Origin of the sequence: Malonomonas rubra, assembly GCF_003247215.1 — a bacterium.
GTDB classification, from domain to species: domain Bacteria; phylum Desulfobacterota; class Desulfuromonadia; order Desulfuromonadales; family Geopsychrobacteraceae; genus Malonomonas; species Malonomonas rubra_A.
Genome location: NZ_QKAP01000134.1, coordinates 1 through 40,430 on the forward strand (window position 1 = coordinate 1; position 40,430 = coordinate 40,430).

The 40,430-nt window shown below is 49.2% G+C and carries 37 protein-coding genes; 7 read left to right on the forward strand and 30 right to left on the reverse strand.

Annotated elements, in window-relative coordinates; translation table 11 throughout:
* Positions 1-239: 239 nt before the first annotated feature.
* The 3 genes from Q7J88_RS13820 to Q7J88_RS13830 are packed head-to-tail and all read right to left on the reverse strand — an operon-like array spanning position 240 to position 1,922.
* Positions 240-647, reverse strand: coding sequence for a DUF1499 domain-containing protein (locus tag Q7J88_RS13820; protein WP_303722820.1), 408 nt, complete (start codon positions 645-647; stop codon positions 240-242).
* Positions 644-1,030: a pyridoxamine 5'-phosphate oxidase family protein gene (locus Q7J88_RS13825; RefSeq protein WP_303722821.1), complete on the reverse strand. Its 387-nt coding sequence runs from the start codon at positions 1,028-1,030 to the stop codon at positions 644-646. Before Q7J88_RS13825 ends, Q7J88_RS13820 begins: the two co-directional genes overlap by 4 nt.
* Entirely contained in the window at positions 1,005-1,922 is a 918-nt protein-coding gene (locus Q7J88_RS13830) for a hypothetical protein (protein ID WP_303722822.1), read from the reverse strand. The genes Q7J88_RS13825 and Q7J88_RS13830 overlap by 26 nt, the downstream gene beginning before the upstream one ends.
* 200 nt (positions 1,923-2,122) lie before the next feature.
* On the opposite strand from Q7J88_RS13830, the gene Q7J88_RS13835 reads away from it, so the two are divergent.
* Positions 2,123-2,311 (forward strand): hypothetical protein, encoded by a 189-nt coding sequence (locus tag Q7J88_RS13835; protein ID WP_303722823.1) that lies wholly within the window; start codon positions 2,123-2,125, stop codon positions 2,309-2,311.
* Between the two features lie 453 nt (positions 2,312-2,764).
* Here the strand turns inward: Q7J88_RS13835 and Q7J88_RS13840 are convergent, their stop codons facing one another.
* The 13 genes from Q7J88_RS13840 to Q7J88_RS13900 all read right to left on the reverse strand — a co-directional run bounded on the left by Q7J88_RS13840 (position 2,765) and on the right by Q7J88_RS13900 (position 18,822).
* Complete coding sequence (locus Q7J88_RS13840) at positions 2,765-4,141, reverse strand: sodium:solute symporter (protein ID WP_303722824.1); 1,377 nt, start codon at positions 4,139-4,141, stop codon at positions 2,765-2,767.
* A gap of 219 nt (positions 4,142-4,360) precedes the next feature.
* Complete coding sequence (locus Q7J88_RS13845) at positions 4,361-5,323, reverse strand: NADPH:quinone reductase (protein ID WP_303722825.1); 963 nt, start codon at positions 5,321-5,323, stop codon at positions 4,361-4,363.
* 44 nt (positions 5,324-5,367) lie between these two features.
* Positions 5,368-7,524: an ATP-dependent DNA helicase RecG gene (gene recG, locus Q7J88_RS13850; protein WP_303722826.1), complete on the reverse strand. Its 2,157-nt coding sequence runs from the start codon at positions 7,522-7,524 to the stop codon at positions 5,368-5,370.
* 9 nt (positions 7,525-7,533) lie between these two features.
* Positions 7,534-7,734, reverse strand: a complete 201-nt coding sequence (locus Q7J88_RS13855; RefSeq protein WP_303722827.1) for a DUF1858 domain-containing protein — start codon at positions 7,732-7,734, stop codon at positions 7,534-7,536.
* Positions 7,735-7,875: 141 nt separating this feature from the next.
* Positions 7,876-8,352: a transcription elongation factor GreA gene (greA, locus tag Q7J88_RS13860; protein WP_303722828.1), complete on the reverse strand. Its 477-nt coding sequence runs from the start codon at positions 8,350-8,352 to the stop codon at positions 7,876-7,878.
* Positions 8,353-8,427: 75 nt separating this feature from the next.
* Positions 8,428-11,685 (reverse strand): carbamoyl-phosphate synthase large subunit, encoded by a 3,258-nt coding sequence (gene carB / locus Q7J88_RS13865; RefSeq protein ID WP_303722829.1) that lies wholly within the window; start codon positions 11,683-11,685, stop codon positions 8,428-8,430.
* A 28-nt stretch (positions 11,686-11,713) separates the two neighbouring features.
* Positions 11,714-12,838, reverse strand: a complete 1,125-nt coding sequence (gene carA / locus Q7J88_RS13870; RefSeq protein WP_303722830.1) for a glutamine-hydrolyzing carbamoyl-phosphate synthase small subunit — start codon at positions 12,836-12,838, stop codon at positions 11,714-11,716.
* A 61-nt stretch (positions 12,839-12,899) separates the two neighbouring features.
* Positions 12,900-14,174, reverse strand: a complete 1,275-nt coding sequence (locus Q7J88_RS13875; protein ID WP_303722831.1) for a dihydroorotase — start codon at positions 14,172-14,174, stop codon at positions 12,900-12,902.
* Positions 14,175-14,197: 23 nt separating this feature from the next.
* A complete protein-coding gene (locus Q7J88_RS13880) occupies positions 14,198-15,130 on the reverse strand; it encodes an aspartate carbamoyltransferase catalytic subunit (RefSeq protein WP_303722832.1) in 933 nt (310 codons plus the stop codon).
* Positions 15,131-15,145: 15 nt separating this feature from the next.
* Positions 15,146-15,682: a bifunctional pyr operon transcriptional regulator/uracil phosphoribosyltransferase PyrR gene (gene pyrR / locus Q7J88_RS13885; protein ID WP_303722833.1), complete on the reverse strand. Its 537-nt coding sequence runs from the start codon at positions 15,680-15,682 to the stop codon at positions 15,146-15,148.
* A 214-nt stretch (positions 15,683-15,896) separates the two neighbouring features.
* Complete coding sequence (lepB, locus tag Q7J88_RS13890; RefSeq protein WP_303722834.1) at positions 15,897-16,568, reverse strand: signal peptidase I; 672 nt, start codon at positions 16,566-16,568, stop codon at positions 15,897-15,899.
* Positions 16,569-16,572: 4 nt separating this feature from the next.
* Entirely contained in the window at positions 16,573-18,372 is a 1,800-nt protein-coding gene (lepA, locus tag Q7J88_RS13895) for a translation elongation factor 4 (RefSeq protein ID WP_303722835.1), read from the reverse strand.
* 129 nt (positions 18,373-18,501) lie between these two features.
* A complete protein-coding gene (locus tag Q7J88_RS13900) occupies positions 18,502-18,822 on the reverse strand; it encodes a hypothetical protein (protein ID WP_303722836.1) in 321 nt (106 codons plus the stop codon).
* Between the two features lie 438 nt (positions 18,823-19,260).
* Between Q7J88_RS13900 and Q7J88_RS13905 the strand changes: the two genes are divergently transcribed.
* The 5 genes from Q7J88_RS13905 to Q7J88_RS13925 all read left to right on the forward strand — a co-directional run bounded on the left by Q7J88_RS13905 (position 19,261) and on the right by Q7J88_RS13925 (position 22,979).
* On the forward strand, positions 19,261-19,416 hold the full coding sequence (locus Q7J88_RS13905; RefSeq protein WP_303722837.1) for a hypothetical protein: 156 nt from the start codon (positions 19,261-19,263) through the stop codon (positions 19,414-19,416).
* A gap of 52 nt (positions 19,417-19,468) precedes the next feature.
* Positions 19,469-20,278 (forward strand): transporter substrate-binding domain-containing protein, encoded by an 810-nt coding sequence (locus Q7J88_RS13910; RefSeq protein ID WP_303722838.1) that lies wholly within the window; start codon positions 19,469-19,471, stop codon positions 20,276-20,278.
* A 141-nt stretch (positions 20,279-20,419) separates the two neighbouring features.
* Complete coding sequence (locus tag Q7J88_RS13915; protein WP_369682047.1) at positions 20,420-21,319, forward strand: amino acid ABC transporter permease; 900 nt, start codon at positions 20,420-20,422, stop codon at positions 21,317-21,319.
* Complete coding sequence (locus Q7J88_RS13920) at positions 21,312-22,046, forward strand: amino acid ABC transporter ATP-binding protein (RefSeq protein ID WP_303722840.1); 735 nt, start codon at positions 21,312-21,314, stop codon at positions 22,044-22,046. The genes Q7J88_RS13915 and Q7J88_RS13920 overlap by 8 nt, the downstream gene beginning before the upstream one ends.
* Before the next feature lie 147 nt (positions 22,047-22,193).
* Positions 22,194-22,979: an alpha/beta fold hydrolase gene (locus Q7J88_RS13925; RefSeq protein ID WP_303722841.1), complete on the forward strand. Its 786-nt coding sequence runs from the start codon at positions 22,194-22,196 to the stop codon at positions 22,977-22,979.
* 105 nt (positions 22,980-23,084) lie between these two features.
* Here Q7J88_RS13925 and Q7J88_RS13930 read toward each other — a convergent pair whose 3' ends face one another.
* From Q7J88_RS13930 to Q7J88_RS13980, 11 genes are all read right to left on the reverse strand, one after another.
* Positions 23,085-25,067 (reverse strand): (Fe-S)-binding protein, encoded by a 1,983-nt coding sequence (locus Q7J88_RS13930; RefSeq protein ID WP_303722842.1) that lies wholly within the window; start codon positions 25,065-25,067, stop codon positions 23,085-23,087.
* Positions 25,068-25,102: 35 nt separating this feature from the next.
* Complete coding sequence (locus Q7J88_RS13935) at positions 25,103-26,458, reverse strand: electron transfer flavoprotein subunit alpha (protein WP_303722843.1); 1,356 nt, start codon at positions 26,456-26,458, stop codon at positions 25,103-25,105.
* 19 nt (positions 26,459-26,477) lie between these two features.
* Complete coding sequence (locus Q7J88_RS13940) at positions 26,478-27,290, reverse strand: electron transfer flavoprotein subunit beta/FixA family protein (protein ID WP_303722844.1); 813 nt, start codon at positions 27,288-27,290, stop codon at positions 26,478-26,480.
* A 167-nt stretch (positions 27,291-27,457) separates the two neighbouring features.
* Positions 27,458-28,666, reverse strand: coding sequence for a bifunctional 3,4-dihydroxy-2-butanone-4-phosphate synthase/GTP cyclohydrolase II (locus tag Q7J88_RS13945; RefSeq protein WP_303722845.1), 1,209 nt, complete (start codon positions 28,664-28,666; stop codon positions 27,458-27,460).
* Positions 28,667-28,808: 142 nt separating this feature from the next.
* Complete coding sequence (locus tag Q7J88_RS13950) at positions 28,809-29,549, reverse strand: IclR family transcriptional regulator (RefSeq protein ID WP_303722846.1); 741 nt, start codon at positions 29,547-29,549, stop codon at positions 28,809-28,811.
* Between the two features lie 68 nt (positions 29,550-29,617).
* A complete protein-coding gene (locus Q7J88_RS13955; RefSeq protein WP_303722847.1) occupies positions 29,618-29,782 on the reverse strand; it encodes a hypothetical protein in 165 nt (54 codons plus the stop codon).
* 26 nt (positions 29,783-29,808) lie between these two features.
* Complete coding sequence (locus Q7J88_RS13960; RefSeq protein WP_303722848.1) at positions 29,809-30,219, reverse strand: hypothetical protein; 411 nt, start codon at positions 30,217-30,219, stop codon at positions 29,809-29,811.
* Positions 30,220-30,335: 116 nt separating this feature from the next.
* Positions 30,336-31,514: an acetyl-CoA C-acetyltransferase gene (locus Q7J88_RS13965; RefSeq protein ID WP_369682048.1), complete on the reverse strand. Its 1,179-nt coding sequence runs from the start codon at positions 31,512-31,514 to the stop codon at positions 30,336-30,338.
* 381 nt (positions 31,515-31,895) lie between these two features.
* Positions 31,896-32,858, reverse strand: coding sequence for an MBL fold metallo-hydrolase (locus tag Q7J88_RS13970; protein WP_303722850.1), 963 nt, complete (start codon positions 32,856-32,858; stop codon positions 31,896-31,898).
* A gap of 48 nt (positions 32,859-32,906) precedes the next feature.
* The gene (locus Q7J88_RS13975; protein ID WP_303722851.1) at positions 32,907-33,869 is read right to left on the reverse strand and encodes a riboflavin kinase; all 963 of its coding nucleotides are present in this window, start codon (positions 33,867-33,869) and stop codon (positions 32,907-32,909) included.
* Positions 33,870-33,947: 78 nt separating this feature from the next.
* Positions 33,948-34,529, reverse strand: a complete 582-nt coding sequence (locus tag Q7J88_RS13980) for a TetR/AcrR family transcriptional regulator (protein ID WP_303722852.1) — start codon at positions 34,527-34,529, stop codon at positions 33,948-33,950.
* A 328-nt stretch (positions 34,530-34,857) separates the two neighbouring features.
* Here Q7J88_RS13980 and Q7J88_RS13985 point away from each other — a divergent pair, with 328 nt between their 5' ends.
* Positions 34,858-35,793, forward strand: a complete 936-nt coding sequence (locus Q7J88_RS13985; RefSeq protein ID WP_303722853.1) for a 3-oxoacyl-ACP synthase III family protein — start codon at positions 34,858-34,860, stop codon at positions 35,791-35,793.
* Between the two features lie 319 nt (positions 35,794-36,112).
* Here the strand turns inward: Q7J88_RS13985 and sucD are convergent, their stop codons facing one another.
* The 3 genes from sucD to Q7J88_RS14000 all read right to left on the reverse strand — a co-directional run bounded on the left by sucD (position 36,113) and on the right by Q7J88_RS14000 (position 40,065).
* Entirely contained in the window at positions 36,113-36,985 is an 873-nt protein-coding gene (sucD, locus tag Q7J88_RS13990; protein WP_303722854.1) for a succinate--CoA ligase subunit alpha, read from the reverse strand.
* A gap of 9 nt (positions 36,986-36,994) precedes the next feature.
* Entirely contained in the window at positions 36,995-38,254 is a 1,260-nt protein-coding gene (sucC, locus tag Q7J88_RS13995) for an ADP-forming succinate--CoA ligase subunit beta (protein ID WP_303722855.1), read from the reverse strand.
* A 347-nt stretch (positions 38,255-38,601) separates the two neighbouring features.
* The gene (locus tag Q7J88_RS14000; protein ID WP_303722856.1) at positions 38,602-40,065 is read right to left on the reverse strand and encodes a 4-hydroxyphenylacetate 3-hydroxylase family protein; all 1,464 of its coding nucleotides are present in this window, start codon (positions 40,063-40,065) and stop codon (positions 38,602-38,604) included.
* Between the last annotated feature and the right edge of the window lie 365 nt (positions 40,066-40,430).

A 40,430-nucleotide genomic window follows, 5' to 3' on the forward strand; every position in this document is an offset into this window, starting at 1 on the left:
TGTGAAAGACGTTTTTTGCCAAGTCCAAACCGATGGTGGTAATCTTCATGTTGGTCTCCTCTCGTTTTTTGATGGAAGCTGATAACAACCATCATGGCGCATAGACGCCGATAAGGGAAACGGGGGGAGACCATCTCATCGTGACAAATTAAGCCCCAGCCTAGAGTCGGGGATTCTAGATTGAAAAATCTATACGCATTAACCGATCACAGCGCGGTGATATGATTTTGCTAGCGGATCTATGGTTTTGCCTTTTCTAAGGCTTTAGGACTAGGCTTGCGCTGCTTTAACGTACCACCCCTGCAGCGCGCAATACTTGGTGCAAGATCATCGACAAACCCGAAAACGGCGCTGCGGCACTCTGCGCGAAGATATGTGTCGGTTTCTAAAACAATTTGAGTGCGCGTCAGTGTCGGAACAGTTTTCTTTATAGTCGCCCAGGCCTTTTCCGGGGAAACCTGTAGAAGAAAAGGATCGATCTTCTGGCCAGCATCGGACGACTCGCTACTGACACAGTTCGGTGAGTCAGGGCAGGGGCGCAGTTGCCCTTCAACCAGACCAAGATGTTCAACCTTTTTAGCTCCTCTACAACCGCTTGGAATTAGTGCAAAGCAACTAAGCACTGCAAGCAGAAGGAGAATTTTCATTTTTCTTCTCCTCTTATCAGCTTTAGAATTTGCTCCACTGAAAAATAGACCATGAACTTAGGGCCTTTAGCTTTGTCTTCTTCAGGTGTCAGTGTGCGTCGGGTCATTTGTTCGATCAGCTCCTGATTATTATCTTCGCCGATTTTTTTTAAAAACAGCCTTACTCCCTGGTAGCCTGCAGTTGCCTCGATGAACAGGTAGACAGCATGGGGGTTTTCCTGAAGGTTTTTGTGAGTCAAACGGTCGCGCATAACCATCGCCAAAGTGCCGTCCTCCATAACGTGGGGACGAGAAAAAATAGCGGCATCTACCATTCCCTTGCCATCAGCAGTTGAGAGGACGCCGATACCAGAATGTTCAGAAAAATAGGCTTGCAGATTCATGGCCGCTCCATTTAATCCTTAGGTTGATGAAAATTGCATTTGGCAAACTGTCCTGTTTGTTGCAGATCGGCGCATTGATATTTGGTTCACTCTGATGTAAATGATGTGTTGTTGTGCGGTTTGTTCTTCGAAAAAACGACCGTTTATTCATATGTTCGTGGTGTTTTCCTAGAGTCCGAATCAGGATTTTTGCGGGGTCTCGTTCGGCAATAATTTCGCCATGTTCGTCTACTTCTGGCTCGATTTCATACTTTTCCTCGAGTGCCTGTAGATCTTCGGTTGTCGGATCGGGAACCAGTTTTCTTGAATTTCCCCACCAGCGGCCAAAGTTGAAAAAACCGTCAGGAATGGACTTTTGATGTTCCTTGTCGAGATATTTGCAGAGGTAGCTGCCATTGTTCATGCTCCATGGGATGAAGTTGCTTTCGTGGCCGTGAACTCGGATATGTTTCGCTTGCCCATAACCGGCGATCTTGTGCCATTTGCGGGTTAATAGTTCGTGGTTCTCTGGCTTGTGTTCGATGTTCGAAAAGAAGTGAAAATGAGGACAGCCACGGGTTTGAAACTCGGCAATCCAGAGGTATTCGAGGCTTGGAAACGATTTCTTCACAGAAGTAATGAAGCGGTTTAGATCGGCCTTGAGGGATCGACCGTTGACCGGCCAGACATCGGCATAGGTCATACAGAACTGGGTGAGAATTTTATCGTCTGAGTTGGCGGCAGTGAAACGAAGCCTTGAACGAGACTTCTTATTGAAGCCTTGGATTGTGGTGTCAACTCGCTCTGGTGGTGTCGGTGGTTCTCCAACGAAAGGACGCTTTATCCGGATTGACTTCGGATAGAGTTCTAAAAAAGTTTGAGATATGGGACTAGAAACAAGCGGAGCGCTCACGGTTGCCTCCGTGGCCGTCCGGGAGTCCCGGATCGTCCAGCAGAGGCCAAACCGACGCGCACAAGGTCAGGCGAACTCCACGGGTGACGCTCCGCGCGGAGATCGGCACCAATCTGCTTGATAGCAGTATTACGGTCGAGACCTTGAGCGGTGTAATGATCGAACAGTTTGACCAGGCGTTTGTTGTACCTGGCTAACTGGTGTTCAGCATCCTGTTTCTGTCGCTGGAGTTCTTCGTCGGCTTTGATTCGTTGGTGCCGAGCGTGACGGTTGAGAATCTGAGCGAAGCCTGTGAGGGATTCGAGGATTCTCAGGAAGTGGAGAAAGTGATCAGAAGGAAGCGTGACAGTGACTTCGAGTTTGTCACCATCGACAGGGGTTACGTGTAGGCTATCTCGTAGATAATGAAATAGCGAGGTCATGGGCAGACCCCGCCAAAATATTTAACGTCGCATAATAGATATTATGTAAACTTCCATATTGTTTCTAAATGTTTCAAATAAAATGAGGAGTGGTTGCCTGATCCCCCAATGACCATTCATTTATAAAAACTAAATGCGTGCATCTGCATCCTTCATGGTTAGTGAATAGAAAAATGCTCAGTTCTGTTTTTTAACCAGCTAAACGGCAGTACCACGGACAGTTCTTTGGAGAATTCATGAAAACGTTTGAGATTAAAATTGTCCTCCACGGTTGTTGCAATCACCTATATTGAGTTGTCTTCTAAATCCCAGCTTATTTTCATCTGGGTTGCGGCAACCGTAACTTGTCAATTACTTTATTCTCCATTGCTGGTACTAAGACTGTTTTGATCTGTAAATTAGCTGCTTGAGCATGAATCGTTAGTTAAAAGCTTTAATTCGTGCAAGTACTCCAGCCAACAAAAGGGCTAAGGAACACCCTAGACCTAAGTAAAGTGGTGATAGCAGGTCGAACGAGGTGATCCCCGCACCGATCACACAAATTGGGGCAACAATAATTGCTAAGGCACCAGATTTGCGTAGATTGAATCGCGGAAAAAATACTGTAAAAAGGAGTGGGAAGCATATGGTTGAACCACGCAGCCCCATAGAAAGAAAACTCCAATCCATGATTGCAGAGCCTAGATTGAATAGCAAAAGGGAAAAAGCCAGCAACACTACTAAGGCAGTTAATCCACGAAAATAAAGAAGTCTTTTCATATCTTCCGGGAAACAACTTTTCAAAATATCCACTTTCAAGGTTGTCGCTACACCTAAAGCCAATCCCGAGGCAGTTCCTACCGCAGCAATCAACAGAGCAGCAAAGGCGATACCAGAAAAGACCGTTGAAAATTTCAGTGAAATAAATGTGGGCAATGCTAATGCGCTATCCAGACCTGGAAATGTCTGCCGCATATAAAGCCCGACTAACACCCCTAGCAAACCAAGAGGTGGAATTAAAATCGCGCAGTAGAAAGCTCCACGCCGAGCGTTATTTTCGCTGCTGGCTGAGAATATCGCTTGCAAATAGGTTTGAGTTGAAATTACACCCACAAGCATAGAAAGCAGATCTGAAACCCCTTCTTTGACCCCGTAACCGAACAGACTAAACCATGGAAAGGTGTCAAAGTTTTCTCGTAGCTCCTGCCAACCCCCAGCCTGTTGTAGAGCCAACCAACCAGACGAAAGCATAGTAAGGTAGATTAGCGTCATCTTGAGCAGACCCGTAAGCCCGGCCGACTTCATCCCTCCACCCAGAGTAAACATGATGACCAGCAAAGTAGAAATCAGGGCACTCCACAACAGTGGAAGGTCAAACAAAACCGCGAGGATTGCTCCACATGCTAACAGCTGGGCAATTATCTGGATAAACATGCCCACAGCGGTAAAAAGGCTTGCAGCCACACGAGCGCGTTCACCATAATAATGGGAAATAAACTGAGGAATGGTTTCTACGTTGCTTTGGCGCAATGGAACAGCTAAAAAGAGCCCGAGAAACAAGCAAGCAATCCCGGCACCAAGAGTAAACCACCAGGCTGAGAGTCCATACAGAAAGGCCAGCTGAACCGTACCTATGGTCGATGCACCACCGACCAGCGTTCCGGTAATGGCCCCGGAAACATTCCAACTTCCAGCTTTGCGCCCCCCCAGGGAGAAATCGTCACTATTTTGGGCCCTCACCTTTCCTCCCCAAGCAAAAAAAATGATGCCCAGCAGGGTAACAGAAAAGGCAAATAAAAAAGGCAAATCAGAGGACACTTAATCTCCATGTAATTATCAGAGGCACAAACTAATGCTTTCCCCCTCTGCTTGGCACAATATCCTATGAAAGAAAATCACTAAACAAATGGGGAGAGTTGTTTGGATATTAAAACTAAAAACTGGCTCAATCCAAGGAGCTTAAGTGATTTGCAATGCAGGAACTTTTGCTTCATTATGCGTTAGACCCTCTGCTGTTATTTATTCGTAACGAAGGATTCAAGTAGTCAATATGACTTTCCCTTTTGCTCCAGGCTGCAAAACCTTCCTATGTGCCTCTGAAGCTTTTTCCAATGGCAAATTTGTGCTGATTATTGGCTTTAAAGACCCGTTTTCGAGCCCTGCGTAGATGGCAGCATGAATGCTGCGCATTTGATTATCCGTGGCATTGAACAATGACATTCCGAATATTGAAGCGTTCCGGCCCATTATAATGCGCGGGTCAATTTCTATCGTTCCTCGGTTGCCGATCACGGCAACTCGGCCATATTTAGCTAATAATTCGAGGTCCTTTTGCAGATTAACGTTTGCGAGCATTTCCAGAATAACGTCAACTCCCTGTCCGTGGGTCAACTCATCAACCTTATCAAGATAACTCTCTTCATTATGGTTTAAGGCTGCAATTGCTCCTTGCTGTGTAATCAATTTGAGTCCTTCGGTTGTGCCAGCCGTGCCTATGGCTTTTATTCCGTTTGATTTGGCAAGTTGTAAGGCTGCCAAGCCGACCGAGCCGCTTGCACCATGAACTAGTAGTGTCTCTCCAGGCATACAGTGTGCGCGATAATATAATGCAAAATATGCAGTCGAATAAGGGATCCCTACCGCTGCTGCCAAAGAAAAATCGATGTTGTCAGGCATAGGGAAAACAGTCGATTCTTCACAAATGACCTGTTCAGCGTAGCAGCCGGTTAGACTACCGCAGCAATAAACCCGATCTCCGATCTTCCTATCTTTTACTTCGGGACCGACAGCAGTAATGATCCCCGCAGCATCTTTGCCGGGCGTGTAAGGTCTATTGGGCAAGCTTGGATAAAGACCAGCACGAATATAAGTATCAACAGGATTAACGCCGATCGCTTTAACCTCGATGAGGACTTGATTTTCAGAAACAGGCGGCAAACTAATTTCATTTATTCGCATTACCTCTGGATCCCCGAATTGCTCGACCTGGATTGCTCTCATGAGTTCCTCCAATGTTTTGAATATTCTTGGATTACATTATTTTATCAGCCGATGTTTGCAAGTTCCAGTCGGCCTCCCCATCGGTGGAGCAATTCTTTGCGAACAGACTGAGATTCTGGCGTAGTAAGTTGTTTTGATTGCGCAACATAGTTGAATGCTTCTTGGCGAGCTTGTTCTAGAATACGTGCATCGCGAAGTAAATTTGCAACCCGGAAATCAGGTAGCCCTGCCTGCCGGGTTCCGAGAAAATCCCCTGGCCCACGAATTTCTAGATCGGCCTCAGCAATGCGGAAACCGTCTTCTGTGTCAACCATGACCTGCAAACGACGTCCCGCGTCTTCGCTGTAGTTATCGGAAGGGATCAACAGGCAATAACTTTTGTCGGCTCCCCGACCAACACGACCACGTAGTTGATGGAGTTGTGAAAGACCGAAACGGTCGGCGTGTTCAATCATCATCACCGTGGCATTCGGAACATCGACTCCAACTTCGATGACCGTTGTTGATACCAGTACCTGTAAATCTCCTTCCCGGAAAGAATTCATGACTGCATCTTTTTCCTCAGTTTTCATTCGACCATGCAAAACACCTATCGAGAATTGCGGGAAAATCTCTTTTTTTAGTTGTTCGGCAGCATCAATTGCCGCCTTCAGGTCGCTTTTTTCCGACTCCTCAATAAGCGGATAAACGATATAGGCTTGTCTCCCCTGCTCTATTTCTTCTTTAATTATTTGGTATGCTTTTCCGCGTTGGGCGCCAATATGTTTTTTTGTTGTAATTGGTTTGCGACCGGGTGGCAGTTGGTCGATGACCGAAACCGACAGATCGCCGTAAAGGGTCATCGACAGGGTTCTCGGAATCGGAGTAGCGGTCATTACCAGCATGTCTGGATTAGCCCCTTTATGCTTAAGAAGACTACGTTGCTTTACCCCAAACCGGTGTTGCTCATCTACAACACCAAGCCCAAGTAGATTAAATTCCACGCCTTCCTGCAATACGGCGTGAGTGCCGACGATCAGATCAACTTCACCGGCGGCGATCTGTTGCAACGTTTCACGCTTGACCGGAGCTGACATGCTACCCTGTAGCAAGACGGCTTTAAGACCGAGCTTTTGCAGCCACCGATCAAAGGTACGAAAATGTTGTTCGGCAAGGATTTCCGTCGGGGCGACAACTGCAACCTGGGTATGGTTTTCGATAGCAATGAGCGCAGCCATCAACGCAACAATGGTTTTGCCGCTACCAACATCCCCCTGAAGAAGGCGATGCATCGGCTGAGGTGAGCACATGTCTTGTTTGATTTCACCCAACACCCTGCGTTGGGCATCGGTAAGTTTAAAGGGCAGTATTTTACTAAGCGGTAGCGTGTAGCGATGTTCCAGTTTGAAGCTGAACCCCTTTTCCAATTGAACTCCTGCCCTTTTTAGGGCCAACCCGAGTTCAAGAAAAAAAAATTCGTCAAATACTAAAGAGTTTCTTGCTTGGTCCCTACCCTGCTCTAACGTGTGCAAACTGGATTGATTACCTGGCCAATGAACTTGCCTTAGCGCCTTCGATATTGGCATCAAGTTCTGGCGGTGGAGGATTTCCTCAGGGAGTGGGCTGGCAACATTGTCCGCATATTGTGTGACCAATGGGAACCAGATTTTACGTGCCTGTTTTTGGCTTAAGCCCTCAGTCAGTGGATAGACAGGGAGAATGCGCCCGAAATTGAGTGGATCCTTCAGAAGAACCTGAAGCGGATCACTAACATTGTCTGGCAAAATTTCAATATCAGGGTGATGTACTTCCCGAACTGAGCCGAACTGCTTGACCTCACCGATCAATACCGCCTGTTTCCCAAGCGGCAATAGTTTTTGTAGCCAAGGCTTGCGATAGCGAAACCACTTTAAAGAGATCTGTCCGCTATCGTCAGCAACAACCACTTCATAAATCTTTCGCCTTAATCGCGTGGTTGTCGACTCTCCGGCGGCTAATACCCGTCCGAAAAAAACTTCTTGAGAACCTGGCCGCAAACGGGAAATCGGCGTGAGCCTACGGCGATCTTCGTAACGTAACGGGAGATGGTACAGGGCATCCTCGATCGTTTGGAGACCGAGTTTTTTGAGCTTCGGCAGCATCTTCGGTCCGACCCCGTGGATGCTGCCGATAGGTTGGGTTAATAGACTTTGCTGGTTGATCGTTGAATTGTTTATGGGCATCAGCCCTGCTCAGTCAAAGATGGTGTTCAGTGCTTTGAGAATTTCATCAACATCAAGACCGTGTGCTCTGGCTCCCTGCTCCAAGGTTTCGTTCATGGCTCCCATGCAACCGACGCAACCGAGGTTGAAGGTTCCCAAAACCTTGGCAACCTCTGGGGCCATCTGTAGAACTTGATGAAAAGTCATATCTTTGGTGATTTTCTGGCTCATTGTTTTGCTCCGTCTGCCCAGATTGAGATTATATTCTTGAGGGAATTTCCGAATTCTCACAGATGAATTGAAAAAAAGCAAGAAAAACGGGGCACTGTCGTTAAACTGTGCCCCATCATTTTATCTGCTTTTGAGTGTTAATCACTTATATTCGATATTGGTAACTTCGTAAACACGTACCCCGGAAGGAACAACGATACGAACCTCTTCATCAATCATATGTCCAATCAGGGATTTGCCTACCGGTGAGGTAATCGAAATCTTACCAACTTTGATGTCTGCCTCATCTTCACCGACAATCTGGTAAGTCACCTCTTTTTCGGTATCGATATCGAACAGTGTGACTTTTGCGCCGAAAACGATTTTTTCACTGTCAATATCCGCCGGGTTGATCACTTGAGCACGGGCAATTTTGTCATTCAATTCCTGAATCCGTCCTTCAATGAAGCCCTGGCGATCTTTGGCTGCATCGTATTCGGCATTTTCCGAAAGGTCGCCATGGCTGCGCGCTTCGGCAATGTCCTGTACAACCTTGGGACGTTCGACCCGAATCAGCGTTTTCAACTCCTCCTGAAGTCGCTGATACCCCTCTCGAGTCATTGGAATAGAATCGCTCATTTCTGTGCTCCTGCAAAAAAAAACAGCGGGCGGGAAAACCCGCCCACTTAGGTAGTTAATATTGTTAAATGTTGCTTACGAAGCTGAATAATACTCTTGCAACGGACTGACGTCAAGATTTTCTCGCAACATCGCCTGAATTCCATCGGTCACAGCCTTAATGCCGGCCACTGTAGTGTAGTAAGCGATCTCCTGCATAAGCGCCGAACGTCGAATCGAGAAAGAGTCGGCGACAGACTGAGCGCCAAGAGTGGTATTGAAAACCATGCAGATTTCGCGGCTTTTGATCGCATCAACACAGTGCGGCCGCCCCTCTTTGACCTTGTTGACCGGCTCAGCGACAATTCCATGTTCATTCAGATATTTTGCCGTGCCAGCGGTTGCCATTATACTAAAGCCGGCGTTGTAGAGTTTTTGTACCGGTTCAATGATGTGTTCTTTGTCGGAATCTTTAATACTGACAAAGATTTTGCCACTGGTCGGCAGTTTAACGCCGGCACCAATCTGAGCTTTAGCGAATGCCTTGCCGAAATCATAATCAATCCCCATGACTTCACCGGTCGACTTCATTTCCGGCCCAAGCAGGGTATCGACACCGGGGAATTTGACGAACGGAAAGACCGCTTCTTTAACCGAAATATGTTTCGGAATAATGTCGCCTGAAACGCCCTGAACAGCCAAAGGTTCCCCTGCCATCACTTTTGCAGCAATCTGCGCCAACTGACGACCGGTTGCCTTGGAAACAAACGGGACCGTGCGACTTGCGCGCGGGTTGACCTCGAGCAGATAGATAGTGTCGCCTTTGACAGCAAACTGGATATTCATCAACCCGACAACTTTAAGCTCCAGCGCTAGCTCGATGGTTTGTCGGCGGATTTCCGCGATAATATCATCCGACAAAGAATATGGTGGCAAAGCACACGCCGAATCGCCGGAGTGTATCCCTGCTTCTTCGATATGTTGCATGATTCCACCGATGACCACATCGGTGCCGTCGGCAAGCGCATCGACATCGACCTCAATGGCGTCCTGCAGAAATTTGTCAACCAGAATCGGATGTTCCGGAGACGCCTGAACGGCAAACTTCATGTAATCGCGTAATCGTTCAACATCGTAGACAATCTCCATCGCTCGACCTCCCAGAACATAGGAAGGACGAACGACAACTGGGTAACCAATACGTCCGGCAATTTTTTCCGCTTCTTCGAAAGAGCGCGCAATCCCATTTTCCGGCTGCTTAAGGTTCAGCTTATGCAACAGGGCCTGGAAACGTTCACGATCTTCGGCCCGGTCGATCGCGTCTGGCGAGGTGCCGATAATAGGGACACCGGCTTTTTCCAAATCAACTGCGAGTTTGAGTGGGGTTTGCCCGCCGTATTGAACGATCACCCCTTCCGGTTTTTCGGTTTCGACGATCTCCAGTACATCCTCAAGCGTTAAAGGTTCGAAATAAAGCCGATCCGAGGTGTCATAGTCGGTCGAGACGGTTTCCGGATTGCAGTTGACCATGATGGTTTCGAACCCGGCATCAGAGAGTGCGAAAACGCCATGTACACAACAGTAATCGAATTCGATCCCCTGCCCTATCCGATTGGGGCCACCGCCAAGGATCATGATTTTGCGTTTGTCGGTCGGATAGGCCTCACACTCGGTCTCGTAGGTCGAGTAAAGATATGGGGTGAATGCCTCGAATTCAGCACCGCAAGTGTCAACTCGCTTGTAAACCGGACGGATGTTGTGCTTGTGTCGCAGTTCCCGGATATCCTTTTCGGTGATTTCCCACAAAAAAGCGAGGCGTTTGTCAGCGAAGCCGAACTGCTTGGCGCTGCGCAATAGGTCGACAAATTGTTGGTCACTGGAGGCTATCAGTTTTTTCTGGGTAACCAGCAGTGATTCCATCTCGATAATTTGCTCGATGTTTCGCAGGAACCAAGGATCAATTCCGGTCAGCTTATAAATTTCTTCAATGCTGAAACCCGCACGGATCGCATCGCCCAGATACCACATACGATCGCAGTTCGGTACACGCAGATTGGTGCGCAGGTCGTCAAGCTCGGTCTGCGACAGGGTGCGACGATAATCGCCTGGTTTTTCAAACAACTTGCTCTCGAAACCGTGTGAACCGATCTCTAAAGAGCGGAGTGCTTTTTGCAAGCTTTCTTTAAAGGTTCGCCCGATCGACATCGCCTCGCCGACCGATTTCATCTGGGTGGTCAGGTGCGCTTCCGCCTGCGGGAATTTTTCGAAAGTGAAGCGCGGAACCTTGGTGACCACGTAGTCGATGGTCGGCTCAAAGGAAGCCAACGTTTCACGTGTAATGTCGTTGGAGATCTCATCAAGACGATACCCGACAGAGAGCTTAGCGGCGATTTTGGCGATCGGAAACCCGGTCGCTTTAGAAGCCAGCGCAGAAGAGCGTGAAACACGCGGATTCATTTCGATGACCACCAGACGGCCATCTTGTGGGTTGACTCCAAACTGGATATTGGAACCGCCAGTATCGACGCCTATTTCGCGGATAATCTTCAACGAGGCGTCGCGCAGAATCTGGTATTCCTTGTCGGTCAAGGTCTGAGCTGGAGCAACGGTGATTGAATCACCGGTATGCACGCCCATGGCATCGAAGTTTTCGATCGAGCAGATGATAACCACGTTGTCGGCGGTATCGCGCATGACCTCTAGTTCGTACTCTTTCCAACCGATTACCGATTCTTCAACTAGGATTTCGTTGGTCGGCGAAGCTTCGATGCCAGCCATCGCCATCCGCTCATACTCTTCGAGGTTGTAGGCGATGCCGCCACCGGTGCCGCCGAGGGTAAAAGAGGGACGGATAATCGCCGGAAAGCCGACATGATCGATGATTTGCATCGCTTCCTTGTAGCTGTGTGCTAGGCCGGAACGAGGCACCTCAACGCCGATCTTCTCCATCGCCCGCTTGAACAGGGTGCGGTCTTCGGCTTTCTTGATTGGGTCGAGTTTAGCGCCAATCAGTTCGACACCGTGTTTATCGAGAATTCCCGCTTCAGCCACTGCCACGGCGGTGTTAAGCGCAGTCTGGCCACCGAGCGTTGGTAGCAAGGCATCAGGTTTTTCTTTCTCGATGATCCGGGTAAGCGCCACCGGAGTGACCGGCTCGACATAGGTACGATCGGCAAAGTCCGGGTCGGTCATGATGGTCGCAGGGTTCGAGTTGAGCAGGACGACTTCGTAGCCCTCCTCTTTCAACGCCTTGCAAGCCTGAGTTCCCGAGTAGTCGAATTCGCAGGCCTGCCCAATGATGATTGGGCCGGCACCGATAATCAAAATTTTCTTGATGTCTGTACGTTTGGGCATTGGTGTTCCTTATATAAATAATCAAAAACTAGCTTTTGTGCTTCGCCATCAATTCGATGAAACGAGCAAACAGGTACTGGGCATCATGTGGCCCCGGAGACGCTTCCGGGTGGTATTGAACTGAAAATGCCGGGTATTCTGTATGTTGAATCCCCTCGACCGTATTGTCGTTTAGGTTGATATGGGTCACCTTGACTTTATCACTGAGCGAATTACTGTCGACGGCAAAACCATGATTCTGCGAAGTGATTTCGACCCTTTGCCGTTGATAGTCGAGAACTGGCTGATTGCCACCACGATGACCGAATTTAAGCTTATAGGTCTTGCCGCCCAAAGCGATGGAGAGCAGTTGGTGTCCCAAGCAGATCCCGAAAAGAGGAACTTTGCCGAGAAGTTTACCAATGTTCTCCTGCGCGTATCGAATCGGTTCCGGGTCACCAGGGCCGTTGCTTAAGAAAACGCCGTCAGGGTTCATGGCGAGCACCTCTTCAGCAGAGGTTGCTGCCGGAACAACGGTGACATCACAACCGGCGGAGACCAGGTTGCGCAGGATATTGCGCTTGATACCAAAGTCGTAGGCAACAACCTTGTACGGCGACGGCTCACCGCTGCGGTCCGCATACCCTTCGCCGAGCGTCCATACCCCTTCGGAATACACATAGGCCGAATCGCAGGTGACCTTCTTGACCAAATCCCTTCCCACAAGGCTCGGAGAGTTTCGGGCCTTCTCGATCAGACTCTGTGGGTCAGTATCGACCGAGGAAAGGACGCCAACCTGTGCCCCCTTGTTGCGGATATGGCGCACCAGTGCACGGGTGTCGATTCCTTCGATGCCAACGATGTTCTTTTCTCTCAGATACTCGTCAAGACTCATTTCTGCGCGGAAGTTGCTCGGGAACGGGCAACACTCCTTAACGATGAAACCGGAAAGAAACGGTTTGCAGGACTCAACATCCTCCCGGTTGATGCCGTAATTGCCGATCTGCGGATAAGTCATGGTGACGATCTCGCCGCAGTAGGAAGGATCAGTCAGGATCTCCTGATACCCGGTCATGCTGGTATTGAAGACCACCTCACCGGAAACTTCGCCGGTCACCCCGAAGGCTTTTCCTTCGAAAACCTTGCCATCAGCAAGGGCCAGAATTGCTTTCATTTATACCTCTTGTTGGTGCGAATTTACTTTAAGTTTCTACCTTTAACCTATTTGTATTTAGCTATTCTCTGCTAAAAACCACTTCACCGGCAAGTAGCGTCTTCAAGGCACAACCTTTAAGCGTATAGCCGATAAAGTACGAGTTTTTGCTCTTGGAATGCAGACTTTCCTCGGTGACTTCCCATTCCTTGTTCGGATTGATGATGGTGATGTCGGCAATTGCCCCAACCGACAATGTGCCACGATCAATCCTTAGAATTTCACTTGGACGATAGGTCAGCAGAGAAATCGCCTTCGACAGGCTGATAACCTTGTCGGCAACGAGCTTCAACGTCAACGGAAGCAGCGTTTCAAGACCGACAATTCCATTGGCAGCCAACTCGAATTCAACATTTTTGTCATCGATGTGATGTGGAGCGTGATCTGTCGCAATAGCATCGACCGTACCATCTGCAAGTGCGGCATGAACCGCTTCAAGATCTTCCTGACTGCGTAGCGGTGGATTCATTTTGGCGTTGGTGTTATATCCTCGAACCGCCTCCTCGGTAAGGCTGAAATGATGTGGTGTGACCTCACATGTCACGTTCACCCCGCGCGCCTTGGCTTGGCGAATCAGATCAAGACTGCCCTTGGTAGACACGTGGCAGATGTGCAAGTGTCCGCCAGTCAGTTCAGCGATCATAATATCGCGTGCTGTCATACAATCTTCTGCAACATTCGGAATCCCTTTCAAACCTAGCTCGGTCGCGACGTAACCTTCATTCATGGAACCGTCGGCTACAAGCGACATCTCCTCTGCATGCACCATCACTGGAGCGCCGAAGGTGCTGGCGTATTCAAGCGCACGTCGCATCATCTCACCGTTTTTCACCGGGAGGCCGTCATCGGAGAAGCCGACGCAGCCACCTTCAAGCAGTTCGCCCATTTCCGAAAGGATTTCTCCCTTTTGCCCCTGTGAGATCGCGGCAACCGGGAAAACGTTGGCGCTCCCTTCGAACTTAGCCTTATTCATGATGAATTGGGCAATCGGCAGATTGTCGATCACAGGCTTGGTGTTCGGCATGCAGCAGACTGAAGTTACCCCACCAGCGGCGGCCGCCTTGGTCCCGGAAATTATATCTTCTTTATATTCCTGTCCTGGCTCGCGCAGATGCACATGCATATCGATCAGTCCCGGCGTAACAATGTTGCCGGCGGCGTTGATCACTTCAGCGTCACCGGCATCTATATTCGGGGCCAGTTCGACTATTTTTCCGTCGATAATGAGGATGTCGAGTTTTTCGTCAAGATTATTCGCAGGGTCAACAACTCGTCCTGACTTTACCAATACTTTCATCGTAGTCACCTCTATCCGTAAAATCAGTCTTGCAATTTTTCGCCACCGCAGGCCAAGTACAACAGAGCCATGCGCACCGCTACCCCGTTTTCAACCTGATCAAGGATCACATTCTGAGGACCATCGGCGATCGAAGTAGGCAGTTCCACGCCACGGTTGATTGGACCCGGGTGCATAACAATGACGTTTTCTTTGGCCAGCTTCAGCCGCTGGTGGGTCAGACCGAAAAAGCGGCTGTATTCACGAACGGAGGGGATTAGTGGTGCCCCCTGCCGTTCGCGTTGAATCCGCAGCATCATCACTACGTCAGAGCCTTTGATTGCATCATCGATATTGGTGTAAGCCTCACACCCCAGTTTATCGATCCCCGGCGGCAGCATGGTGCCGGGCCCAGCAACGCGAACCTTGGCGCCCAGTTTAGTAAGACAGTAGATGTTGGAACGCACCACCCGACTGTGTGTGATATCACCGATGATAGCAACGGTTAATCCTTCGATTTTCCCTTTGTGCTCTCGGATGGTAAAAGCATCGAGCAACGCTTGACTGGGGTGTTCATGCATGCCATCACCGGCGTTGATGACCGCACAATCGAGTCTTTTTGCCAGATAATCACTGGCACCGGACGCGTGATGGCGCATGACAATGGCATCCGGGTTCATTGCTTGAATATTCTTCGCAGTGTCTTCCAGGGTTTCGCCTTTGACCACAGAGGAACCTGATGCGCTGATATTGATGGTGTCAGCCGAAAGCCGCTTGCCGGCGATCTCAAAAGAGGTGCGGGTTCGGGTGCTGGCTTCGAAAAACAGATTGATAATGGTCTTTCCGCGCAGAGTCGGCACCTTTTTGATATCGCGCCGATTGATCTCTTTAAAGCTGATCGAGGTGTCGAGGATAAAGGTCAACTCTTCTGCAGTCAGATCCTTAATGCCGATAATATGCTTGTGGTTGAATGTCATTGAGCTCCTCCAAACTTAGACTCTGATCAGATGCACCGCTTGCGGGGCATGTTGTTCATCAAAATCGACATCGATCCGTTCGTTGCGGGCGGTCGGCAGATTTCTGCCGATATAGTCGGGGCGAATCGGGAGTTCACGATGGCCACGATCTACCAGAATCGCCAGCTGAATATTCTTCGGGCGGCCGAGATCGGTTAACGCATCCATCGCGGCTCGGATCGTGCGGCCGGTAAAAAGCACATCATCAACCAGAATCACCTTTCGATCACTGAGAGAAAAGCGAATGTCCGTCTGGCCGACTGAAAGGTCACTTCGGGAGCCAAAATCGTCGCGATACATGGTGATGTCGATACTGCCGATCGGAACTACCTTTCCTTCAATTTCGGAAATCTTCTTCTGCAACTGGGTTGCCAGATAGGCCCCACCAGTACGAATGCCGACGATGACCAGATTTTCTACGCCTTTGTTTTTCTCAAGGATCTCATGAGCGATACGCGTGATTGCCCGGCTGACCCCCTCCTGATCCAGAATCTCTATTTTTTCAGCAGCCATGATCCTCCCTCTTTCTGTGTTTTACGCACAAAAAAAAGTACCTGCACGGAATTTGCGCACAGGTACTTTAAGATAAATTTCGGGTATATCGTTGCCACTTATTGCCCCCTTGCTGACCTCTCGGATCAGATTAAAGGTTGCTGCTGCGTTTAAAATTTTCGTGAATTTAGCAATCGTATCAGGAAAAAGTCAACCGCTTATTTTTTAAAAAAAATTAATTGATTGGCCGCCCAATCCGTCCCCAGCGAACCTTTTCTAAAAGGTCAGCTTTTGAGTCCCAGGACCAGTACTTGATAAAGGCTAAACCCTTAATTTTCGATTTATGGACAAAGCCCCAAAAACGGCTATCAAAAGAGTAATCGCGGTTATCTCCCATTACAAAATAACTGTCAGCGGGGATTTTGAACGGCCCGGCAAAGTCCCTCGGCCCAGCAACATTCGGTATCACCTGGTTGTCTTTATGTGCCTCCTGCGGAATGCTGTATGGCTTGCCATTGACATAGACCTGCTTGGCTTTTACTTCAACCGTGTCCCCAGGGGTGCCGATTACCCGCTTTATAAAATCACGGCGTTGAAAATAGGACTTCCCTTCATCTTTTGGGAATTCGAACACGATCACATCGCCTCTTTCTGGATCGCGCAACTTTAAATAGGTATCATCCGTAAAAGGAATATGGGTACCGTAAATGAACTTGTTGACCAGTAAGTGATCGCCGATCAGCAAAGTGTCGAGCATCGAACCGGAAGGGATTTTGAAAGCCTGAAAGAGAAAGGTCCGAATAATCAGTGCCAGAATAACAGCAACGATCAGAGCTTCCGACCACTCGCGGTACCATGGTTTTTTGACTTCTTCTACAAAATTTTTCTTTTTCTTGAAAATTAGCATTGATTTACTCTTTTACTTTGAGGATTGCTAGGAACGCATCTTGCGGCAGTTCGACACTGCCGACCTGTTTCATCCGTTTCTTGCCGGCTTTTTGTTTTTCCAGTAGTTTTCTTTTTCGGGTGATGTCTCCGCCATAACATTTGGCAGTAACATCCTTGCGCAATGCTTTTACCGTAGAACGAGCAATGACCTTATTCCCGATCGCGGCCTGGATAGCAACTTCGTACTGTTGCCGCGGGATGAACTCTTTCATCTTGGCGACCAGTTCCCGACCGCGAAACTGGGCTTTGTCCATATGGACAATCAAGGACAATGCATCGACCACATCGCCATTAATCAATACGTTCAGGCGAACCAGTTTGCTGGGTCGGAAATCGAGGTGTTCGTAATCGAGTGAAGCGTAGCCGCGGGTGATCGATTTGAGGCGATCAAAAAAATCGAGAACGATTTCATTGAGAGGCAACTCGTAGACGACCATGACCCGGTTAGCGGTCAGGTATTTCAACTCGCGCTGCACACCACGTTTTTCTATACAGAGATTCAGTACCGCCCCGACGAACTCATTTGGTACGTGGATCGACGCAAGCACGAACGGTTCCTCGATTTTCTCGATGTACTGCACATCGGGCAACATGTTGGCGCTTTCTATGTGTAACAGCGCTCCCTTGGTGGTAGTCACCTTGTAAACAACTGTAGGCGCGGTCGTAATCAGATCGACATTGAACTCTCGCTCCAGCCGCTCCTGGATGATTTCCATATGCAGCAGACCAAGAAAGCCACAACGGAAACCAAAGCCGAGTGCGAGCGAGTTTTCCGGTTCGAAAGAGAAGGCCGCATCATTCAGGCGCAATTTTTCCAGAGCGTCGCGCAAGGCATCATATTCGCCGGAATCGATCGGGTAGAGCCCCGAAAAGACCATCGGCTTGACTTCCTGAAAGCCGGGCAGTGGCTTATCTGCTGCTGCGTACTGATGGGTGATCGTATCACCAACTTTGGCGTCTTCGACCACTTTGATGCCAGCAATAATAAAACCGACCTCGCCGGCTGCCAGTTGGGGCAGTTCAACCGGGTGAGGATTGAATGCTCCGACCTTTTGCACTTCATAAGACGCGCCGGTTGCCATCAACTTGATTTTTTCACCTTTTTTTATGGTTCCTTCAACAATCCTGGCCAGGATGATGACGCCCTGGTAGGAGTCGTACCATGAATCAAAAATCAGCGCTTTGAGCGGGGCATCGGTGTCGCCGCTTGGAGGCGGAACCCGGTTTACGACCGCTTCGAGGATTTCATCGATACCGCGTCCCTCTTTTGCACTGGCTTCTATCGCATCGCTGGCATCGATACCGATAATTTCTTCAACCTCTTCTTTGACTCGTTGCGGTTCGGCACTGGGCAGATCAATTTTGTTTAGGACGGGAAATATTTCCAAGTCCTGATCGATTGCCATATACACATTAGCCAGCGTCTGAGCTTCGACACCTTGCGCAGCATCAACCACCAGCATCGCGCCTTCACAGGCAGATAACGAGCGGCTGACTTCATAAGAAAAATCGACATGCCCCGGAGTATCGATCAGGTTCAGGATGTAATTCTGCCCGTCTTTCGCTTTGTAGTTAAGGCGGACGGCCTGGGCTTTAATGGTTATGCCCCGCTCCTTTTCCAATTCCATCTTGTCCAGATACTGGTCGGATTTTTCCCGGTCAGAGAGGGCACCGGTTGCTTCGAGCAGGCGGTCAGCTAAGGTCGACTTGCCGTGGTCAATGTGAGCGATGATCGAGAAGTTACGGATATTCTTTTGATTCATGCAGTTAAAATAGTTCCGTGATTGTTGATTTTGGTGATTTAGAGAACCGCCAATACTAGACTTGTAGGAGGGTTTTTGTAAAGGAGAAAGAACTGAACGACAGAAGCCGGAGAGAAGCACAGTCGACGGCTAATGGACCACCCGAGCAACTTCGTAGAGCGTTGAAATACGATCAATTTCCTGGCTTTTCTCTGACAATAACAGATCGAGTAAAGACTGAGAATCCTGGTCAGAAACCGACTCTTTCAGCTTTGCGTAAAGATTGAAAACCAACTGTTCGGTTCTGAGGATATAGTTGTAACTGCTCAGATCATCCCGAAGTTCATATTGGTCAAGCAAGTCGCAACTGGCATTTCGATTGCTGCTCATCAGATTCGAGTTTGGCGTCCTGGCAACTTCCTGCCGGTAATGCACGGGGTCCTTCTTTAGTTCCCGCAGTTTTTTTAACAACAACATCTCCTTTGTTGCAATCATCTGAAAAATAGCTTTCATTGATTTGTCGGTACTACATTCTGCCAAGCGATAGTATAGCTCTTGCTCTGCTGACTCAACGTCGATTGCGAAATCGAGAATCCTCATTGTTGCACCTGTTCAGATCAGGAGTCCAATCTGCCTCTTTTTAAATTATATGGAAGAAATTGAACTCTGCACAATGTGCCAAAGCACAGATGAGTAATTTCGTTGGATGCAGTTTTAAAAAACAATCAAAGTAATTCTTTAAGAAGCTAAAAATCAGTTCGGAAAATTATTTTCCCTGCGCATGACATGAAGAATTCGCTAAAGTTGTTAGACTCTTGTTTCGGACAAAGACGCTATGGTATAAGCAAAATTTCGTGGTTTCAAAACTCTTTTTGAGACATTCAAATGTTCATTCAGGAGCCAATTCGAATGGAACGAGGCCGACAAGAAGCAGTCGAAATCATCTGTCCCAAATGCCGCTATACCGAAATCATTTACCTGCCCAAAGAAGAGATTCCCCGTTGCCCTAAATGCAATTCTGAAATGATGATCAACGAATTGCTTGACGAAGGGAAATCATATTAATCTCCGGCCAGTGATTTGGCCCAATTATCAGATGCATTGAGGAGGATTGTTTATGAAACAGTTTAAGTTTATGATCACAGGTTTACTGGCCCTCTGTATCGTTATGCCAAGTATCGCTACTGCTGGCACCCTGGAAGACATTATGGACCGAGGGGAAAAAGGGATTCTGCGTGTCGGCATGGAGCCAGGGTACATGCCCTTCGAATTAACCAATAAAAAAGGTGAGATCGTCGGTTTCGATGTGGATATGGCGAAGCGGATGGCAAAAGCGATGGGTGTAGAACTTGAACTTGTCAGCACCGCTTGGGACGGTATCATCCCGGCTTTGATCACCAAGAAGTTTGATGTCATCATGTCCGGCATGACCCTGACCCAAGAGCGCAACATGAAAATCAACTTTGCTTCTCCCTACATTGTTATTGGGCAGACCATTCTGCTGAAGAAGGATCTCGCGGGCAAGGTTGACTCCTATAAGGATCTGAATGATTCCAACTACACCGTCGCATCGAAACTTGGAACTACCGGCGAACAAGCTGCGAAGCGAATGATTCCGAAGGCCAAATATATTTCCTACGAAACAGAACAGGAAGGCGTCCTTGAGTTGGTTAACGGTAAAATTGATGCTTTCGTCTATGACAAACCATACAATGTTACCGCTCTTGCCCAGCGAGGCAGTAGTAAAATCACCCACCTTGACGAGCCATTTACTTTTGAACCGGTGGCATGGGCTGTTCGCAAAGGGGATTATGATTTCATCAACTGGCTGAACAACTTTCTGGTACAGGCCAAGAACGACGGTACCTACGACAAGATTTACAACAAGTGGTTCCAGGATGACGCTTGGATGAAAGATCTGCAGTAATCCCTTTCCACTTAAAATACAAAGGCAATGTCCGTCCCTGCCTTGGGTGGACATTGCCTTTTATTTGGAAGGAACAGAAGAGTGACAGGTTCACAAAGCATATGGCCTTGGAAATTGTTGTTGGCAGCAATCCTGATTGTGATGGCTGCGGGCACTTGGGGAGCTGTTAACCGCATCGATTACACCTGGCGCTGGAACCGGGTTCCCGATTATTTTTTGTATAAATCGGAAGAATCTCGGAAGATCCCCTTTGATGGATGGGTTGAGAAAATCATCTCTGTGGGGAGTACAAGCACAGTTTCCCTGGTTTCCGAGTCCGGAGAAAAAGTCACTGTTAAGGTTGCAACCAATACTGTCCGGGTTAGCGAAAGTGAAGACCTCTTTGAAGGCGATACCATCGGCTTTGTCAAAGAATGGCGACTCGGTCCTCTGACCACCGGGCTATGGACAACGCTATGGTTATCGGCCGGGGCCAGTGTCTTGGCGTTGATTATCGGTCTGCTGACCGGCTTGGCCAGGATTTCCCGTAATTACACACTCAGGGGGCTAGCTGCGCTCTATGTCGAATTTATCCGTGGAACTCCCCTGCTGGTGCAGATTTTTATCGCCTATTTCTTTATCGGCACGGTTTTCGACCTCAGCCGGAATGCTGCAGGGATAGGCGCACTGGCAATTTTTGCTGGTGCCTACGTTGCCGAAATCGTCCGGGCCGGAATTCAATCGATTCCGAAAGGGCAGATGGAAGCCGCTCGCTCGCTGGGAATGAATCTGTTCCAGGCAATGGTTTACATCATCTTGCCGCAGTCCTTTAAACGGATTTTGCCGCCGTTGTCGGGACAGTTCATCAGTCTGATCAAAGATTCCTCGCTGGTTTCGGTGATCGCAATTACCGACCTGACCAAATCAGGCCGGGAAATTATCACCAGCACCTTTGCCACCTTTGAGATCTGGTTGACCATCGCGGCGATGTATCTGATAGTGACTTCGATTCTCTCTCAGTTGGTTTTCTATTTGGAGCGGAGGCTTGCGGCCAGTGATTAAAACGAGCAATGTTACCAAGATATTTACCGGTCGTGGGCAAATCGTCCGCGCGGTAGACGGCGTCAGCGCCGAAGTCGCTGCCGGTGAAGTGGTGGTTATCATCGGCCCATCAGGCTCGGGCAAGTCGACTTTTCTGCGTTGTTTGAACGGACTTGAACAATTCGATGAGGGGCATATCGTCATCGATGGGGTCGATCTTGCCGACAAAAAGACCGATATCAACAAGGTCCGTCGTGAAGTTGGCATGGTCTTCCAGCAGTTCAACCTGTTTCCACATAAAACCGTACTCGACAACATTACCCTGGCACAGAAAATTGTCCGTAAGCGCGACAGAGACGAGGCACAGCAGAAAGCTCGTCAACTACTGCAAAAGGTCGGGATTGCTGAAAAAGAGGCGGAGTACCCTTCCCGCCTCTCCGGTGGTCAACAGCAGCGGGTGGCGATTGCACGGGCGTTGGCGATGGATCCGAAAATTATGTTGTTTGATGAACCGACCAGCGCACTCGACCCGGAGATGGTCGGCGAGGTTCTCGATGTCATGAAACAGCTGGCGCGCGAAGGCATGACGATGGTTGTCGTAACTCATGAGATGGGCTTTGCCCGCGAGGTTGCCGACCGGGTTATTTTCATGGATCAGGGCAAACTGGTCGAAGAAGGCACCCCGGAACATTTCTTTACCGAGCCAAAGGAAGAGCGGGCCAAAACCTTTTTGAAGCAGGTTCTGTAATATCGATATCGAAATACAACCTTGTGCCGGGGGCAGAATTGATTTCTGTCCCCTTCTTGCTTTTATGACAGCAACTAAGCACTCAAAAAAGCTGTTTAAGGCAATGAACCGTAGCGAATTGGTACGAAAAAAAGCGCATGGGAAATTATGAAAAACATAAAAACTGAAGAATTTTACGTTGAAGTTCCAGGTGGGAAGATCTGGGTAAAAAGGTGGACGCCTGAGATCACTTCATCAAAATCGCCACTCGTTCTTCTCCATGATTCGCTGGGTTGTGTTGATCTATGGAGAGGTTTTCCGTCAGTGCTGGCTGAAAACCTCTCTCGCTCGGTTGTGGCATATGACCGCTTAGGGTTTGGTAATTCGGATGCACAGGAAAAATTACCTGCGCGGAAATTTTTAGAAGAAGAGGCAGTCAAATATTTTCCTGCCATAAAAAAACACCTATCCATTCAGCACTATGTTCTTTTGGGGCACAGTGTTGGAGGTGGCATGGCAGTTAATATCGCTTCTCGTGACACTGACTGCAAGGCGGTAATTACCGTGTCATCTCAACCTTTTATCGAAGATTTGACGATACAGGGAGTAAAAGCTGCGAAACAAATGTTTATTCAGCCTGGACAGATAGAGCGGTTGGAAAAATGGCATGGCAATAAAGCCAGATGGGTATTACATGCATGGACTGACACATGGTTGTCATCAGAGTTTGCAGATTGGAGTTTGCAGCCCCCCCTTGAATGCGTGTATTGCCCAGTGCTGGCAATCCATGGCGAAAATGACGAATACGGCTCTATCGCTTTCCCGGAATTTATCTCACAAAATTCCGGCGGGCAGGGAACTATGTTGTTGCTTAAGAACTGCGGGCACCTGCCACACAAAGAAAAAACGCAAGAAGTGGTCTCTGCACTTAAACAGTTCTTAAGCAATATCTAACGGAACGATGTAGGAATCAGGCAGTTCACGACCTTTCCTCTATTGTTTTAAGTGTATGGTTTTACAGATTTTTCAACAATAATACATTGTAAATCATTTTTCCAATTACAGTCTCAAGGCTTCTGCGACCACTTCTGCCACATCTTTGACCTGAACTCCCGGCGCATTCAGCTCCTTGAGTCCGTCTTCCATCATCGTCATACAGTAAGGGCAGCTAACACATAAAGTATCAGGCTTCTGCTTCAGTGCTTCTGCAACCCGGTTTTGATTAATACGTGACCCGTTTAGCTCTTCCATCCACATCCGGCCACCGCCGGCACCACAGCAGAAACCATTTTCGCGATTCCGTTCAAACTCGGCCGGTTTGCTTCCGGTTGCAGCTTTTATCAGGTTACGCGGGGTATCATAGATTTCATTATGACGGCCCAGATAACAGGAATCGTGGAACAGCAATTTCCCCATGTCTGTGGTTTTCGGCAGTTTCAGCTTGTTTCCGGTGATCAGCGTTTCGATCAGTTCGCTATGATGGATCACTTGCAGTTCGAGACCGTACTGCCGATAATCATTCTTCAGTGTGCTGAAGCAATGCGGGCAGGCAGTAACGACCTTGCGGACTCCTTTTTCGATAAACATTTCGACATTCTGCTTGGCCATCTTATCGAACACATACTCGTTACCGAGCCGCCGCAGGCTATCGCCGCAGCAGAGTTCTTCCTTGCCGAGCATCCCCCAGGAGACACCAGCTAGGTCCATGATGGTGGCCACCGCAACCGACACCTGCTTCGCCCGAGTATCGAAGGCGCCGGCGCAGCCGACAAAGAAAAGGTATTCCGTCTTATCCGCCTCGAAAGGCCGCTCACCGAGTTGAGTGCTCCATTTGCCACGATCGGATGGGGCGATTCCCCAGGGGTTGCTGCGCTGCTCCATATTCTCGAACAGGTTAAGCAGCTCTTCTGGGAACTCTGATTTTTCTTGCACCAAGTGGCGACGCATCTTGACGATTTTCGGCATCTGTTCAATCAGCACCGGACAGACGTTGACACAGGCACCGCAGGTGGTACATGCCCACAACGCCTCTTCGGAACAGGTACCTTCATTCTGGGCCAAATCGATCATCGGCAAGGTTTTACCCTCTCCATTTTTCAAAGCTGGGCCATTTTGCAACAGGTTTGCCTTGATATCATGCACTATCCGCCTTGGGTTGAGCGGTTTATCGGTGTTATAGGCAGGACAAAGGTCCTGGCAACGGCCGCACTCGGTGCAGGTCAAGCTGTCGAGCAGATCTTTCCAGCTGAACTGTTCGACCACGCCAACGCCGAACCGCTTCCCTTTTGCAAAACTCTCCCGCGGTATGATGTTCGGTTTGTCCAGTGAGCGCAGGTAGGTGTTCGGAATGGCGGTCAAGATATGCATATGTTTGCTTCGCGGCAGCAGGTTTATAAAAACCAGCAGCACGACGGCATGAACCCACCAAGCGATGGTTGCGCTACTCTGCAGAGCGGCAGTCGACTGCCCCGCCAGCAAACTGGCAAAGATCGCTGAAATCGGCCGGTAAGCTGCTGAATCACCGAGGCCGATCAGGGCACCGTGCAGCAGGAAAAAGGCGATCATCAAAAAGGCGATCATCGCCAAGATCAGTAGTCCTTCGCCGCTACGCGCCGAGGTATATTCATTGCTAAGATAGGAAGGCGGAAACAGCAGGCGCCGGGACAGGGCCACGACCACAGCAACCAGCGCCAGCAGCGACACCATATCAAAGATAAAGGCCAGCACGTGATGCAGTGGATCAGGAAGTAATGCCAGGCTGACCGAGGGGAACAGGCCCTCGATCAAAAACTCTCCATTTGCCAACAGCAGGAACATGAACGCCCAGAACAGGACGAAGTGATTAATGCCGAAGGGGCGCTTGACTACCCGTTTTTGGCCAAAGGCATAGCTGAACATTCCGGCCAGGCGCTCAATCGGACGATCGCTCCGGTTCTCGTCAGCGCCAAGAGAAATTAACTGCAGACGTTGGTAGCAGCTGTAGCAAAAAAAGATCACTGACACAGCAAACAGCGGAATATAAATCGTCTGATTGATCGACATAACCGTCCTCGTAACTCAAATTAGTAGTTTCCTGCTCAAACAGCTGCATTTAGCGCAACTGTCCCACCGGTGCGGCGTTGCTCCTTTAACTCGCGGACCTGTCTGGTCAGCGCGGGCACCACTTCAAACAGGTCGCCCACAATACCGTATGTCGCGATCTGGAAGATCGGCGCCTCCGGATCGCGGTTAATGGCGATGATGACGTCCGAGTCCTGCATCCCGACCATGTGCTGGATGGCTCCGCTGATGCCACAGGCGATGTAGATCTTCGGCCGTACCGTCTTGCCGGTCTGGCCGACCTGGAAACTATGGGGCTTCCAACCGGCATCGACCGCGCTGCGCGAAGCGCCGACCACGGCTCCCAGTTCTTCGGCAAGCTCGTTGAGGATGACAAAGTTCTCTTTATTCATCATGCCGCGGCCACCGGAAACAATGACCTCGGCACCGGCGATATCGATCTGATCCTTCCCGTCCTTGTCGTTGATGACTTCAAGCACCTTGACCAGGATATTCTCTTCACGTGGGGTGAAATCGTCCCGGATAATGACACCGCTGCGCCCCTCCCGCCACTCGGGCATCGACATCACGTGTGGTCTCACCGTCGCCATCTGTGGCCGGAACCGGTCGCACATGATGGTCGCCATGATGTTGCCGCCGAAAGCCGGGCGAGTCTGAGCCAGGTTGCCGTGTGCGTCGATATCGAGACCGGTGCAGTCGGCGGTCAGACCTGTTTTTACTACGGTCGCCACAGCACCGGCCAGATCGCGGCCTTGGCCGGTTGCGCCCATCAAGATGATCTCCGGCTTGTGCGTATTAATCAGGTGGACGATGGCATCGTTAAATGCCTGGGTGCGGTAGTGCTTATAGACCGGGGCATCAAGCAGAATCGCCTTGTCGGCACCGTAGTTAAATGCTTCCTGGCAGAGCGGTTCAACCTGATGGCCGATGACGACGGAGGTCAGCTCGACCTTGAGACGGTCGGCCAGTTGCCGGCCGGTACCGAGCAGTTCCCAGGAAACCTTGGCAGCTTCACTATCATACTGTTCGATGAACACCCAGACCCCCTTGTACTGAGCCAGTCGTTTCCGCAGCTGCCGTTCTTCCTCATCGATTTCTTCTTCGCCGCCTTCATGCTGTTCCTGCCACAGTTTGAGCTGTTCGAGCTCCTCCGGTGTGTAGAACATCTCCAGGGCTTCGGCTGCGCATGCCTTAACACATTTGGCACAGCCGATACATTTTTCCAGCGCGACACTCAACGGTTCACCAGCATCGCCCATTTCAATACAGTCAACCGGACAAGAACTGATACAACGCTCACCGCAAGCAACACATCTCCCCTCGAGGATGCGGGCCTTGCCGCGCGGCTTCTTGATTTTCTTAATCTCGCTCATGCGATATCCCCTTCTCTGCTCAGATCGCTAGGAGATCCTTGCTCAACAGTTTTTCAATCAGCAGGTTTGCGGTCCCCTCCGGGTCGTTAATGCCATCGCCGATAATCTCGCCCTGATCACGTTCCGGGGAGAAAATCTTGCTCACCCAGGTCGGTGAGCCTTTGAGGCCGACCGTTTCGACATCAAGGCCTAAAACCGAGTTGTCCCAAGTCTTTACCATGACATCTTCAGCCTCAAGCCGCATCGGCACGGTTGGATAACGCGGGCGGTTGAGCTCGCGCACCACTGTGATCATCACCGGCAACGGGGCTTCGACGATCTCATGACGACCTTCCAGCTTGCGACGGACACGAATCCGTTTTTTCTCTAGGTCGAGGTGTACGATGCGGTCAACCAGAGTCAGTTGTTGCAGTCCCAGTCGCGAGGCGATGCCCGGCCCGACCTGGGCGGTATCGCCATCGATGGTCTGCTTGCCGCAAAAAACGATGCCCAGCTCCTCTTGCTCGGCGAGCTTCTCGATCGCCGAGGCCAGCACCCTGCTGGTGGCGAGGGTGTCAGCGCCGCCGAAACAGCGGTCGGAAAGCAGGATTGCGTCGTCAACGCCAAGTGCGCAGGCCTTTCGCAGGGTCGCTTCTGCATTCGGCGGCCCCATCGATAGGGCCACGGGCCGCAGGCCGAAGCGATCTTTCAGGCTCAACCCCTCCTCAAGTGCGTGAGTATCGTAGGGGTTGACGATAAAGGGAATTCCCTCACGGATCAGTGTATTGGTCTCTGGGTCGATCTGGACCTGTGTCGTATCCGGAACCTGCTTGATACAAGAAATGACGAGCATAGAATCACTCCCTTTCACCTTTAAACATTCAAACAGTCATTAATAGCAAAATGTTTTGTTATGGAAGTTATTCAATGGAATTCCCTAACAAGTTTGCGAAAAATTTAAATAAAAAAATGTACTATTCCAGCGGCTACCTGATCATTCGCGTATTCTTGCCAGACTTTCTAAAGAGAGCTCAGCATATGACCAAGTTTCTTCTGCTTTGTCTTTAAATACTTGTTATTGTGACCAGTCAGTTTCGCCAGAATGGGAACACGTTCTACGACATCAAGACCGTAGCCTTTCAGGCCAATCATTTTTTTGGGATTATTCGTCATCAACCGCATCTTTGTAATACCAAGTTCAGCTAATATCTGAGCCCCAATTCCGTAATCTCGTAGATCCGCTTTAAACCCGAGACTTTCATTAGCTTCAACTGTATCCTGCCCCTGATCTTGCAGGGAATAAGCTTTTAATTTGTTAATCAAACCGATCCCTCGCCCTTCCTGACGCAGATACAGAACGACCCCAGCCCCTTCCTCAGCGATCATTTGCATAGCCATCTGAAGTTGTTCTCCACAATCACATCGCTGCGAACTGAAAACATCTCCAGTCAAACATTCTGAATGGACACGAACAAGCACCGGTTCCGCCCCTCCTACCTCTCCCTTGATGAGGGCAAGATGCTGTGCCTGATCGACATCATTTTCGAAAACGACGATTTCAAACTCACCATATTCATGAGTCGGCAGGATCGTAGAAGCAGCCTTACGCACCAATACCTCATTCTGCATCCGGTAGCTGACCAGATCGGCGATACTGACAATTTTCAAACCATGCTTCAGAGCAAAGGTCTTAAGCTGTGGCATCCGCGCCATTGTGCCGTCATCATTCATGATTTCACAGATGACTCCGGATGGATTAAGCCCTGCCAGTCGAGCCATATCGACCGAACCTTCTGTTTGCCCTGTGCGAACCAAGACCCCACCTTCTTTCGCGCGCAAAGGAAAGACATGCCCTGGCCGAGCCAAGTCAGAAGCACAGGCATTCTCAGCAACAGCAACCTGAATCGTCCTCGCCCTGTCAGCAGCAGATATCCCTGTTGTAACCCCGGTCTTTGCTTCTATGGAGACGGTAAAAGCGGTTCCAAAGGAGCAAGAGTTTTCTGTCACCATCTGCGGCAGATCCAAGTGTTCTGCCCGTTCAGTAGTCAATGCCAGGCAGATGAGTCCTCGCCCCTCTTTCGCCATAAAGTTGATCGCCTCGGGGGTCACTTTTCCCGCCGCCATGACCAAATCGCCCTCATTTTCTCTGTCTTCATCATCAACGAGGATGACCATCTTCCCTTGGCGCAAATCTTCCAGAGCAGCTTCTATCTTGGTGGTGATTTTCATTTTAGAGCACCTTTCGCGGCAACCTCATATCGCAATTTCTGCCGAGCCTCAACCGCCAAACCGAAAACACTGCAACGTGATAACTCCTGGTTCTTCGCCGGACCAAGGACAAACCGACAGTTCATAAATAGACAATCCATCATTAGAAGCACTTCTGGAAAAGTTTAGCGTTGAAATATCCGAGTTTTTCGGACAATTGCCTGCCCGCATCTAGCAATGTCTCCATTAAGCTTTGTTCAATACGCTCATGGCTTAACCGGAAATCAGGGGCAATCAGGCTGAAGCTTGCAACCGCAAATTGTTGTACGTCTAAAATCGGCACTGAGAGGCTCCCAATTCCGGCACCAACCAACCCGTGGTCAACAAAGTCTTCCTGACGAGAAATACCCTGATCGCGACTCAACATCTGAGACTGAGGCTTATTATGTGCCTGGATAACTTTCCCTGCAGATACCTGTTGCAGAGGAAAACGCTTGCCCACCAGTGGCATCACCCGCACCTGTTGAGGAGAGTCAACAAACTCTAAAAAAAGAACATCATTGCTAATGGGGATGACAAGATAAACAGCTTCAGCAGTTTCTTGCGCCACAGACTCCATAATCGGCTTGGCCTTTTGTAATAGCTGCATCTGATGAAGAAACTTACTGCCTGTTTCGTATGCCATCGGACCGGTACAGTATTTATTTGAGTCCGTGACATGCTGAACATAGCCATGTTTTTCGAAGGTTGCGAGGACTCGGTAAACGTAGCTCTTGTCCATCCCCAACTTGTCACTTAACTGGCTAACTCTAAAGTTCCCAGATACTTCGCTGATTGCTTCTAAAATACTTAGTGCTTTTTCAACCGTTCGTATCGTATAAGAATCTTTATTGTTTTTTTGCATCGCCATCTCCGGCTACATACCGACACATTATCAATCAACCAGAAAAATGAATGTCTGATATTTGGTTCTCAATTCTTGGCAAAGCTTTTACTATGTTTTCGTAATACTTTGCGCAAAAGAGTAGAAACATTGGTTCCAGAAATAGTGATCATCTCTTTAACAATATCTTTTTCGTCATCGTTTATTCTAAAGGTCAACACATGTTTCAACGGTTTATCTTCGTATCTAGACATTTTCACACCTTTTGATAACATAATTGTCATGGAACAAAACAATTGTACTGTTCAAAATTATAAAAATATTGAATATCAGAACTTGACTGAAGCATTTCTGACTTACTGATGAAATCTTCAGTTTCTGGTGCTTCTTGATTTAAGTTTGTCTCATTGCTTTTTTCCACACCTTGTTTCCGATAAGGGGAATAAATAGTATCAGGAGGTGAATATTCGGCGAAAGGCCACCATTGTTCAGCAGTAGCAGACTGCACAAAAATCAACAGTGAAAACAGACTGAAGGCTGCCATATAGCGAATTGAAACCAGATATTTCAACTTGCCACCTCCTTTTTCAATCATTCCTAGAAAAAAACCACGGAGCGAAAGTACAATTGAGGAGGAGAGAGCCCCAGCAATTGCTTGAGGAGGTTTTCTATCGCTCCGTGGCAAACCCAACCCTTATCGCCAGTTGTCCTGACGACTGGTATATTCTTCCACGCCAGAATAACTTAGTCCCTTTTTCTGCGACCTAAGCAGAAGACAAGCTGCCTCGCATTAACAACACTTTTCATCTAAACCAGCTCTAAAACTGTGGCCATTGAGGGGCCGCCACCAACGCAGAGAGAGGCCACACCGTAACGACTTTGGCGACGCTTCATTTCACCCAACAGGCTGACAACGATCCGGATGCCTGTACACCCGACCGGATGTCCGAGAGCGATTCCGGAACCGTTGGCATTTACCTTTTGCATATCGAGGTTCAGCTCTCTGTTGACAGCCAGAAATTGGGCAGCAAAAGCTTCGTTGATTTCAAAATAATCGATATCGGCCAACTCCAGACCTGCATACTTCAAGGCCTTTGGAATTGCGTAAGCGGGGCCAATTCCCATCACTTCCGGTTCAACACCGCTCGTGGCTGTCGAAAGGATTCTGGCTATTGGTTCGATTCCGAGTTCTTTGGCTCTAGACGCGGTCATAAGAACCAAGGCGGCAGCACCATCATTAATTCCCGAGGCGTTCCCTGCGGTAACGGTGCCATCCCTCTTGAATGCAGGCTTCAGGCCTGCCAGCTTTTCCATGCTAAGGTCACTACGGGGATGCTCATCCGTATCTACCAGGACCTCCCCTTTTCGACCGGGTACACTGACAGGTACTATTTCGGATTTGAATTTTCCGGTCTCAATGGCCTGAACTGCCCGTTGATGGCTGAGCAATGCCAAAGCATCCTGCTCCTCACGGGAAATCTGATATTTCTCCGCCAGGGTTTCAGCTGTAATCCCCATGTGGGTGCCGGTGAAAGCATCGACCAACGCGTCATAAAGGAGATGGTCTTCAAGCCCACCTTGCCCTAGTCGCAATCCCTGGCGGGAGTTAAGGAGCAAATGGGGGGCCTTCGACATGCTCTCCATGCCTACGGCCACGCTGATGGCAGTCTTTCCGAGAATCAGTTGCTGGGAGGCGATCTCCAGCGCTCGCATAGCGGAGCCGCAGAGCTGTTCAACTGTCACAGCAGCGCCCTCGACCGGGATGTCTGCCCCGAGCTGGACCTGACGGGCGGGATTTCCCTTGGCGCCAGCTTTATAAATCATCCCACCGACGACCTCTTCGACCAGAGCAGCATCGACCTCTGACTTCTCCAAGGCCCCCTTGACCGCCACAATGCCAAGCTCCACCGCGGAAAGGTCCTGAAGTCCTCCCATAAATGCGCCGATTGCAGTTCGCGCCGCGCCAACAATAACAACATCTTCCATCATTGAGACCTTTTCTGACTTGTTATATTACCTAACGAATTGTCCGAAACGAGTTCTTTAAAACCTGCGGGTCATACCGACCGTTCGGTATATGATCGCGTTATATCCAACCCTTGTCAAGTATAAAATCAGACAACGGCTCATCTGGCGTAACCGGAGTAAAATGCTTAAGCCTAAAGGCCTGGCATCTGCTGACAATTACGCTGTTACGGACCAGGAAGTAGAGACTTCTCGGCTTGATAAAGAACGGACGAAAGCTCGACTGGAGAAGGAAATCGTATGAAAAACTATGGCGACTTTTGCAAAGAAACGCTAAGACTGGGCGATTGCGACAGGAGCAGCCTACACATCATGCGGCTCACTATTGTTGACCGATCTCATTTAATCTGCAGAATAAAAGAAGAACTTTCCATTAATCTCTCTTCTGCGTACTTCCCCCTGTTCCTGAACATATTTTAAATGCGCGTTGGCTTCTCCAGTTGCGAACCAGCGCTGAGCAACTGGCAATTCTTCCCAGCTAGTAAATTCCAGATTCCAATTCATCTGTGCGGCTACCTGATATGCTGACTGAAGGCTGTCATCATGAACAATGTCAAGCACTTCAGCAATCCGGTTATGATGATGTTGCCGAAGTTCTTCGATCCGCCTCTTGCAGTCAGTAAATGTCGTTCGATGACCCGGCAAAACGAGATCTACATCCAGTGCAGCAACCTTCTGCAGGCTGGCTAGATAATCAGCGAGAGGGTTTTCGTCATCCGACCAGAGTTGGATAATCGGAGATATGTCGTTCAAAATATGATCTCCAGAAATGAGAATCCCCTTTTGCTCTTCGTACAGACATATATGCCCCTTGGTATGCCCTGGGGTTTCGATACAGCGGAAGTCATAGCCTCCACATCGAATCCGGTCGTCTTCCTGTACCAGACAGAAATCGGGCCTTACCTCACTGCCATAAATGGTGCTCGGAGTAAAATCGATCGCGGCGATTTCCACCTCTGGAAAGCCTGCCCGGACGGAATGCCTGAGCATCTCTCCAACACCAAAATCACCACCGAACTGATCTGCCTCGCGATGGTTGAAAAAGACCCTGGATGATCCCTGAACCGCAAGCTTATCGAGTAAGCCAAGATGATCAGCATGCAGGTGCGTTATATAAAAATCTGTGTGTTTAAGGTCAATCCCCAGAAAATGGAGACAATCTCTCATGGCTTGCAGACATAAGGGGCGATTCAGGCCGGTGTCGATAATCAGGTTGCGCCCGCCGCCTCTAATCACGTATGAATTTAAATATTTCAGGGGGGAACCAGGAAGAGGAATTTCAACTCTGAACAGGTCGGCCGCCATTTCTTCTATCATAAAAATTGCCCTGTTTTGATCGCCCCTTTCAACAATTCAAATCAGGGAATAAGGCTGTTGACCTGTCTTGGGTTTGTTAAGGCCCTGCCACTGATGGAAATGGGGAACATCGCACGCAAGATCGTTGAAGGGCATTTTGAGTTCTGGAATTCTGAATTCACCTGGCAGGGTTTCGAGAAAATCGACGCTTAATGACGTTTCCCCCCGTCGGCTAACGAAATCCCTCATATACACCTCGACGCTTGTTTTTCCTGTGCCAGTTTCCGCTTGAGCTGCAATGCGGGCAACCCCCTTAACTCCCTGTTGACCACACCTTACGTTGACAGCATACAACCCTGCTCGGGGCAACTGTTCTTTGCTTGTCTGAAGTGTGACCGTAGCAAGCCCGAGCCCTCTACTCCGCGGTTCCTTTTGAACCACCTGCCCCTCAAGGCTAAAGTGACGCCCGAGCAGTTGTGCCACCTCAGCGATCTGACCAGCTGCAACCATTTGTCGGATACGTGTCGAACTGAATGCAGGCCCATCGCCACCAATCGGTGGGATAACCATTACTTCAAAACCCTTTTCACGGCCACGCTGTTTTAAAAACTCAATATTCCCTCGTCGCTCGCAGCCAAAGGCATAATTGTAACCGACTATTAAACATTTGATCTTCAGCCGTTTGACAAGCAAATCATCGACAAACTGCACAGGTGACATCTGCGCAAACTCCCTTGTGAACGGCGCTTCAATCAGTCGTTCAACTTGTGATGCAGAAATCAAAAGCCTTTTCTCCTCAAGTGTGCTGAGCAGCAAAGGGGCCTTCTCCGGCGCGAGAAGTTTCAACGGATGGGGCGAAAAGGTAAAAACGGTAGAAGTACAGTTGTGCTGACGGGATTTCTTAATCAACTCACGAAACAGTCCCTGATGTCCGAGGTGCACGCCATCGAAATTTCCCAGTGTAATCACACTAGATCTCAAACCATCAGGTAACTGATAAAGTGATGTATAGATTTCCATTCAGCGAAGCTCCCTACTTTTCTTTGACCACTTTGGGACCCAAAGTTAATACCGAGCAGTCCAGAAGCGCATGATTGTTCATATGGCTCTAATTCCATCAATTGCAACTAATTCAAAGAGTTGTTCGGAAATATCATCAACGCTAAACAGCCCTTCTGCTGAAAACCATATCATTGCAGAATTACACATTCCGATGACAGCTTTGGTCAGTATCATAGGGTTCATATCTTTTGAATTTTTCTCATTTTCATCCAATATTTGGTAAATAATTTTTGCTACCATCCCTTCGTAATCTTTTTGATGTTTTTGAAGGATAGATTTTGATTTTTTACTCAAGTATCTTGTTTCATTAATATTAATGGTTAAAATATCACCTGAATCGGATATTAACTTCATATGAAATCTTATAAATCTTCTAAGTTTTTCAAAACCACTTAGTGTTTTATTTTCAAGATCTGATTTAAAGTTTTCAATCGCCGTCGGTAGAAAATTGTTAAGAACTGACAGCAGTATCCCTTCTTTATTTTTGAAATAGTGAATGACTGTACTTTTTGACACACCAACATTTTCTGCGATCATCTGGATAGAGGTTCCGCTGTAGCCATTTTCCAAGATTAACTTGATGGCACTATTCAAAATATTTTCGTGTGTCTTATTCATCTGTTGGCCCCTCTGCTACTAAACTTCCTTTAGCATTAACCATGAAAAGTAGACATATTCGGCCTTGCTACGATTTCACAGCGACCACACCAAGCTATCGGCAGAGAAAATCATGGTTTTTTTGTAACTACTTTGCTACAAATTAACTTAATAGCCAGCTCTACCGAACGGTTGGTAGAGTCATGTTGCCACAGCAACTCCAACAAAGTCAAGATAAAGCATATTTTCTGCGTCAATGGATGAGAGACATTCATCATCTCTCCCCTGTCGACCAGCTAATGTTTGGCACCGGGCCGCGGCCTACCAAAGTAAAGCAAAGGATAGACTCATGATCGGCATAGAGGATATTGGCTACTTCATTCCGGATGGCAGGATTTCTAATTATGAGCGGAAAGAGCAATTTTCCATCGATGATAACTTCATCGAAAACAAGATCGGAATCAAAAGAATTTCACAGAAATCAAGTTCTGAAGAAACCTCTGATCTTTGCGTGAAAGCGTTCGAGGCGTTAGAAGCTCGATCCAAACTCAACAGAGTCGACATCGAAGCTCTTGTCGTGGTAACACAAAACCCTGACAAGAACATCCCTCACACCTCAGCGATTGTCCATGACAAGTTGGATCTGCCCAGCAATTGTGCCTGCTATGACATCTCTCTCGGGTGCTCTGGTTTCGTCTACGGGCTATCTGTTTTTGAGGCCTTTATGAGCGCTAATGGGCTCAAAAAAGGGGTCCTCATTACTGCAGACCCCTATTCTAAAGTTGTTGACCCTACAGACAAAAATACTGCTCTCCTCTTCGGTGACGCTGCTGCTGCGACCCTGGTCTCGGATGATCCTGTCTTCGTATCCGGGGCAACCACATTCGGCACTATCGGTAAAGATCGCGGAAGTCTTGAAGTCGACGGGCAGGGTTATTTACACATGAATGGCCGGGCGGTCTTCAATTTTGCGGCAAAAACGATCCCCAAAGACTTATGCCAAATGGCCGAGAAAAATCAGGTTAACTTGCAGGAGATAGACTGTTTTCTGCTGCATCAGGGAAGTAAAATCATCGTCGAAACCATTGCCAATAAGCTTGGGATTGAAAAGACCAAAGTCCCCTACAAAATTCAGGAAACCGGTAACACGATCGGTTCAAGCATTCCTCTGCTACTTCAAGATGAGTTAAACGGCCCGGCCAACCTTATTGCCATCAGCGGCTTCGGGGTCGGACTGTCATGGGCCAGCAGCCTGCTTCGTAGAGTTGCTATCAAACCAAGCTAACAAAAAAAATTAGCAGACCTGTGGTTAGTACTGAATAGGCTGCAGCTTTGACCAAAAGCTGCAGCCTATTCTTTGTAGCAATGGAACTTGCGTTGATTTGTTTGATGGATTCAAGCCTTAATGTATCGATTTAATACTTATCGCTTATGTGACCATCCTGAAACAACCTTTAATACCAAAGTGCGTTCCAGAGACTGCTGGCGGTTCATCTTGACTTAAGCTGCTGTCCACTAACCGGCCAAGAATTCCTGACAGCTCCAGAACTCTTTTTTCCCACGTGCTAACTCGGTTCCAACCTTCTGGTTTTCTGAGCTCACGCTTAGGGAGCCCAGACCTTCAGCAGGGCCTCGGCCATCTCCGCCGGGGAATCGGCGACGCTGATGCCGCACTCGCGCAGGAAGGACTTTTTGCTGGCGGCGTCCCCTTTGCCGCCGGAAATGATGGCGCCTGCGTGCCCCATCCGCTTACCGGGCGGGGCGGTCGCGCCAGCGATAAAGGCAGCGACCGGCTTAGTCATGTGGTCGCGGACAAATTCAGCGGCCTGTTCTTCAGCGTCACCACCGATCTCGCCGATCATGATCACCGACTTGGTCTCCGGATCTTCCTCGAACATCTTCAGCACTTCGAGGTGGCTGGTGCCATTGACTGGGTCACCGCCGATGCCGACGCAGGTGGACTGGCCGATGCCGCGGGAGGTCAACTGCCAGACCGCCTCGTAGGTCAGGGTGCCGGAGCGTGAGACGACGCCAACCGGGCCGGGTTTGTGGATGTAACCGGGCATGATGCCGATCTTGCACGCACCCGGAGTGATAACGCCGGGGCAGTTCGGGCCGATCAGCCGACAGTTCTTGCCCTCCATGTATTTCTTGACCTTAACCATGTCCAGAACCGGCACCCCTTCAGTAATGCAGATCACCAGTTCTATTCCAGCATCCACCGCCTCCATGATGGCATCAGCACAGCCAATCGGTGGCACATAAATAACCGATGCCGTCGCTCCGGTTGCCTTGACAGCTTCTTCCACGGTATTGAAAATCGGAAAGCCGTCAACTTGGGTTCCTCCCTTTCCCGGAGTCACTCCACCAACCATCAATGTGCCGTAATCCCGGGCCCCTTGTGCGTGAAAAAGGCCAGTGGCACCAGTGATCCCTTGAGTAATAACTTTGGTATTTTTATCAATTAATAGGCTCATTTTATTTCCCTACTCGTTGATTGAATGTTTTTCAGAAGAAAGCATACTGTCAACGCCCGGGGCGTGCAGGTTAGCCACAGCATGGAGGGTCGTCTGCATTTCTCCTTTGATATTGACGGCCTTGACGATCTTCTCAGCCGCGTCGGTCATGCCCTCGGCACTGACAATATTGAGTCCCGATTCAGCCAGCATCTTCTTCCCCAGGTCGACATTGGTCCCTTCCAGCCGCACGACCAGCGGCACCTTGACGCCAACCTGCTTGGCTGCCTTGATCACACCGGTAGCGATGACGTCACACTTCATGATGCCACCGAAGATATTGACCAGAATGCCTTCGACCTTGGCGTCGGAGAGTATGATTTTAAAGGCTTCGGTGACCCGCTCGATGGTGGCACCGCCGCCGACATCAAGGAAGTTGGCAGGGGCACCATCGTAGTATTTGATGATGTCCATGGTCGCCATCGCCAAGCCGGCGCCGTTGACCATGCAGCCGATGTTGCCATCCAGTGCGATATACGAAAGATCGTACTGCGAGGCCTCAATTTCCATCGGGTCCTCTTCGTCATAGTCGCGCAGGTCACGGATCCGTTCGTGGCGGAATAAGGCGTTTTCATCGAAGTTGAGCTTAGCGTCCAGGCAGAGCAGGTCCCCTTCGGCGGTCTGGATCAGCGGATTGATCTCCAACAGCGAACAGTCGGTGTCAACGAAGGCCTTGTAAAGATTCATCAGCAGGGGTACCGCTTGTTTGACCTGGGCAGTACCGAAGCCGAGTTTGAAGGCCACCTTGCGGGCCTGGAAGGCGGTCAGCCCGGCCACCGGATCGACCACCTCGAAAAAGAGCTTTTCCGGGGTATTTGCGGCGACCTCTTCGATGTCCATGCCCCCTTCGGCCGAAGCCATCAGGGTCACCTTGCCGGTGGCGCGGTCGACCAGAAAGGACACATAATATTCATCGGCGATGTTGCTCCCCTTTTCCACCAGCACCCGTTTGACGATCTTCCCTTCCGGGCCGGTCTGGTGGGTGACCAGGGTCATGCCGAACATATCGCGGGCAAACTGCTTGACCTCGTCGGCGGTCTTGGCGATCTTGACACCGCCCCCCTTGCCGCGCCCGCCAGCGTGAATCTGGGCCTTTACCGCCCAAGGGCCATCACCGAGCCGCCGAGCCCAGTCGCGTGCCGAGTTGCTGTTGTAGACCACGTGCCCATCAGGAACCGGCACATCGAAATTGCGTAAAATTGCCTTTGCTTGATACTCGTGGATATTCACTTAATCCTCCAATGTTAGCAAACACTCAATGTTTATCAGCTATCTGAATTCCGTTCGGCCAGTACCATTTCGACAATAGCCTCTGGCATTTGTTGAGCTGAAACCTTTGCTCCGTTTATCGTGCTATCTGTCACAATGATAATCGGCCCGGAAAAATCCGGCTTACTCACACAATTGCTTGGACAAGCGCTGAAGATGAGCAGCACATCCTTATCGGGATCCTCCCAGTGCACTAACTCCAATCCATTGTGTGTGGCCCCTACGGCACTGACAATTGACAGACCATCAGCGAGTGGGTTGCAGTGCCCACAAAGTTTTACGCCAACCTTAATTTTCCCCATATTCGATCATAAATCTTTTTCTTTATCCTTAATTCCAGCCAGTTTTTTAGCCAGCTTCACCTTGTGTCCAAGGTTGGCCTGACGCAGGATCATGACCCTTTGAGCCTGAGGAGAGCCTGCACCATGCATACTCTCGACTAGCGCTGTGCCACCAGTCATGTTTTCAACCAGTCGGGCAATTCGCATGCGGTCCTCGGTGGAAACTCCTTCCACACCTTTAAAATACTTTTTGACATACTTACCGACTTCTGGGTGGTTCAGATCTTTCTCTGAAGGCAGGGTTGCCATGCATCCACCAGAAATATCGTGGGAAAGACGAGCAATCTCGTAGATGAACCTGGTGACATTCTGCTTCACTGTATTGGCAAGCAATGGATTAACGTAATAGGCGCCCGACGGGGTTGCTGCTCCTTCGCAGGAGCAGGCGATCGATCCACAATAGAGAGTTTCGGTGAGATGAACCATCTCAACAACCTTATCGCGAACGTGAGACGCCTTGTCTACACCGCTCGACTGAGCCATTGCGGTGGTCGCACCGATAATTACGTCGCTGACTCCTGCCTTGCAGCCACCGTAATTCTGTCGGTGATAGCTCGCAAAACGCTCCACCAGTAAACCTGCGTACTGTGCCTCTTCGCACATAAAAACCCGCTCCCAGGGAACAAAGACATCCTCCAGGATGGTCAGGGCTTCTCCACCGACGGTGCCGTACTTGGCATTCCCCTGGTCGATCTCACCTCCATCACCGGTGCGCCGTTCATCATTGGTTTGGCGACCAAAAATATGGATAACACCTTCAGTGTCAACCGGAAAGGCACAGGCGACCGCATAGGCCTTGTCATCCTCTCCCATGGCCATTGTCGGCATCACCAGCATTTCGTGCGAATTGACAATCCCGGTCATGTGAGCCTTGGCTCCGCGGATGACGATCCCCTTGTCGTTCTTCTCCACAACATGAACGAACATGTCCGGATCTTTCTGTTTGCCAGGAGTCAGCGACCGGTCACCTTTCGGATCGGTCATCGAGCCAGCCACCATCAAATCGTTTTCCTGAATATACTCCAGGTACTTGCGGAAACGCTGGTGGTAATCGGTGCCAAGTTCCTGATCCATTTCGAATGTCACCGAATAGGTTGCATTCATCGCATCCCAGCCGACACAGCGCTGATAACAGCTGCCGGTCTTGCCAGCGATCAGCCGCAGTAGCTTGACCTTTTTAATCAGATCGTCGGTGCTTTGATGGATATGGGTAAAACGGTTGATTTTCTTGTTCGTTAAATGCGACTTCGCCGTTACCAGATCCTCTGTACTCGGGTCGAAGGCCAGCTCATATGTTAACGATGCGGCCTCAACGTGCGGCTGAAACAGCGGGTGTGCTGTAACCTCTTCGATCTTCTCACCGAAGGCGTAAACATTGATGTTTCTCTGCTTGAGACTTTCCTTGTAGTCACTCCCACTTTTCATCGCCATCTGGCAAACCTCCATAGATTTTTGAAAAAGCGCAGGGTGATATTCGAATAAGATTTGCAACCCACCCTTGTTCGACCGTTCGGTATATTGTCGCCATACAGGTCTTCCTTGTCAAGTCAAAACAATGATTAATTTTTCGACATCCAAAAATATCGGGGAATATACATGTTCAAAGATTTTCGTACTCTTAGTCTGAGTTGCTCTTTAAAGTTAACTGATGAGTCAGGAAAGAACAATAAAGACTGGGCATTTTCTGCTTGACAAAATCTACGTCAATATTGGTCAATATCTGTACCAATCGGTCGAGCTAAAGACCTCTACCCTCGGCACACTAAAAAAACGACGATACCCAGTGACCAGCATAT

Excerpts from the sequence above, each read along its gene's own strand:
- lepA (WP_303722835.1), bottom strand. The coding sequence starts at position 18,372 with ATGAATCAAAAGAATATCCGTAACTTCTCGATCATCGCTCACATTGAC.
- carA (WP_303722830.1), bottom strand. The coding sequence starts at position 12,838 with ATGAAAGCAATTCTGGCCCTTGCTGATGGCAAGGTTTTCGAAGGAAAA.
- Q7J88_RS13955 (WP_303722847.1), bottom strand. The coding sequence starts at position 29,782 with ATGTCTAGATACGAAGATAAACCGTTGAAACATGTGTTGACCTTTAGA.
- Q7J88_RS13965 (WP_369682048.1), bottom strand. The coding sequence starts at position 31,514 with ATGGAAGATGTTGTTATTGTTGGCGCGGCGCGAACTGCAATCGGCGCA.
- Q7J88_RS13975 (WP_303722851.1), bottom strand. The coding sequence starts at position 33,869 with ATGGAAATCTATACATCACTTTATCAGTTACCTGATGGTTTGAGATCT.
- Q7J88_RS13845 (WP_303722825.1), bottom strand. The coding sequence starts at position 5,323 with ATGAGAGCAATCCAGGTCGAGCAATTCGGGGATCCAGAGGTAATGCGA.
- Q7J88_RS13980 (WP_303722852.1), bottom strand. The coding sequence starts at position 34,529 with ATGAATAAGACACACGAAAATATTTTGAATAGTGCCATCAAGTTAATC.
- recG (WP_303722826.1), bottom strand. The coding sequence starts at position 7,524 with ATGCCCATAAACAATTCAACGATCAACCAGCAAAGTCTATTAACCCAA.
- Q7J88_RS14000 (WP_303722856.1), bottom strand. The coding sequence starts at position 40,065 with ATGGCGATGAAAAGTGGGAGTGACTACAAGGAAAGTCTCAAGCAGAGA.
- Q7J88_RS13970 (WP_303722850.1), bottom strand. The coding sequence starts at position 32,858 with ATGGCGGCCGACCTGTTCAGAGTTGAAATTCCTCTTCCTGGTTCCCCC.
- Q7J88_RS13940 (WP_303722844.1), bottom strand. The coding sequence starts at position 27,290 with ATGCTCGTCATTTCTTGTATCAAGCAGGTTCCGGATACGACACAGGTC.
- carB (WP_303722829.1), bottom strand. The coding sequence starts at position 11,685 with ATGCCCAAACGTACAGACATCAAGAAAATTTTGATTATCGGTGCCGGC.
- greA (WP_303722828.1), bottom strand. The coding sequence starts at position 8,352 with ATGAGCGATTCTATTCCAATGACTCGAGAGGGGTATCAGCGACTTCAG.
- Q7J88_RS13825 (WP_303722821.1), bottom strand. The coding sequence starts at position 1,030 with ATGAATCTGCAAGCCTATTTTTCTGAACATTCTGGTATCGGCGTCCTC.
- Q7J88_RS13905 (WP_303722837.1), top strand. The coding sequence starts at position 19,261 with ATGGAACGAGGCCGACAAGAAGCAGTCGAAATCATCTGTCCCAAATGC.
- Q7J88_RS13945 (WP_303722845.1), bottom strand. The coding sequence starts at position 28,666 with ATGAAAATCACCACCAAGATAGAAGCTGCTCTGGAAGATTTGCGCCAA.
- Q7J88_RS13950 (WP_303722846.1), bottom strand. The coding sequence starts at position 29,549 with ATGCAAAAAAACAATAAAGATTCTTATACGATACGAACGGTTGAAAAA.
- Q7J88_RS13915 (WP_369682047.1), top strand. The coding sequence starts at position 20,420 with ATGGCTGCGGGCACTTGGGGAGCTGTTAACCGCATCGATTACACCTGG.
- pyrR (WP_303722833.1), bottom strand. The coding sequence starts at position 15,682 with ATGGCTGCTGAAAAAATAGAGATTCTGGATCAGGAGGGGGTCAGCCGG.
- lepB (WP_303722834.1), bottom strand. The coding sequence starts at position 16,568 with ATGCTAATTTTCAAGAAAAAGAAAAATTTTGTAGAAGAAGTCAAAAAA.
- Q7J88_RS13910 (WP_303722838.1), top strand. The coding sequence starts at position 19,469 with ATGAAACAGTTTAAGTTTATGATCACAGGTTTACTGGCCCTCTGTATC.
- Q7J88_RS13880 (WP_303722832.1), bottom strand. The coding sequence starts at position 15,130 with ATGACATTCAACCACAAGCATATTATCGGCATTAAGGATCTGACTGCA.
- Q7J88_RS13855 (WP_303722827.1), bottom strand. The coding sequence starts at position 7,734 with ATGAGCCAGAAAATCACCAAAGATATGACTTTTCATCAAGTTCTACAG.
- Q7J88_RS13935 (WP_303722843.1), bottom strand. The coding sequence starts at position 26,458 with ATGAGCGAGATTAAGAAAATCAAGAAGCCGCGCGGCAAGGCCCGCATC.
- Q7J88_RS13930 (WP_303722842.1), bottom strand. The coding sequence starts at position 25,067 with ATGTCGATCAATCAGACGATTTATATTCCGCTGTTTGCTGTGTCAGTG.
- Q7J88_RS13985 (WP_303722853.1), top strand. The coding sequence starts at position 34,858 with ATGATCGGCATAGAGGATATTGGCTACTTCATTCCGGATGGCAGGATT.
- Q7J88_RS13875 (WP_303722831.1), bottom strand. The coding sequence starts at position 14,174 with ATGAAAGTATTGGTAAAGTCAGGACGAGTTGTTGACCCTGCGAATAAT.
- sucD (WP_303722854.1), bottom strand. The coding sequence starts at position 36,985 with ATGAGCCTATTAATTGATAAAAATACCAAAGTTATTACTCAAGGGATC.
- Q7J88_RS13925 (WP_303722841.1), top strand. The coding sequence starts at position 22,194 with ATGAAAAACATAAAAACTGAAGAATTTTACGTTGAAGTTCCAGGTGGG.
- Q7J88_RS13820 (WP_303722820.1), bottom strand. The coding sequence starts at position 647 with ATGAAAATTCTCCTTCTGCTTGCAGTGCTTAGTTGCTTTGCACTAATT.